This is a genomic window from Arthrobacter sp. 01T419 (assembly GCF_056398865.1).
Genome location: NZ_JBFTQF010000002.1, coordinates 227,003 through 284,673, shown reverse-complemented (window position 1 = coordinate 284,673; position 57,671 = coordinate 227,003). Strand labels below are relative to the sequence as shown.

Genomic DNA, 57,671 nt, shown 5'->3' with positions numbered 1-57,671 from the left:
GGATTGCGTGTCGATGCCGTGGTGAATGACCCTCCGTACCTTGATCCCCGGAGCAGAGTCTGCTTGATGCTTCGAGATGGCAATGATCGCAGTGTCGGTTGCCATCGCCTGGTAAATGTCGTGGTTCTCGGCTGAAAACGGAAGATGGGCCGTTGCGGCAAGGGGAATTCCTCGTGGCCGATGCCTATAGAGCGGCCCGGCCAGCGTGTTGTCGTGGATGAGGTCGACGTCCTCCATGGCCGCGAAGGCATACACGCTGTGGCGAAGTTCGTCGGTGCCGTTCCCTATCCTGGATCCGTCCGCGGGCGGAGGCCCAGGGACTTTGGCCACTGGACATGTGCTTCCGGACGCCGCCGCCAGAAGCACATCGTGCCCCGCTGCGGACAGGCCACGCGCCAGGATATCGATGATCGACTCCGTGCCCCCGTAAGCGGGCGGTGGGACGGGGATCCAGGGCGGGGCAACCAATCCGATGCGCAACTACTTCCCCCGCCGCAGTCCTGCGGTGACGTGGTGGACATCCAGCAGATCGGAAAGCGGTTTGCGGGCCTCGAAGTGAAGTGCGATATTTTCGGGCAGGTCTGTAACCCGTGTTTGTCCATTGACCACCTCCACGGAAATTCGGGATCCGGCGAGGGGAATGTTCTGCATCTTGATGTCCCCGAAGCCTTCAGGAACCACCGGGGCCAGCCAGAGTCCTCCGTGCGTGAGGCACGGATCGAAGCGGAGCAGCACGCGGAGCAGATGAATCGGTGTGGAGGCCGCCCACGCCTGCGGCGAACATGACGAGGGATACGGGACGGGCATCCCGTAGGTTTTCCTGTCCAAACCGCAGAACAACTCCGGCAGCCGCCCCCCAAATGCTTCCGCCGCGTCCAAGAGGCCCATGACGATCCGCCGGGACTCCTCCACGAAGCCGTAACGCATCAAGCCGCCAGCGATGAGGGCATTGTCGTGTGGCCACACCGAGCCATTGTGGTAGCTCGCAGGATTGTAGGCCGCCATGTCTGAGGCGAGCGTCCGGACGCCCCACCCAGTGAACATGGAGTCCGACATTAGCCGTTCCGCGACCAACGGAGCCTTGTCGTCGTCGACGATTCCGCTCCAAAGGCAATGACCCATATTGGACGCGCACGCATCTACCGGCCGCTTGTCGCGGTCCAGGGCGATGGCGAAATAGCCGCGTTCAGGGAGCCAGAACTGCTCGTTGAACTTACGCTTGAGCTCGGCCGCCCGGGCACCCCACACCGCAGCCAGCTTCGCATCTCCGTCCTCTTGCGCCATGAGGGCCCGGCTGAGATAAGCCGTGTACACATAGCCTTGGACTTCACACAGTGCGGTTGGTGGCGTAGCCAATGTCCCGTCGGCGAAATTGATGCCGTCCCCGGAATCCTTCCAGCCTTGGTTGAGCAGTCCTTGGTCCGTAGCCCGCAAGTACTCTACGAAGCCATCCCCGTCGGCGTCTCCGTAATCGCGGATCCAATCCAAGGCCCGGTCCACCGCAGGCAGGAGGGATTCCGTGACTTCGGAACGGAATCCCCAGCGGGTGAGCTCCCCGGCAAGCGTGACGAACAACGGAGTGGCATCCACCGACCCGTAGTAGGCACTCCCACCCCCAAGGGCCAGGCCCGTACTGGCACCGAGACGGACCTCATGCAGGATTCGCCCGGGTTCCTCCTCGCTGAGCGGATTGACGGTGCGGCCCTGGTGGTCTGCGAGAGTCTGGAGGGTACCCAAGGCCAGCGAGGGGTCGAGGGGAAGGGTCATGAACGAAGTCAGGAGCGAGTCCCGGCCGAAGAGGGCCATGAACCAAGGCGATCCTGCCGCCACCACCGTGCGCCCGGGATGGTCGGGATCGAAGATCCGTAACGAGCCGAGGTCCGCCCTGCTTTGATCCAACGCCTTTTGGAAGGCGTGGTTGGCCACGTCGGTTTGGGGAACCTTACCGTGCCACTCCTGCAACCTCTCTTCCGGGACGTCGTAGGGACGCTGGCTGCCCCAGACAGAGGCGTCGGCATCCGGTCCAACCCCGTCGATGCTTGGCGTGGCGGTCACGCTTGTTGACCAATGGCCTTGGGGCCCGATGGCGATGTCATAGCTGAGGACATCACCGTCAACCACGGCACTCGGGGCGTCGACAGTGACCAGGACATGCCGCCCCTGCCGCTGGGATTCAAGGACCAGGGCGCCGTTGCTTCCCTGCGCCAGATGCACACTCTCGTGCTTTGCTCGCCCTTCTTTGACTTCGAAGATGTCGGCAAAATCAGCACTCACCGTCAGCGAAACAGTGCATCGAGTGGCTTTGTTGGAAAAGTTCCTGACCGTGATTTCCTCGCGCACTCCGCCGAACAAGCTCCGTCGGCGTTCGATCAACAGATTGCTGTCTGCTAGACCGTCGGTGCGTGCCGCCCGGCCGATGAAATCAGCTCGGTAGGGCTCCGGGACCGGTGAGCCCAGGGCCTCGATGGCGTGGCCGTTCACTGCGAGCACCCAGTGGGAAACGAACCGCGTGTCCCGGAAAAACATTCCGTGGGGGCGCAATTGGTCCATGTCGCCGTTAGCTGCGGACACACAAAAAGATGTTCCCGCCAATAGGGTCACGGCGCCTGCGCCCGCCGAACCTGCGAGGTTTTCGGCATTCCAACCTGTCATCGATGAGCTCCAAGGTAGGGAAGGGGCGGAGAGTGATGGGGAAAGGGATAAGGCCAGGGAAGGCGATGAAACGGGGCGGGGGATTGGAAACAGGGCAGCTTGCATCAGCGTATTCTGCGCGTCTTCGGAAGTGAACCCTCCTGCAGATATGACCCCCCTTTCCTCCGACCCTCCTTCACATATGGCGGTCTTCCAGCGAACCCTCCTGCACTTCGAACACCATCCGCCGCCCTCACCACAAACAGCCGGGCGGCAACTCGACCCAGCGATCACCACGCTAGAGTGAAGCCATGTCTGCCGCGCTCGCCAGCCCCCAAGCGGTCCCCACACTTGACGAGCTCCTCGCTACCGCCACGGTAGTCAGCCTTCCGATGCGGGTGAAGTTCCGCGGCATCATGGAACGCGAAACCCTGCTGTTCCGCGGCCCGGCCGGGTGGGGCGAGTTTTGTCCGTTCCCCGAGTACGGCGACACCGAGGCCTCCCGCTGGCTCGCCGCCGCCGTCGAAGCCGCCTGGCAGGGTTTTCCGGCGCCACTCAGGGACACCATTCCCGTCAACGCCACCGTCCCCGCCGTACCTGCCACCCGGGTGCCCGAGGTCCTGGAACGCTTCGGCCGCGTGGACGCCGTCAAGGTCAAGGTCGCCGAGCGCGGGCAGGAACTGGCCGACGACGTCGCGCGCGTCACCGCAGTCCGGGAGGCCCTGCCGGACGCCGCGATCCGCGTGGACGCGAACGCGGGCTGGGACGTGCCCCAGGCGGTCGAGGCACTCGGGCGGCTCTCCGCCGTCGGGCTCGAATACGCCGAGCAGCCCGTGCCGCAGATCGAAGGACTCGCCGAAGTCCGCCGTCGGCTCGCGCGGCAGGGAACGCCCGTGCTCATCGCCGCTGATGAATCCGTCCGCAAGGAAGATGATCCCCTCAAGGTGGCCCGAGCCGGCGCGGCGGACCTGGTCGTGGTCAAAGTGGCGCCCCTTGGGGGAGTGCGGCGCGCGCTGGACATTGTGGCGCAAGCCGGGCTTCCCGCCGTCGTGAGCTCGGCGCTGGACACCTCCGTGGGGATCCGCGCTGGGCTCGCGCTCGCCGCCGCGCTGCCGGAACTGCCGTACGCGTGCGGGCTGGGGACCGTGCGGCTGTTCGCCTCGGACATCACCCGGGATCCGTTAGTGCCCGACGACGGCGCCATCCGCGTCCGCGAAGCCGTCGCCGACGAGGAACTGCTGGAGCGGTTTGCGGCCTCCGCTGAACGTCGCGACTGGTGGCTGGACCGACTCCGCCGCGTGTATGCGCTCCTGCATGCATAGATAACTGTGAAAATGCTGGGAGTTCACCGGAACTTAACCGGAGCGTCCTCTCGGATTCCGCTGGCGCTGCAAGGGTGGGGAAATCACTCAATCCCCGGAGGTATTCCCATGTCTGAATCAACCAACCGCAAGTTCGCCTTGCTCCCCATGCTCGGCCATACGAAGGGCAAGCGCAGTCCCGTCACGTGCGCCCTGAAGTGCGACAACGCCTGTTCCGGCGACGTTTGCAACACGAGCTCCAACGCCTACTTCCGCGATGTCGCTTCCGCGGCTGTGTCCCGCCGCGCCGCCCTGGGCCTCGGCGCCGCCGGTGCGCTCGCCGTCGTACTGAGCGGGCTCGCTGCGCCTGAAAAGGCAGTGGCCGACGGCGGTCCCGGCCTTTCGGCTGCTGCGAAGGCCGGCTTCGACAAGGCCAAACTCAAGTTCACCCCGATCAAGCCGGTCGACTACATCGTGGATGAGTTCACCGTGCCGGAAGGCTTCGCGTGGCAGCCGATCATCCGCTGGGGCGATCCCCTTTTTGCCGACTCGCCGGCCTTCGAGCTGAACGGTCAGACCGCAGCGGCACAGGCCCGCCAGTTCGGCTACAACAACGACTACACGGACATCCTGCCCATCCCGGATTCCAAGGACCGCCGTGCCGTGCTCTTCACCAACCACGAGTACACCAACGAGAACATCATGTTCCCGGCAACTTTGGCGGCTGCGGAGGCGCGCGCGATCGGGCGTGCCGCGCATGGGCTCACGGTTGTTGAACTCGAGCGCAAGAACAAGAACAAGCCGTGGAACTACGTCAAGGGTGCCCAGCTGAACCGCCGCTTCCTGACAGACACTACCTACGAGCTCACCGGCCCCGCCGCTGGCACGGACTTGGTCAAGACCATCGACGACCCCTCGGGCCGGGCCATCAAGGGTACCCTGGGCAACTGCTCCGGCGGCACCACTCCCTGGGGGACCATCCTTTCAGGCGAGGAAAACTTCAACGGCTACTTCGCGGCTCCCGGCACCTCGGCGAGCGACAAGCGCTACGGGCTTACATCCAAGGCCACCGCGCGCAAGTGGGAGCTGGACGAGCAGCGATTCGACACTCGTAACGCCGGCTACGCCAACGAAACCAACCGCTTTGGCTGGATCGTGGAAGTCGACCCGTTCGACCCCTCCTCCACACCCAAGAAGCACTCCGCCATGGGTCGTTTCAAGCACGAAGGCGCCAACGTGATCGTGGCCGAGTCCGGCCATGTGGTGGCATACATGGGCGACGACGAGCGCTTCGACTACCTCTACAAATTCGTCTCCAAGGGCAAGTACATGGCCGGAGACTCGTCGGCGGCGCGCCGGAACAACATGAACCTTCTCTCCGAAGGTGATCTCTACGTGGCCAAATTCACGGGCGACTCTCCCGCAGCCGAAATCGATGGCAGTGGCAAGCTTCCGTCCGACGGCGCATTCGACGGTTCCGGCGAGTGGCTTCCGCTGGTGGTCGACGGCGTCTCCGCTGTTCCGGGCATGTCCGTTCCTGAAGTCCTGGTGTACACCCGCCTCGCCGCGGACAAGGTCGGTCCCACGAAGATGGACCGCTGCGAAGACGTCGAGCCGAACCTGGCGACTGGCAAGGTCTACGTGGTCTGCACGAACAACTCGGATCGCGGCAAGCCCGGCAAAGAAGGCGCCACCGAGGTCAACCCGCGCACGTTGAACCGCGACGGCCACATCGTCGAGATCACCGAAACCGGCGACCAGACGTCCACGCGCTTCAACTGGACGCTCCTGATGGTTTGTGGAGATCCCGCCAAGAACTCCTCCACATACTTCTCTGGCTTCCCGGCCGACAAGGTCTCGCCCATTTCCTGCCCGGACAACGTGGCCTTCGACTCGGCAGGCAACATGTGGATCGCCACTGACGGCGCGCCGTCGTCCATTGGGTATGCCGACGGTCTCTTCAAAGTCACCCTGGATGGCAGCGAACGCGGCAAGGTTGAACAGTTCCTCGCCGTACCGCGCGACGCCGAGACCTGCGGACCGATAGTCCACGACGACGAGCGGACCGTATTCGTCGCCGTGCAGCACCCGGGCGAGGAAGGTTCCTTCGACGCTCCGCACTCGTACTTCCCGGACTACGTGGGCGCCGGCGCCACCCCGGCCGCCGGCCAGGTCCGCGCCCCGCGGCCGTCGATCGTGCAGGTGTTCCGCAAGGACGGCTAGCCCTTCCCCTTCCCCTGACGTCCTGCCGGCAGGGAAACGCTCGCTCACCTTTGCTTTCAAAGGTGAGCGAGCGTTTGGGTTTTGGCGCCCAAAGGTGAGCGAGCGTTTGGGTTTTGGCGCCCAAAGGTGAGCGAGCGTTTGGGTTTTGGCGCCCATAGGTGAGCGAGCGTTTGGGTTTTGGCGCCCATAGGTGAGCGAGCGTTGGAGGGGAGGCGCCGCTAATAGACTGGTGCGGTGACTTCGCAAGGCTCCCTGAGCTCCCTCGCCGCTGCCCGGATCGCCGTCAAGGCGCTGCTCGACGGCGGTGTGCGGCACGTGGTGGTCTCTCCCGGTTCGCGCTCGGCACCCATGGCGTATGCGCTGGCCGAGGCCGAAGCGGCCGGGAACGTCCGGCTCCTGGTCAGGATCGACGAGCGCTCTGCCGGTTTCACGGCCCTTGGCCTGGCCCTGTCCACGGGAGCCCCGGCGGCCGTCCTGACCACCTCGGGCACCGCCGTCGGGAATCTTCTCCCCGCGGTCATGGAGGCCAACCACGCCGCCGTGCCCCTCGTGGTCCTTTCAGCCGATCGCCCTGCCGAGCTCCACGGCACCGGCGCCAACCAGACCACCATCCAACTGGACCTCTTCGGCGAGCACGTTCGTTTCGCCGTCGACATCGCCGCTGGCAGCAACCCGCGGAGGGCCGTCGAGACTGCCATCTATGCTGCAACGGGCGCCCTTGAAGACACGCCTCCCGGGCCGGTGCAGCTCAACCTGGCGTTCCGCGAGCCACTGGTTCCGGAACCGGGCGAGGCGCTGCCCGCCACCAAGGGACACGGAGTTTTCCACTACGACTCCGGTCCCCAGCCACTGAGCATGCCCCCCGCTCCCGCCGAACTAGCGGAACGGCGGACGGTGGTTTTGGCGGGGCACGACGCCGGTCCGGTCGCCGAGGCGTTCGCCCGCGCCCACGGCCTTCCGTTGTTGGCCGAGCCGTCGTCCAACGCGCGCTTCGGTCCCAACGCCGTCGGGCCGTACCGCCTCATGCTGGACAACTTCGGGCGTGGCTCTGCACTGCCGATCGAGCGGGTGGTGGTCTTCGGTCGGCCTACGCTGTCGAGGCCCGTCGCCTCTTTGTTGGCCCGCGGAGACCTTCGCGCCGCCATGTACGAGCCCGTTCCTGTGGCCTGGTACGAACATGGCCGGCGCAGCGAGGAACGCTTTGATTCGCTGACTGAGTTGGCTGGCTTCGCTGGCCGTGGCTCGGATGAGTGGCTCGACGCCTGGCTCCTGGCCGGGGCCGCAGCCCAACATGCGCTCGACGGCATCCTCGAGGCGGAGCAGGCAGCCAACGGTCCCGCCGTGGGAGCCACCGTTTGGAAACACGCGCGCGGACAGCTGGTCCTGGGCTCCTCCAACGGCATCCGCGACGTCGACCTCGCCGGACAGCCCAGCTCCGAGCCCCTCGCCACGGTGTTCGCGAACCGTGGGCTCGCCGGCATCGATGGCACCATCTCCACGGCAACCGGAATCGCCCTTGGCGCGGGCCGCGAAACCACCCTCCTCCTGGGCGATGTCACTTTCCTGCACGACGCCGGTGGCCTGTTCCTTGGAGCCGGAGAACCAGGACCGGACCTCCGCATCGTGGTCCTCAACGACGCCGGTGGGGGCATTTTCGGCCTCCTCGAGCACGGCAAGGTGGAGGACGACGGCGGCTACGGCACCGCCGTCGAGCGCCTCTTCGGCACCCCGCACAGCGTCGACATTTCAGCGCTGGCCGCGGCATACGGCGTCGGGCACATTTCGGTACGTACGACGGCGGAGCTCGCCACGGCGCTTGCCGCGCCTTTGAAGGGGCGCAGCATTGTCGAGGTACGCACTGACCGTTCCGGCCTGCGTCCATTGCACGCGCGCATCAAGGCTGCGGTGTCCCAGGTGCTGCTCGGGGCGTAGCGCAAAAATGCCCAGCGACACACAAAATGCCCTGCGCAGCTGGAATTCCAGCCGCGCAGGGCATTTTGCGTGTCGGCAGCCCGAACCTACAGCACGCGGCTGAGGAATTCCTTGGTGCGTGCGTGCTGGGGGTTGGCGATGATTTCGCGGGGGTCGCCCGATTCCACCACCACGCCTCCGTCCATGAAGGTCAGGCGGTCGCCGACTTCGCGGGCAAAGCCGATCTCGTGGGTCACCACGATCATGGTCATGCCGGACTTGGCCAGATCCTTCATCACGTTCAGCACATCGCCCACGAGTTCGGGGTCAAGGGCGGAGGTGGGTTCGTCGAAGAGCATCAATTCCGGTTCCATGGCCAGGGCCCGGGCGATCGCGACGCGTTGCTGCTGGCCACCGGAAAGCTGTGCCGGGTAATGGTTGGCTCGGTCAGCCAGGCCCACCCGGTCCAACAATTCGAGGGCGGCCTTCTTGGCGACTGCCTTGTTCTTGCCCTTGACCTGCACGGGAGCTTCCATGACGTTGTACAGCGCGGTCTTGTGCGGGAACAGGTTGAAGCGTTGGAAGACCATGCCGATTTCCCGGCGCTGCGCGGCGATTTCCTTGACCTTCAGGTCGTGGAGACGGCCGTTGACTTCGCGGTAGCCGATCAGCTGGTCACCGACGGAAATGCGACCTGCGCTGATGGTTTCGAGCAGGTTTACGCAGCGGAGCATCGTGGACTTGCCTGAACCAGACGGGCCGATGACAACGGACACTTCGCCCTGGTTAACTGTCAGGTCGATGCCGCGAAGGACGTGGTGGGGACCGAAGTACTTGTGGAGGCCTTCGATCCGTACCAGCGGTTTCTGGGTGGTGATCGTCATTTTGCCTCCTCCTCGGGGAATTCCATCTTCAACGACGGCTCTGCTTCTGCGCTCGGTGCGACTGCCGCGGCAGCCTTGGCAGCTGCGGGGTTGATGAGGGCTGGAGCCTGGTTGGTATCCACGCCCTTGCCGTAATACTTCTCGATGTAGTGCTGACCCACCATGAGAAGACTGGTGACCAGGAGGTACCAGAAGGCGGCAATGATCAGGAGAGGGATGGGTAGGTAGATCCGGTTGGCCAACGCGTTGGTCGCGAAGGTCAGATCGAGAGTGAACGGCACGGCCAATACCAGGGAGGTGGTCTTGAGCATACCGATGGTCTCATTACCGGTGGGCGGGACGATGATGCGCATGGCCTGCGGCAGGACGATCCGCCACATGATCTTTCCCTTGCCCATGCCTAGGGCTTCGGCGGCCTCGGTCTGGCCCTTGTCCACGGACTTCAGGCCGGCCCGGAAGATTTCGGCCAAGTAGGCCGATTCGTTCAGGCCCAAGCCCAGGATGGCCGGGATGAGGCCGTGGGTTGGGTCCGAGAGAACGTAGCTCACGAGTTGAGGGCCAAAAGGAATCCCGAGGGAAATCGTGGGATAAAGAACCGTGACTAGTCCCCAGAAGAGAAGCTGTGTGTAGACCGGGGTGCCGCGGAAAAACCAGACCCAGAGCCAGCTTGTGTAGCGCAGGACCGGGTTGTCGGACTGGCGCATCACGGCCAGCAGGATGGCCAGAACGATCGCCAAGACCATTGCCGCGACGGTCAGCAGCAGGGTCCAGCCCACGCCCTGGACGACCTTGACGTCCAGGATGTAGGTCCCGACCACGTCCCAGCGGAAGTTGGGGTTCGTGATCGCGCTCTGAATCATAAGGATCACGGCGCCAACAACGATGATGGCGCTGATCCAGCGGCCCGGATGCCTGACCGGCACAGCGTCGTTCAGCACCGGCGCTGCGTGGCCTTGTTGATGATGATCCATCTGTGCACCTGATTTGTTATCGGTGGCGGGAATACTCAAGACTTGACCGCCGGGTTGACCTCGGACTTGGTGATGGCGCCTTCGGCGTTGCCCCAGCCAGTGAGGATCTTCTTGTAGGAGCCGTCAGACATGAGCTTGGTGAGGGTCTTCTGGATGACATCGGCGAGGGCGGTGTCAGACTTCGCGACAGCGATTCCCTGGGGAGCGGCGTCGTAAACGTCGCCGAACCGCTCGAGCTGGCCGTTGGTCTGGGTCAGGGCGTAACCGATGATGGGGGAGTCGGCTGCCATGGCGTCGATGCTGCCGTTGACCAGCCGGGTGGTGACGTCGGTCTGGTTCTTGAGCGTCACGATGTTGATCGGCTGCTTGCCGTCAGCTGCGCATTTCTTGTTGCGGCCGGAGAGATCCGGGTCTTCCTGAACGGTGCCGGTCTGCACGCCGATGGACTTGCCGCAGATGTCATCCAAGGAGAACTTCTTCGGGTTGCCCTTCTGCACGGCCCAAGCGGTGCCGGCGTTGAAGTAGCTGACCATGTTGACGGCGCCGAGACGCTCAGGGTTGATGGTGAAGGACGAGATGCCCAGGTCGTACTTGGGGCCGAGGGCCGGGAGGATGCCCGTGAATTCGGCAGTCTGCACCTGGACCTTCAGGCCAAGGGTGGCGCCGATCGCCTTGGCGATGTCGACGTCGTAACCGACCGGGGTCTGGCCGTCGGTTCCGAGGAATTCCGCAGGAGCATACGTCGTGTCCGAGCCGACGGTCAGCGTGCCCTTGGACTTGATGGCCGCGGGGACCAGTGCAGCCAGGGTGTCGTCCTTGGTGATAGTGCTGGGGTCAAAGCTTGCATTGGCACTGCCGGAAGGCGAGGCGGCGCTCGACGGGCCCGCCTCTGAGGCGTTGGTGCAGGCAGTCAGTGCCAGGGCGCCGATTGCGATGATGGTTGCAGCCTTGAGCGTCGAACTGACCGGAAGCGAACGGAATTTCTGCATTTTCTTACCTTTTGTTGCAGTGGATGCGAAACTAATCGGTTCATAGTGTAGCGCCGAACATGAGATGTGCGTCACAGAAAACTAAGTTTTACTATTGGATAACCTACCAAGCAAAAAATCAAGACCCCCACCGTGGCTATTGTCTCGCACCCCAGACAGTTGGGAGGGCAGGTTTCGAACGGAATCCTTGGGTTTGGGGCCTTAGCTGCTAATCCCCAGGGACTCGAGCATCGGCCGGAATTTAGCCCACGTCTCGGCCAGCTCAGCCTCGGGAACGGAGCCCTCAACGATCCCGCAGCCCGCATAGAGGCGCACGGTGTTCGGACTCTCGATGATTGCACCACGAAGCGCGATGCCCCACTCGCCGTTGCCCGCGGCGTCGAGCCATCCGACCGGTCCCGCGTAGGGGCCTCGATCCATGTGCTCAAGCTCCCGGATCAGTTCCCCGGCAACCAAGGTAGGTGTCCCGCACACGGCGGCCGTGGGGTGAAGTGCGTTGATCAGGGCCAAACACGTAGGGACATGTCCCTCGATATCGGCGAGCTCAGCCTTCACATCCGATGCCAGATGCCAGACATTGGGCAGCTCCAGGATGAACGGTTCGCTGTGGGCGTTCATGGCCTCGGAGAACGGTGCAAGCTGCGTGGTCAGCGATTGGATGGCGATCTCATGCTCATGCCGTTGCTTCTCGGAACCGGCCAGCACCCGTTCGGCGTATTCCATGGGGGAGCCGTCCATCCCCACAGCGTCACGGCGGTCCAACGTCCCGGCCAGGACTCGCGCCTGAGCAGTCCGGCCCTCCACTTGGATGAGCATTTCCGGCGTCGCACCCACCAAGCCGTCGACGCCGTATGTCCAGCATTCGCGGTATCGGCTGGCCAGCTGCCGGAGCACCTGGGCGGCGTTGACGCCGTCGGGTAACGTTGCCACAACATCGCGGGCGAGGACGAGTTTCTCGAGCCTTCCCGTCCGGATTTCCGTCACGCCGTCCGCAACGGCCTGCATCCAGTCGGCTTCGCTCAGTGAACCGCTCTCAAGCGTGACCTTCCCGTCCCCCAGCTGACTCGCATTTGTTGTCGTTATGAGCCTTCTAAACGACAACAAATGCGAGTCAGTTGGGTGCCCGACGCCGGAGCCTCCCGCCGCGGTAAGCTCACCGTCCGCGGGGCTGAGCCAGCCCGCGAGTGCGGTGAGGGCGCCCGCCTCGGTGAGTTCGACGTCGTCGAGCGTTAACTGGGTGAGCCATGACTGCCCATCCCGGATCCCGACCACGATTTCTGGAAGGATCAGGCGCGATTCGAAGGGGGAGGTCTTGGAGAATGCAAAGGAACCAAAGGCCACGGGGCCGGTGCCGGGGATCTCGAGGGGATCTGTGATGTCGGCCTCGATGACGAGATGGCGCCACCAGATATCGGCCTCAAGAAAGCGATCGGGCCCGGTGGCAGTGAAGCGTTCGAGTTCGCCAAAGCCCACCAGTCCGTTCTCGCGGCGGGACCAGCACAGGACGTCGTCCCGGACCAGAAACGACGGCAGCCCCCCGGAGGATGAATCAACATCGAGGGGGACTGTCAAGGTGCGGAGCGTGCTCGTCATGATGGAACAACATTACTCCCGCGGGCAAGGGGAGCCGCGTCGGCTGGCAGGAACTCCAGACGGAAACCCGTCGCGCCCCAAGGAGAACCCGCGCCGGCACGGAGTGCCCCGAAAGTTCTTCCCAAATTTGTCTGAGACAATTGCAGGGTGAACCGAGCATCCTTGGAAAAGCGTCCGGACGAAGTTGCGACGATGTTTGACGATGTCGCCCCCAAATACGACGTCGTCAACGATGTCCTGTCCATGGGGCAGACCCGGCGTTGGCGCCGCGTCGTCGTGGAAGCGATGGATGTTCGGGTAGGCCAGAAGGTCCTGGATCTGGCTGCAGGTACGGGCACCTCCAGCGAGCCGTATGCCGACGCCGGAGTGGACGTTGTGGCCTGCGATTTCTCGCTAGGGATGCTCAAGGTTGGCAAGCGCCGCCGCCCGGACATCAACTTCGTTGCCGGGGACGCCACCAACCTGCCGTTCGCGGACAACTCCTTTGACGCGTGCACCATTTCATTCGGCCTGCGCAACGTCAACGAACCGCACAAGGCCCTCGAGGAAATGCTTCGCGTCACCAAGCCCGGCGGACGACTGGTCATTGCCGAATTCTCGGCCCCCGTAGTGCCCCTCTGGCGCACCATGTACACCGAATACCTCATGCGCGCGCTGCCGGCCATCGCCACCAAGGTCTCCTCCAACCCGGACGCGTACGTGTACCTTGCCGAGTCCATCCGCGCTTGGCCGGACCAGGACCACCTGGCCGCCTGGCTGCAGGAAGCTGGCTGGACGGACGTCAACTACCGCAACTTGAGCGGTGGAATCGTGGCAGTACACCGGGCCCAGAAGCCTGCCGCTCCGCACACAGCTAGCGTCCCCGTGGCCAAGCTGCGGCGCCAGATCAAGCCGCGCCGCCAAGCCGGCGATCAGTCCCGCTGACCGGCTCATTAACAAGGACGCTGTGAACGTACTCATTGTCGGCGCAGGACCAGCCGGGTCCACCGCCGCGTACTACCTTGCCCAGGCTGGCATTGCCGTCACGGTGCTGGAAAAGACCAGCTTCCCTCGCGAAAAGGTCTGCGGCGACGGCCTCACTCCGCGGGCGGTCCGCGAAATCCAGAAACTCGGCCTCCGGCACGCCGAAGCCGAGGGCTGGCGCCGCAACAAGGGGCTCCGCCTCATCGCCGGCGGCCGCACCATTGAGCTGCCCTGGCCCGAAGTCGCCGATTTTCCCACGTACGGGCTCATCCGCACACGCCTCGGATTCGACGAAGAGCTGGCCCGGCACGCGCAGGCGGCAGGCGCCGTCGTGCTTGAACGCCACAGTGTTACCGAAGCCCTGCGCGACGACGCCGGGCGGGTCATCGGCGCACGGGCCGCACTCCTCGACGAGTCCGGACGAAAGACGGGCGAAACGCGCGACTTCCATGCCGACGTCGTCCTCGCCGCAGACGGAAACTCAACCCGCACGGCCGTTTCGCTCGGTATGCACAAGCGCGACGACCGCCCGCTCGGTGTCGCCGTCCGCACCTACTTCACCTCGCCCCGCCACGACGACGACTGGATGGAAGGCTGGCTTGAGCTGCCCGGCAAATCCGGCAAACCGCTGCCCGGCTACGGTTGGGCGTTCGGCGTCGGGGATGGCACGTCCAACGTTGGCCTCGGAATCCTGAACTCCTCCAAGGAATTCGGCAAGCTCGACTACAAACAAGTCCTGCGCGAGTGGACCGCCGGAATGCCCTCCGAATGGGGCTACACGCCCGAAAACCAGGTGGGGGAGATCCGCGGCGCCGCCCTGCCTATGGGCTTCAACCGCACCCCGCACTACTCGCCGGGGCTCATGCTCCTGGGCGACGCGGGCGGCATGGTTTCCCCGTTCAACGGCGAGGGCATCTCCTACGCCATGGAGTCCGCCCGCTTTGCGGCCGAGTTCATCATTGACGCGTCCTCGCGCTCCCGTTCCGCGGGATGGACGCACGACGACGCCGACGCGCACCTTTCTCGCTACGCGGACTACGTGCGGGACCAATGGGGTTCACACTTCACCCTGGGACGCATCTTTGCGGCCCTCATTGGCAAGCCCGCCGTCATGAAACTCGCACTGCGAACCGGCATGCCCATTCCGGTGCTGATGCGCTTTGTGGTGAGAGTCCTCGCCAACCTCACGGATGCCTCCGCCAAGGGTTTCGAGGATCGCGTCATCCGCGTTCTCGAGATGCTGGTCCCGGCCACCTCCAACACCACGTCAACCGCCGCATCTACCCGCGCCGGCACCGAATCAACGCTTTCCACCGCGAAAAGTTAGGGTTAACCCGTGACTCACTCTGCCGAACACAGTTGGACGCACGCCGGGCACGGCCTGCCGGACACTGTCGAACCCGCTCCCACCACCACCGCGATCGCCACGGGCCTGCAGCTTCCTGCCGGTTTTGCGGCGATCGCCAAGGACGTGGAGCTGGGACCTGCCATCACCACCAACCTTGCCCGCGTGGAAAAGAAGCTCCGCGAAGCAATCGCCAACTCGGATCCCCTGGCTGACGCAACGTCGCGTCACCTGGTGGAAGCCGGCGGCAAGCGGATCCGCCCGCTGTTGACTCTCCTGTGTGCCCACCTCGGCGACGCCTCCCGCCCGGAAGTGGTCCAGGCCGCCGTCGTGGTTGAACTGACGCACCTCGCGACGCTCTATCACGACGACGTGATGGACTCCGCTCCCTTCCGCCGCGGCGCCCCCACGGCCCATGAAGTCTGGGGCAACTCGGTGGCAATCCTCACCGGCGACCTGATCTTCGCCCGGGCCTCGATCCTGGTCTCCGAGCTCGGCTCGCGTGCACTGGGAATCCAGGCACGCACCTTCGAGCGCCTGTGCCTCGGCCAATTGCACGAAACCGTAGGCCCGCGTGAAGGCGAGGACGCCGTGGAGCACTACCTCTCCGTCATCGCCGACAAGACCGGATCCCTGGTTGCTGCTTCCGGACAACTCGGTGCCATCTTCGCGGGTGCGGACGAGGCTTTCGAGGACGTGCTGGTGGAATACGGCGAGAAGGTGGGCGTGGCCTTCCAACTAGCCGACGATGTCATTGACGTCACCGGCGTCAAGGTCAAGTCGGGCAAATCCCCGGGGACTGACCTCCGCGAAGGCGTGCCGACCCTGCCCGTTTTGCTGCTCCGCAAGGCCGCCGACAATGGCGACCACTCCGCCGTCGAACTCTTGAAGCTGGTAGACGGCGACTTGTCCTCCGATGAGGCGCTGGCGCTGGCCGTCGCCGGGCTGCGTGAGCATCCCGTCACCGCCGAATCGTGGGTCATCGCGCGTCAGTGGTCCGCGGAAGCCATCGAGGCCTTGAAACCGCTGCCCGAAGGCGTGGTCAAGGAATCGCTCACGAACTTTGCCCACGCCGTGGTGGAGCGCGCCAGCTAGATTCGCGACCCGCAGTCCCAACTGACTCGCAGTTGTTGTCGTTTTGACCCTTCATAACGACAACAACTGCGAGTCAGTTGGGCTCAGGGTGGCGGCGTGGGCCCACCGCCGTAGCCAGTTGGGCGGGGACGCACTTAAATGCAATGGCCCCGGTTCCTTGCAACGCTACGAGTCACGCGCTGCAACGAACCGGGACCATAATCTCCGTTCGCATCAGACTCACCGGAGGCATTTAGTGAATCCGGTTACAGCATATGACAGGTTTGTCATGGGTGCAACTTTATCGGTCAAGAGATTTTCCGGGTTTTGGGTTGGCCATCGCGTTCCGTCCTGAAATCCCCACCTTTGGCGCAGCCTTGATCCAAGAGGGCTGGATTCTCGGGGTCAGAATCCGGTTGTCTCAGTCAAAACAGGGGAGTTTGGGCAGCTGACGGTTGTCCACATAACGAAACCACGGCATTTCAACGTCATCGCCGTGCTGCTGGAGTTGACTTATGGACCTCGTTGGCTTCCTGAACTACGCTGGCTCCGCCGCGAAAACTGCCACTGTCAAACAGGCCGGCTTCTCGGACCGTGCCATCCGCGCTGCCGTTGCTGGCGGCGAAATCGTGCGGCGACGCCACGGTGTTCTGGCCTTGCCGGTGGCGCAAGAGGATATCGTCGCTGCCCTCAGCGCCAACGGGTTGCTTACGTGCGTCTCCGGGGCCCGGCACAATGGCGTCTGGGTGCTGCACGAAACTCAGACCCTCCATTTGCTGTGCAGGCACGGCAACGCCAAGGGTTTTGTGATCCACCGCGAATCCGTTGTGGAGACTCAGCACCTCCGTCCAGTGGCCAGCCTGACTGACACGCTGGTCCATTCCCTCCGCTGCTTGCCTGAAATTGAGGCGGCCATCATGGTGGAGAGTGCCCTCCTCCAAGGCAGGACCAATCTTGATTACCTCCGTGAGAGGCTGCCCGGCAACCGGAACGGGGTGGCCAGAAAGGCGCTCACACTGGTCGACGGTTCGGCAGATTCTCCGATCGAGGTCCTGGCGCGGATTCTTTTTCGGCAAGCCGGCATCCGTACCGAGACGCAGGTCGAATTGCCCGGAATAGGCATTGTGGATTTCTTGCGGGACGGCAGGCTGATCGTGGAGGTGGACGGGGAGAGCCACCTACAGCCTCGGCAGGTCAAGAAGGACAGACGCCGCAACAACGCGGGCACTGTGAACGGCTACCTGGTTCTCAGATACGACTATTCGCAGATCGTGTATCACCGAGAAGCCGTCTTAGCCGAGGTTCTCCGAGTCCTTCGCCAACGAGGCCGCTGAAACTCCCCGGTTTTGGCGGACCCGGCGAGGACCAGCCCCGGAAACGATGGGCTCGGGGGCCCAACTTGGCCCAAAGGTGGGGAGAAAGCTCCGGCCCCGTGAAGCAACCCTAGTCTTCGTCGCTGAAAGCCCAGTCGAACATGTCGAACACGAACTCGGAGAACGTGCCTTCTTCGGACTTCCACTGGCCGCGGGCGTTATTGCGGCGCCAGACGATCGGATCCGGAACGCCGAGGTCGCCCACACGGAAGCCCCAGGTGAACTGTTCTTCCTCGTCTTCCAGGAACATGAGGAAGCCTTCGTCGTCCACTTCGAGTTCCTCGGGGTCCCAGAAGTAGTGGTAGGCCTCCATGAGGTCTTCGCAGCCACCGATCGCGAGATAGAACTCACGCAAGACCATGGGAATGGTGAACGAGTGTGCGGACAGGGCCTCATCCAGTTCAGAGGCCGTCAGGCCGTCTTCTTCCTGCCATTCGTCCTCGAGATACTTCGGTACAAGCGCGCGGAACTTCTCGAGGAACATGTCAGTCATGCTCCCATCCTAGCTAATCACGGACACGTGAATCGGCGCCCGATGAGACCCCAGCGCGATGCCATCCGCGGACCGCCAAGGGCACCCGCCAACCGCGGCGCCAAGCCACCACCCGGAACCCGAAAACCAAGACGGCAATCAAGGCGGCCGTCAGCCCGTTGAAGGCTCCCATATTCCAGAGCAACGCCGTCAATGCTGCGCCAGTGAAGGCCGGCAGGGCGTAAAGATCCCGGGCGTTGAAGAGGGTAGGGATTTCGTTGGCCGTGATGTCTCGAAGCAGGCCACCGCCCACGGCCGTGGTGACGCCCAACAGGATTGCAGCCACCGGATTCATCCCAGCAGCAAGCGCCTTGAGTGTCCCCGTGATGCAAAACAAGGCCAGGCCGCCGGCGTCGAACAGGGTCAAGAGGGAAGTAAAGCGTTGGATGCTCGAGAACAGGAAGTACACCAGCATCGCGGCTAACAGCGGCGGCAGCAGATAGACCGGGCTAGTGAACGCCGCGGGCGGCCCGGCGTTGATGATGATGTCGCGGATAACACCGCCGCCCAGGGCCACGAGCGAGGCCAAGAGAAGCGAGCCGATGATGTCGAACTGCTTCTTCGCCGCCAGCAATGATCCGGACACCGCGAAAAAGAAGACGCCGGCCAGGTCAAGCCACACCAGCGCGAGGTCAAAAGTGAACAAATGCGGCTCCATTCTTCGTTCACAGTCGGGAGATCGTGCGTGCCCAACGTTACGCTTGCACCCATGAACAGCCCCGTCTTGATCGCGTGCGCCCACGGAACCCGGAACGTCGAAGGGCAGGCCGCCATCCGCCAGGTCATCGCCGAAATCGAGGCCCTCCGGCCTGGGCTGACCGTTGTTGAGGCCTACGTGGACGTCCAGGAGCCCGAGTTGTCCGGCGTGGTGACGGGCCTCCCGGAAGGTGCGCCCGCCGTCGTCGTTCCCTTGCTGCTCAGCACCGGCTACCACGTCAAGGTGGACATCCCCAAGGCGATCAAGTCCCGTCCGGAGGTGTCCGCGGCGCCGCCGTTGGGGCCGGATCCGCGGCTCGCTGAGCTGCTCGCCGCACGGCTGCGCGACTCAGGCCTGGGCGACGACGACGGCGTCCTGCTGGCTGCCGCGGGCTCGTCGCTGCCGGACGGTTCCGTCGATTCGGAAGAGCAGGCGCGCCAGCTCGCCGAGCTGCTGCCGAACAAGGTGCGCGTCGCCTATGGCGCCAGTGCCGAACCGAACGTGCCCGACGGTGTCGCCGCCCTGCGCGCCGAAGTCACCGAAGACGGCGGCCGGGTCATTGTGTCCTCGTACCTGCTCGCCACGGGCTACTTCCACGACCAGCTGTCCAAGGCCGGGGCCGACGTGGTGACGGCACCGCTGCTGCCCTCTCCGGTCCTCGCGGAAATCGCCCTGGAACGCTACGACGCGGTTGTTGCCGCGCGCTCCTGAGCTGTACTTCGGAATGCACGGCGCGGCCAGGTGGACAAGGCCCCTCGGCGGTTCGTGACGAAATGTTTCCCTAGGTGACTCTTCGTTTCCGGACCCTTTGTTACGCCTCTCCGGCCAGCCCTACAGTCGATGCATGACTGATACAGCTCTAGCCGGAGCGTCTGCGGACGAGGCTGCACCCAAGCGCCCGGCCCGCACCGCCCGTCCTGCCGCGAAACCCCACGGCCAGTGGAAAGTCGACGGCACCGCGCCGCTCAACGCCAACGAAACCTGGAAGCAGGAAGACAACGGGCTCAACGTCCGTGAGCGTATCGAGTCTGTCTACTCCAAGCACGGCTTCGACTCGATCGACGGCACGGACTTGCATGGCCGTTTCCGCTGGTGGGGCCTCTACACCCAGCGCAAGCCCGGGATCGACGGCGGCAAGACCGCCACGCTTGAGCCGCACGAGCTCGAGGACAAGTACTTCATGCTCCGCGTGAGGATCGACGGCGGTGCGCTCACCACCGAGCAGCTGCGCGTCATCGGCCAGATCTCCGTGGACTTCGCCCGCGGCAGCGCCGACCTGACCGACCGCCAGAACATCCAGCTGCACTGGATCCGTGTGGAGGACGTGCCGGAGATCTGGCGCCGCCTCGAATCCGTTGGCCTATCGACCACCGAGGCTTGCGGCGACGTCCCGCGTGTCATCCTGGGCTCCCCGGTTGCCGGCATCGCCAAGGACGAGATCATCGATCCGACGCCGCTGATCAACGAACTCGCGGAGCGCTTCATCGGCGACCCCGAGCTTGCCAACCTGCCGCGCAAATACAAGACCGCCATCACCGGCCACCCCTCGCAGGACGTTGTCCACGAGATCAACGACTTCGGGTTGGTGGGCATGGTCCACCCCGAACTCGGCGTCGGCTATGACCTCTGGGTGGGCGGCGCGCTGTCCACGAACCCCATGCTGGCCAAGAGACTCGGCGCGTTCGTGAAGCCTGAGGAAGCCGCCGAAGTGTGGCTCGGCGTCACCAGCATCTTCCGCGACTACGGCTACCGCCGCATGCGCACCAAGGCCCGCCTGAAGTTCCTCCTGGCCGACTGGGGGCCGGAGAAGTTCCGCCAGATTCTGGAAGACGAATACCTCGGCTTCAAGCTTTCCGACGGCCCCGCTGCCCCCAAGCCTTCAACTCCGGGCGACCACGTTGGCATCCACGAGCAGAAGGACGGCAAGTTCTTCATCGGCGCCACGCCGCTGGCCGGTCGCTTGTCCGGTAGCCAGCTCGTGAAGCTGGCGGACACCCTGGAAGCCCACGGCTCGCAGCGCCTGCGCACCACCCCGCACCAGAAGATTGTTGTGCTGGACGTTGCCAAAGAGCAGGTGGAGCCTCTCGTCGCCGAATTGGATACCCTGGGCCTCTCCGCCCGCCCGTCCGTGTTCCGCCGCGGCACCATCGCCTGCACCGGCATCGAGTTCTGCAAGCTGGCCATTGTGGAAACCAAGGTCACCGCAGCTACTGCCGTTGCTGAGCTGGAACGCCGCCTTGCGGACCTCGCGGACAGCGGCCAGCTGCCCCAGGCACTGTCCCTCCACATCAACGGTTGCCCGAACTCCTGCGCCCGCATCCAGACTGCGGACATCGGGCTCAAGGGCATGATGCTGCCAACGCCCGACGGCGATCCCACCCCCGGCTTCCAGGTCCACTTGGGCGGCGGACTGGCTTCTTCCAACCGCGAAGAAGCAGGCCTCGGACGCACCGTGCGTGGCCTCAAGGTTTACGTCGAGGACCTGCCCGATTACGTGGAGCGGGTGGTCCGGAAGTTCGTGGCCGACCGCGCCGAGGGCCAGACCTTCGCTGAATGGGCACACTCCGCTGATGAAGGAGATCTCCAGTGACATCCACCGTCAACCTTCGCTCCCACGATGAACTGAAGGCCCTCGCCGAAGCCGGCGCGGCTGAGCTCGGTTGGAACGCGCCGGCCCGCGACGTCATCGCCTGGGTGGCCCGCAACTTTGAACTGCCCGCCGTCGCTGTGGCCTGCTCGATGGCCGATGCCGTGTTGCCCGCCCTCGTGGCGGACCAGTTTCCCGGCGTCGACGTTCTCTTCCTGGAGACCGGCTACCACTTCCCGGAAACCCACGCTACCCGGGATGAGGTCGCCGCGAACCTGCGTGTGAATATTGTGGACGTGCTCCCGGAAAACACCGTGGAACAGCAGGACCGCCTTCTCGGCAAGGACCTGTTCGCCCGGGACGCGGCCCAGTGCTGCGCGCTCCGCAAGGTCCAGCCGCTGCGCCGGACCCTCGCCGGCTACGAAGTGTGGTTCACCGGCGTTCGTCGCGACGAAGCCCCTACCCGGACCAACACGCCGCTGATCACGTGGGATGAGACCAACGGTCTGGTCAAGGTCAACCCGATGGCGGACTGGAGCTTTGACCAGTTGGTCCAGTACTCCGAAGACAACATCCTTCCCGTCAACCCCCTCCTGAGCCAGGGCTACCCGTCCATTGGATGCCAGCCGTGCACCAGGAAAGTGGCCCCGGGAGCGGACCCCCGTTCCGGCCGCTGGGCTGGAACCGACAAGACAGAATGCGGACTACACGTATGAGTACCCAAATCACCAACGAGGACACGGAGCTGTCAGTGCTGGAAAAGGACCTTGCTGAGACGCCGGTTGCCGCCCAGCGCGTGGCGGCGGAGCGCCTTTCCTCCCTCGACACCCTCGAGTCCGAAGCCATTCACATCATCCGCGAGGTTGTTGCCGAGTTCGAGAAGCCCGCTCTGCTGTTCTCCGGCGGCAAGGACTCCGTGGTCATGCTGCACCTTGCCACCAAGGCGTTCTGGCCTGGCAAGGTTCCCTTCCCCGTGCTGCACGTGGACACCGGCCACAATTTCCCCGAGGTCATCGACTTCCGTGACCGCACGGTGGAGCGCCTGGGTTTGAAGCTCGTGGTCGGCTCCGTGCAGGAGTTCATCGACCGTGGCGAACTTGCCGAGCGTGCCGACGGCACCCGCAACCCGCTGCAGACCGTGCCGCTCCTGGATGCCATCCAGCGCAACAAGTTCGATGCCGTCTTCGGCGGCGGCCGTCGCGACGAGGACAAGGCCCGTGCCAAGGAACGCATCCTGAGCCTGCGCGACGAGTTCGGCCAGTGGGATCCCCGCAACCAGCGCCCCGAATTGTGGAACCTCTACAACGGCCGCCACACCGTGGGCCAGCACGTCCGCGCGTTCCCCATTAGCAACTGGACCGAGCTGGACGTGTGGCGCTACATCGAGCGCGAAGGCATTGAGCTGCCCGGCTTGTACTACGCCCACGAGCGCGAGGTCTACGAACGCGATGGCATGTGGCGCGCAGTCGGTGAGGTTTCCATGCCGAAACCACACGAGGAAGTGTTGACGAAACTCGTGCGTTACCGCACCGTAGGCGACATGTCCTGCACCGGCGCCGTCCTTTCCGACGCCCGCACCGTTGCCGACGTCGTCGTCGAAGTTGCCGCATCCACACTCACCGAACGTGGCGCCACCCGTGCAGATGACCGCATCTCCGAGGCAGCCATGGAAGACCGCAAGAAGGACGGCTACTTCTAATGAGCACTGAGACTTCACTCCTGGAGACCGGGCTGCGCGAATCCACGTTGTTCCGCTTCGCCACGGCTGGATCCGTCGACGACGGCAAGTCCACCCTGGTGGGCCGCCTGCTGCACGATTCCAAGGCGATCCTTGCCGACCAGCTCGACGCCGTCGCCCGCACTTCGGCGGACCGTGGCTTCGGCGGAGCCGGTGCAACCGGCAGCCAGGCGATCGACCTCGCCCTCCTGACCGACGGCCTTCGTGCCGAGCGGGAACAGGGCATCACCATCGACGTTGCCTACCGCTACTTCGCCACCGACCGCCGCAGCTTCATCCTGGCGGACTGCCCCGGTCACGTGCAGTACACCAAGAACACGGTGACGGGCGCGTCCACTGCGGACGCCGTCGTCGTACTCATTGACGCCCGCAAGGGAGTCCTGGAGCAGACCCGCCGCCACCTGTCGGTGCTGCAGTTGCTCCGCGTGGCGCACGTGATCGTCGCTGTGAACAAGATCGACCTCGTGGACTTCAGCGAGTCGGTCTTCCGCGAGATCGAGACGGACGTGCAGAAGGTTGCCCGCGAGCTTGGCTTGGGCAGCGATGGCATTGCCGACGTCGCGGTCATCCCGGTATCGGCGCTCGACGGCGACAACGTCGTGGACCGCTCGGACCGTACCCCTTGGTACAGCGGCCCGGCCCTGCTCGAGGTGCTGGAAACCCTCCCGGCCGCCGACGAGCTCGAAAGCCACCTGGAGAGCTTCCGCTTCCCGGTCCAGCTGGTCATCCGTCCGCAGGGCGCGCTGGCTCCCGACGCCGTCGCCGCCGGGCTCGACGTCGGAGCGTACCGCGACTACCGTGCCTACGCCGGCCAGATCACGGAGGGGACCGTGAAGCTTGGCGACAAGGTCACTGTCCTGAGCCCTGGCCACGAGCCCCGGATCACCACCGTGACGGGGATCGACTTCGCCGGCAGCGAGTTGGCCGAGGCGACCGCTCCGCAGTCCGTGGCGATCCGCTTGGCCGACGAAATCGACATCGCCCGCGGTGACACCATTGCCGCCGCGGGGACCGTGCGCGAGAGCTCGGCCGATCTGTACGCGGCGCTGTGCTGGCTTTCGCCCAAGCCGTTGCGTGAAGGTGCCAAGGTGCTCGTGAAGCACGGGACCCGAACCGTCCAGGCGCTCGTCCGCAATGTGACGGGCAAGCTGGACCTGGCCACGTTCAACGTGGAGGCCGCCTCCAGCCTCGAGCTGAACGACATCGGCAACGCCCAGCTCAGGCTGGCCGCGCCCTTGCCGTTGGAGAACTACCTGCACCACCGCCGCACGGGCGCGTTCCTGGTGATCGACCCCGTGGACGGCAACACCCTGGCCGCCGGCCTGGTGAAGGACCACCCGGGCGACCACGAGGACGAACGTTACGTCATCTGACTTTCTTGGTAACTGGAACCGCAGCTTGTTTCCCAAACCCCGCCTTCAAGGTCCGGGATGGGAAACAAGCTGCGGTTTTTTGTGCTGGAGACGCCCCAATTGTGACGCCGCGTGAACGTGCGTGACCCCGGGTTTCCGGGTCATTGAACGGCAAATATGACAGTCCTTATGGTGAATCCATGACCTCATCGGATTCGTCCTTGCCTGCCCTCTCGGGGCGATGTCGCAGGGCCTGATAGACGCCCAGCCCCTTCCGCAACGCATCCCAAGGATTCCCCTATGTCAAACACCCCAGAACCCACGCCGCCCGCCTCGAACCCGGGAACCACGCGCATCGTCGCCGGCGAGACCAACAAGCCCAAGCGCCGCCGCACTCTCGAGATCGGCATCGCCGTCGGACTCGTCCTGCTGATCGGTGCCGGTGCCGCCGTCGCATCGGTGGTCGCGAAGAACAACGAAACCCAGGCCGCGGCGGCAACGACGCCCGCCGCAGAACTCCGCCTCGGCTACTTCGGCAACGTCACCCACGCCCCCGCGCTGGTGGGCGTCAGCAAGGGCATCATCGCCGGCAAGCTGGGCAGCACCAAGCTCACCACCCAGATCTTCAACGCCGGACCGGCCGCGATCGAGGCCCTGAACGCCGGGGCGATCGACGCCGCGTACCTGGGCCCCAACCCGGCCATCAACTCCTTCGTCCAGAGCAAGGGCGCATCCATCAGCATCATCGCCGGCGCAGCCTCCGGCGGCGCCCAGCTGGTGGTCAAGCCCGGCATCAACTCCGCCGCGGACCTCAAGGGCAAGACCCTCGCCACACCGCAGCTCGGCGGCACCCAGGACGTGGCGCTGCGCGCCTGGCTTGCCAAGCAGGGCCTGAAGACCAACCCGAACGGCGGAGGCGACGTCGCCATCAACCCGACGGAAAACGCCCAGACCCTCAAGCTCTTCCAAGACGGAAAGCTCGACGGCGCGTGGCTGCCTGAGCCGTGGGCCTCACGGTTGGTGCTCCAGGCTGGCGGCAAGGTCTTGGTGGACGAGAAGGACCTGTGGGAGAAGGGCCAGTTCCCCACCACCATCCTGATCGTCAGCAAGAAGTTCGCCGCCGAGCACCCCGACACGGTGACAGCCCTGCTCCAGGGCCACGAGGCCTCCGTCAAGTGGCTCAACACCGCCTCGGCCGCGGACAAGGCAAACGCCATCAACGCCGCACTGAAGGCGACCGCAGGCAGCACGCTCCCGGCCGACGTCATCGACCGCTCGCTGAAGAACATCACCTTCACCGTGGATCCGCTCGCCGGAACCTACAAGAAACTTCTCCAGGACGGGGTTGACGCCGGCATCACCAAACCGGCCGACATCAACGGGATCTTCGACCTCCGCGCGCTCAACAGCGTCACCGGACAGAAGACGTCGGCCGCCGGACTGGGCCAAGACTGAACTGACTGGCAGTTGTTGTCGTTCTGAAGGCTCATAACGACAACAACTGCCAGCTAGTTGGGTGCACATTCAACAACGAAGCAACAAACGAAGGACGGGACCATGCCAGTCGTACTGGAACACCTGGGTAAACGCTTCGGCGACGGCGCCCCGGTGCTGGACGACGTCAACGCCACCATCGAGCAAGGCGAGTTCGTCGCCCTGCTCGGCGCGTCCGGCTGCGGTAAATCCACCCTGCTGAACATCCTTGCGGGACTGGACCAGCCGACGTCGGGCGCTCTGGAGGTGCCCAGCGACGGCGCCGCCTTCATGTTCCAGGACTCTGCGTTGTTTCCGTGGCTCACGGCCCGGGGCAACATCGAACTCGCGCTGAAACTCGCCGACAAGTCCGGCCGCACCAGCAAAGCGTCGCGTGCTGCCCGTGCAGGCGAACTGTTGGACCTCGTCCACTTGGGTGGTGCGGGGGACAAGCGCCCGCACGAGCTCTCCGGCGGCATGCGGCAGCGCGTCGCACTGGCCCGCGCTTTGGCCCAGGACCGGCAACTGCTGCTCATGGACGAACCGTTTGCCGCGCTCGATGCCATCACCCGCGACCTTCTCCACGACGAGCTGGAGCGGATCTGGAAGGAGACGGGCCGCACCATCGTGTTCGTGACCCACAACGTGCGCGAAGCCGTCCGGCTCGGGCAGCGGGTACTCCTGCTGTCCTCCCGTCCGGGACGGGTTGTGGCCGAATGGAACGTCACCGAGGAACATCGGACCGACGCCGGCCGTGCCGGGGAACTGACCGGAACCATTACCCGCCGCCTGCGCGAGGAGATCCGCCGCCATGCCAATTGAACAAGAAACGCGACTCGTCGCGGGAGAGACTGCGGAGAACGCCGCTGAGGCCGCAACAGAAGCAGCCCCGCAGTCCCGCCACATCACCTCGCCGTCCCTGAAGGGAAACCCGGACGAACTCCGGGACCTCGAGGCCGGCTTGGACAAGCTGCAGTCGGACGCACACCGCAAGGCGCGCATCGACTGGACCCGGATCATCCTCCCGATCGCGGCGCTCCTGGTGCTCATCCTGGCGTGGCAGTTCTATGTCTCGCTGGGCTTCAAACGCCGAGACCAGGTTCCCGGCCCGCTCGATGTCTTGGGCCAGTTCGGTGCTCTTTGGGCCGAAGGCAAAGCCCAGGAAGCCGTCTGGACCTCGCTTCAGCGCGGCGTCATCGGGTTCCTCATTAGCGTTGCCGTGGCCACTCCGCTGGGCCTGCTCCTCGCACAGGTGCAACCGCTGCGCCGCGCCTTTGGCCCACTCATCTCCGGACTCCAGGTACTGCCGTCCGTGGCTTGGGTTCCCGCAGCCATTATCTGGTTCGGACTCTCGGACGGGACTGTGTATTTCGTCGTCCTGATGGGCGCCATCCCCTCCATCATCAACGGTCTGATTTCCGGCGTCGACCAGATTCCGCCGCAATACCGCAGCGTGGGCAAAGTCCTCGGAGCATCCCGGATCCAGATGGCCTTGCAGATTGTCCTGCCGGCGGCTCTTCCCGGCTACCTCGGCGGGCTCAAGCAGGGCTGGGCTTTCTCGTGGCGTTCGCTCATGGCCGCCGAAATCATCGCGGTGGGCGGAACCATTGGCTTCGGGCTCGGTTCGCTCCTGGACCAGGGCCGCACCCTGTCCGACATGGCCACGGTCATGTCCGCGATCCTGGCCATCCTGTTCGTGGGCATCCTGATCGAACTGTTGGTGTTCGCGCCGATTGAGCGCCGCCTCCTGCTTCGCCGTGGCCTGCTGGCGGGGAGCACTCGCTAAGCGCACGATCTTAGCGGGATGTATCCCGGACCGTGGTCAGGATGGGGAGGGCTGACGGCTTGGTTTCGGTGCCGGTGATTGCGCCGTAGAGGACCTCCATGAGTTCGTAACCGCTCACTTGTGCGTCCACACCCATGGTGCTCAAGGCAGGACGCGTCTGGCTGGCAAGCGGGACGTCCTCGCAGGCAATCACTGCTACGTCACCGGGGATGGAAAGTCCGGCGTCTTCGATGGCCCGGACGACCCCAAGGCCCATCGGCACTGTCGCCACGACGACCCCGTCCAGCGGCTCTCGTCCGGCAAGGTAGCCGGAAACGATATCCAGGGCACCCTCGTAGGAATACAAGCTCTTGAAAACCCGGGACGCCACTTCCTCGCCTCGCGCACCGGATTCCTTGAGCGCGCGGGTGTAACCGGTCATGAGTTCACGGCCGATATAGGTGCTTTGCAGGCCGCCCACCAAGATGATGTCGTGCCGACCATCGGCGAGTAGGCTCGTAGTGGCTTCGTAGGCTATCCGTGCGTAGTCCGCAGCGAGAGAGATCACGTTCGGGATCACAGGCTCCGCCGTGGTGATGACCACCGGGGTTCCACCCTCCGATGCCCGGCTCATGGCATTACGCACCGCCGGAGCGGTGAGGTCGTCGGCGGTGGCGATGATGATGCCGTCAGTGCCCTGCAACGGAAGCCGGTCAAGGAACCCCACAAGACGGTCCTCACTATGGTCCAGATCGCATAGCAGCACACTCATGTTCCGGTCCTCTGCTGCGTGCGTTACGGCTTTGGCCAGTCGACCATGGAAGGGCTGGGAAATGTCCCCGACCAACAGGGCGACCGTGTTGGTCTTGCCACTGCGGAGGCTTCGTGCCGCAGTCCGTGGAACGTAGTTCAGAGCCGCGGCGGCGTCGCGCACACGCGCAAGAGTCTCGCTGGAGAGGCTAGCGGGCTCGTTCATCGCACGGGAAACCGTGGTGCGGGATACGCCGGCGGCGCGGGCCACATCCAGGATGTTCGCGGAAGGCGGGGCGTTTGGTGTCTTGGGCATCGACCTTATTGTGGCACGCTAGGGCGCCGCCGCCCCTGACTTGGCRCACTCACGGCAGAAGCGCCAGCGAGTCAAGGAACAAACGGCGGTAGCGTTCGACGTCGGCCCCGAGGACGACGTCGATGCCTCCGCCCGCGCCGGCGTTCACTTCGCCGCCCGCACCCAAACCAGTGCGCAGATCGACCACAGTCTGCCCTCGTGTGGCTGGACCTTGAAGGCTCACCTCCACTGGTGCCCGACGGAGGCGGAGGCCTTCGGGATCGATGGCAGCGCAAACGGCACCGGCATCGCCGATCGCCGCGTGGCCCGCATCAGCGATCCTGGACTCGTCTTCAGTCACAGTGGCCAGGTGGGCCAACAGCTGTCCAGCGAAAGCCATGTGCTTCCTGCCGGAAGCGCGGAGCTCGTCGATGGTTCGCGGGTCGCACGTCACTTCATAGAACGGTTCGAGCCCATACATGGTCATAGGGATCCCGGAACCGATCACTATCGCTGCGGCCTCGGGATCGTGCCAGGTATTGAACTCGGCCGCGGCAGTGGCGTTGCCGGCTCCGATCGCGCCGCCCATGAAGACGATTCGTTCGATCCGGTTAATGACGTCCGGATACATGCGCAACAGGACGGCGATGTTTGTCATAGGCGCCAGCGCGATCAAGGTGACAGGGGATTCGCTGCCGAGAAGTGTGGATCGCATCAGCTCGACGGCGTGCTCACGCACCGGCTGCAGACCGTGTGGCGGCAGCTCGATATCGGCAAGTCCGTTGTGGCCGTGGACGTAGCTGGCATCCTGGGGCGCTTCCAAGAGTGGTCTGTGCATGCCGGCGGCCACCGGGATGTTGCCGCCGCCGCTAAGTTGGAGCACATGCAGCGTGTTCTCCACTACCTGGGGGAGACCCACATTGCCGCCAACGCACGTCACGGCCAAGACATTGAGCTGAGGAGCCGCAAGCGCCAGCATCAGGGCCAAGGCGTCGTCCACGCCTGTGTCGACGTCGAGGATAACGTTGTTCATGGATTTCCTCACTCGCTGGCGAGCATCGCGTCAGCGAGCTCTTGGTTGTCGTCGTAGGCAGGGTGAACGGCGATTTCGATGCGATCCAACGCACCTTCGGTAAAGGGGAACGGACCGCGGAAGGCCTCGGTGAAAGTACTACCCGGTGCGTGTCCGACGTCGAGCCCCCAGAAGGAAAGGTGAGCCGACACATGCGGGATGCTGCCTTGGTCAACGGCAATGCCGTTGACGAGGAGCTCGACGTCGGCCGAGCGTCCGTCGCGCGAAAGGATTCGGAACCCGAGCTGCACATTGCCCGCGGGAAGGGACGCTGCGGAGAGCCTGACGCGATCTTCGAGCAACGAGTGTTCAAACACGAGCCCGCCATTCAGGACGTAGAACACATAGCCACCCTGGATGCTACCGCTGGACAGAAGAGTGCCCGAGCAACTGGCGTCGAAGCCGTTGACGAAAGCCGTCGCCGTGATGGTTCGGTTGGAACCGGTGACGGCGCTGGCCAGCGGGACGTGACCCTGGCCCGGACGGAGGACCATGGTGGTGTCGGCGTAGAGTCCGTGGGGTCCGCGGTCGGTGATGAGCTCGTAGAGAGTCCGGTCATCCAGCGGGAACACATCGTGGGTGCTGGCCTCTTTCCACCAGAGCCGTTGGAGTTCCTGCAGCCGTTCCGGGTGCCACTGCGCCAAATCGGTGCTTTCGGAGAAGTCGTTCCGGGTGTCATAGAGCCGCCAGGTGTCGTCCTCGTAGCTCTGGCTGGGAATGTGGGCGGTGACGGCCTTCCATCCGTCATTCCAGACGGCCCGGTGGCCGAGGGTTTCCCAGTGCTGGGTATCGCGGCCCAGATCCGTGCTGTCGGATGCCAAAGCCTTGGCCATGTCCGTGCCGTCCATTCCAGGGGTTGGCTCGATTCCGGCCAGGCTCAGCAGGGTCGGTGCCATGTCAACGGCGTGGAAGAACTGGCTGCGGACTGCGCCGGGGTTGGTGGCGCCATTTGGCCAGGACATGATCAGCGGCGAACGGACACCGCCCAGGTCGACAAACTGCTTGTACTGGCGGAACGGGGTATTGCCCGCCATGGCCCAGCCTTCGGGGTAGTGGGCGCCGCCCTTCGGGCCTCCCAGCCTGTCCAGGAGTGGAAGCTGTTCAACTGCCGTGCGCCGGATGCCACTGTAGGGAGCATTTGTGTCCACATCGCCGAACGGCCCGCCTTCCCGGCTGGCTCCATTGTCCGAGAGCAGGACGAATATGGTGTTGTCGTATTCACCCCACTTCTTGAGCGTTTCGATGAGCCGGCCGATCTGGGTGTCGGCGTGCTCGAGGAACCCGGCGAAAGCCGCCTGCAAGTGTGAGTAGACGGTGTGTTCTTCTTCGCTGAGCTCTTCCCACGGAATCACGCCGGCATTGCGTTCGGCCAGCCTCGTTCCCGCAGGAGCCAAGCCCAGCTCGATCTGCCGGGCGAGCCGGTCCTTGCGGGTCTGGTCCCATCCCTTGGCGAAGATGTCAATGTACTTATCGATGAAGGTCCGGGGAGCCTGGAAAGGGGCGTGGGTGGCGCCGAGGGCGAGCTGGAGGTAGAAGGGGTCGTGGCGGCGGTAGGCGATGTGGTTTCGGACGTATCCGACGGCTTGGGCTGCCAGGTCCTCGCTCAGGTGGTAGTTTTCGGTCCGCGGCGCAGTAACGGGGTGGTTATCCCGGTACAGCTCTGGTTCGTACTGGTCCGTGCAACCATCCATGAACCCGTAATATCCGTCGAATCCACGGGCCAGCGGCCAGTTGTGGAAAGGCCCGGCAGCTGTGATTTCGTGCAGCGGCGCCAAATGCCATTTGCCCACCAAGTATGTCCCGTAGCCTTGCTCGCGCAGCGTTTGGGGGAGCATGGGGATATCCCGCCGTATGGCGCCGCGGGAGTTGGGGAACCCTGTGTCCGTATCGGCGAGGAAGCGCATGCCGACCGAGTGGTGGTTGCGGCCAGTCAGGAGCGAAGCGCGGGTGGGAGAGCAAAGCGGAGTCACATGGAAGTTGTTGAAACGGACACCGTTGCCCGCCAGCGCATCAATGTTTGGGGTCGCGATCTCGGACCCGAAGCAGCCAAGGTCGGACCAGCCCGTGTCATCAAGGATCACCATGACGATGTTGGGGCGCTTTTCTTGGCCGGGGCGTGCTTCCGGCCACCACGGTGTTGACTCGGCTACGGTGCGGCCGATGGTGCCTTTGAACATGGAGTCTGAGGGTTGCATTGCTTGAGTGCTTTCGGTTGCGGAGAGATGCGTGGCTGGCGGCAGTTGTCAGCGGCGTGCGGTGAGGCCCTGAGACGCGCCGAATCGCGGCTTGACCACGGAGACTGCGACGAAGCCCAGAACTGCGATGATGGCGATGTAGAGGGAAACACTCCAGGTTGCGCCGTTGGATGACTTGCTCAGTCCTTGGGCAATGAGGGGGCCGAAGCCGCCGCCCAGGACGGTGCCAACTTGGAAACCGATGGACATGCCCGAGTAGCGGACGGCGGGAGTGAACATGTCTGCGAAAAAGGTGGCCTGCTGGCTGAACAAAATGCCGCCGAGGACGCCGCCCACACCCATGGCGATGAAAAGCCCGGCAATGGTGCCGCTGGAGATCAGCCAGAACATGGGGAACGCCCAGAGCGCCAGCATGACCATGCCTGCGCGCAGCACGCGCCGCTGCCCGATCCTGTCACCCAATGCGCCGGCGAAGGGCGTGGCAATGAGGTTCACGACGGAAGAGAACACGTTCGCCAAGAGAACGATCGTCGGGCTGAAGCCAAGGACTCCGGAGGCATATCCGAGGACAAAGACCCCCTGGATCAGGCCGAGGGTGGTGTCACTCGTGTGGATGAACACGGCGGAGACGATCTCTTTCGGATACTTCCGCAATGCCTCAAGCACGGGCAGTTTCACTTCGGCTTTCTCAGCCTTGATCTTCGTGAACTCCGGGCTTTCCTCCACTTTGAACCGCAGGAAAACGCCGACTGCAAGCAAAAGCAGGCTGGCTAGGAAAGGAATGCGCCAACCCCACGCGATCAAGTCGGCCCGGCTCATGACACTTGTCAGCAGAGCCACGGTGGCCGAGGAGAGGATGACTCCGAGGGGGGCGCCGGCTTGAACCAGGCTGCCGAACAAGCCGCGGCTCTTTGTGGGTGCATGCTCAACGGCGAGCAACGCAGCACCGCCCCATTCGCCTCCGATGCCAATGCCCTGTAGGACACGCAGTGATACCAGGAGAACCGGGGCAAGCAGGCCTACCTGGGCGTAGCTGGGCAGGAAACCGATGAGGACGGTCACAATGCCGGTCAGCATGAAGGTGAAGAGGAGCACTCGTTTGCGTCCCAGCCTGTCACCGAAATGGCCAAGAATGATCCCGCCAAGGGGCCGGGCGATGAAGCCGACCGTGAAGCTTGCCAGGGAGAGCAATGTGGACGTGCCGGCATCTCCGGTGGGGAAGAACACCTGCCCGAAGGCCAGGGCTGAAAGTGTGCCGTAGACGAAAAAGTCGTAGTACTCAAGAACGGAGCCGACCGTACTGGCCATGGCGGCGCGCCAAGACGACTTCGGGGCGGGGGAATGCACGGTGGGCATGGTCGCAAACTGGGAGTTGGCCATAGCTAATCCTCTTTGACTGACTGGCTGTAGGGATATGGAATCGATTCCTGGAATCGATTCCATATTAGGTTTGACCGAGACGGACGTCAATGGTTTTGCGGATTAACTGAAAGCAGGGCCCGACGGCGACTTCCGCCGTCGGGCCCTTCTTTTCGGTAGGCACGCCCCACGCGGGCGCGGCCTGAAGGAATTCCCCGGACCGCCCCGTGGTTGATGCGGGCATGAAACGAATCGGTTTTCTCTCCTTCGGCCATTGGGGGCCGGTCCAGGGTTCGCTGACTCCTTCGGCAGGCGACGCCTTGCTCCAGGGGATCGACTTGGCCGTCGCGGCGGAGGAGCTCGGTATCAACGGAGCCTTCTTCCGCGTGCACCACTTTGCGCGCCAGCAGGCCTCGCCGTTCCCCTTGTTGGCGGCCATCGCGGCCCGGACCAGCCGGATCGAGATGGGAACCGGCGTGATCGACATGCGCTACGAGAACCCTCTGTACATGGCCGAGGAAGCAGCGGCCACGGACCTCATCAGCCAAGGCAGGCTGCAGTTGGGCATCAGCCGTGGTTCACCCGAGCCGGCCTTGCACGGCGCGCGGTACTTCGGCTACGCGCCTGCCGAGGGTGAGGACGACGCCGCGATGGCCCGCCGCCACACCGCAGTGTTCCGCCACGCCATCGCAGGCCATGGCGTGGCCGAAGCCGATCCCTCCTTCATGGGCGGCGGCCGCGGCCTCCTGCCGATCCAGCCGGCGTCGTCCGGGCTGCCGCGGCGCATCTGGTGGGGCGCCGGCACCCGCAAGACCGCCGTGTGGGCCGCGGAACAAGGCATGAACCTCATGAGCTCCACCCTGCTCACCGAGGATACCGGGGTCCCCTTCGACCAGCTCCAGGCGGAGCAGATCGCCATGTTCCGGGAAGCCTGGGCCGCCGCCGGGCACGGTTTCGAACCGCGCGTTTCGGTCAGCCGCAGCATCATTCCCGTGGTGGACGCCGAGGACGAACACTATTTCGGGCTCCGCGCGCAGGTGGAAAACCGCGACCAAGTGGGCATGCTCGACGGCGCCCTGTCGCGTTTCGGGAAGAGCTACGTCGGTGCGCCCGATACCTTGGCGGAGGAACTCGCGAAGGACGCCGCGGTCCAGGCCGCCGACACCGTGCTGGTCACCGTGCCCAACCAACTCGGGGTGGACTACAACGTCAAGCTGCTGGGAAACATCGCCAAATACGTGGCTCCGGCGATCGGCTGGGAAGCACCTACAGCTCGAGCGTAATGTGACGCTGGGTTACCTAGCGTGAACTGGTGTTTCCGGACCTTTGAAGCATGTTACGGCCCGGCCCTACAGTTTTTTCATGGCAATACAGGACATCTACCCCACAGCCCTGCGGCTGCTCGGCCGCCCGGTGCTGGTGGTGGGCGGCGGACCCGTGGCTGCGCGACGCGCCAAGGGACTGCTCGACGCCGGTGCCCGGGTGACCGTGGTGGCTCCCGTAGCCTCTGACACGCTCCGCGAACTCGCCGGCTCCGGCCTGCTCACCTGGGAGCCGCGCGCTTACCTTTCTTCCGACGTCGACGGCGTCTGGTTCGTCCAGACGGCCACTGGCGTTGCCGCTGTTGACGCCCAGGTAGCCGCCGACGCCGAGGCGCAGCGCATTTGGTGCGTCAACGCCTCGGACCACGAATCCTCGGCAGCTTGGACGCCCGCCGTCGCCGTTGTGGACGACGTGAAGATCGCGATCAACGCCGGGGGAGATCCCCGCCGTGCCATGGCCCTGCGCGACGCCGTTGCTACCGCACTTGAGACGGGAGACTTACCGCTCCGCCGTCGTCGTGCTTCCACCGGAAGCGTCGCCCTTGTTGGCGGCGGTCCTGGAGACTCCGGACTCATCACCGTCCGCGGCCGTCGCCTCCTGGGCCAGGCCGACGTCGTGGTCGCCGACCGTCTTGGACCGCGCGACTTGCTGCAGGAACTCGCTCCGGACGTCCGCGTGATCGAGGTCGGAAAGACCCCCGGGCACCACCCCGTGCCGCAACTGGAGATCAACCGCATCCTGGTGGAGGAAGCACTTGCCGGCCACCGCGTGGTCCGGCTCAAGGGTGGCGACCCCTATGTCCTGGGCAGGGGTGGCGAGGAAGCGGAATTCTGCCGGCAGAACGGCGTCGAGGTTGAAGTGGTTCCCGGTGTGACTTCGGCGATCTCCGTGCCTGCGGCAGCAGGCATTCCCGTGACGCACCGTGGACTCGCGAAGGGCTTCAGCGTGGTGACCGGCCACGAGGAACTGTCCGAGGTTCCGGCCCGTCCCGACCACACCGTGATCCTGCTCATGGGTGTGGCCAAACTTCGCGAATCCGCGGCCGCCCTCGCTGACTCCGGAATGCCCTTGGACACGCCGGTAGGTATCGTAGAGAACGGCTACATGCCCGAACAGCGCGTCACGATCGGCACCCTGGCAACCATTGCCGAGCAAGCCGAGGCCACCGGCGTCGCAAATCCCGCGGTGATTGTGATCGGCGATGTGGTGCGCGTGAGCCCCTTCGCCCCCGAGCATTTCAAGACCGCTGACTACAGCACCCTGACCCCCAACAAGCCCCGCGTCGTTACCCCTTAGCCCCTCACCCAACTAGCTCGCATTAGGTGTCGTTTTGAGCCCTCAAAACAACAACAACTGCGAGCCAGTTGGGAAGCACACTGAAAAGGAACACAGCCGTGTCATCTAGCACCACCGTAGGAACCGCTGCACGTCCGCTGCGCGTCGCCGTCGTCGGCTCCGGCCCGGCCGGCGTCTACGCAGCTGACATCCTGACCAAAAGCGAGGCCGTCAAGAGCGGCGAGCTGACTGTCAGCATCGACCTCTTCGACCGCTACCCGGCCCCCTACGGCCTGATCCGCTACGGCGTTGCCCCGGACCACCCCCGCATCAAGGGCATCGTCAACGCCCTTCACAAGGTCCTGGACCGCGGCGACATCCGCTTCTTCGGCAACGTCGACTACGGCACTGACATCTCCATCGAAGACCTTCGCACGCACTACGACGCCGTCATCTTCGCCACCGGCGCCATCAAGGATGCGGACCTGAACATCCCGGGCATCGAGCTTGAAGGCTCCTTCGGCGGCGCCGACTTCGTCTCCTGGTACGACGGACACCCGGACGTATCCCGCGAATGGCCGCTGGAAGCCACCTCCGTGGCTGTGCTCGGCAACGGCAACGTGGCGCTGGACGTGGCCCGCGTCCTGTCCAAGCACGCTGACGACCTTCTTGTCACCGAAATCCCGGACAACGTTTACGCCGGACTCAAGGCTTCCCCGGTCACGGACGTTCACGTCTTCGGCCGTCGCGGACCGGCGCAAGTGAAGTTCACCCCGCTGGAACTCCGCGAGCTGTCCCACTCCAAGGACGTGGACATCATCCTGTACGCCGAGGACTTCGAGTTTGACGAAGAGTCTGACCGCCAGATCCAGACGAACAACCAGACCAAGACCATGGTGGGTACCCTCACCAACTGGATCGCCGAGCAGCCCGAGGACCTCTCGGAGCTCAAGGCCTCCCGCCGCCTGCACCTGCACTTCCTGCACAGCCCGGTGGAGATCGTGGATTCCGCAGAAACCCCGGGCAAGGTTGCCGCGATCAAGTTCGAGCGCACCGAGCTGGACGGCACCGGCAACGCGCGCGGTACCGGCGAGCTCGTCGACTACCCGGTCCAGGCCGTATACCGCGCCATCGGCTACTTCGGCTCCGCCCTGCCGGACGTCGAGTTCGACCACAAGAAGGGCGTCATCACCAACGACGGCGGCCGCGTGCTGGACGCTTCCGGCGAGCACGTTCCAGGCCTGTACGCCACGGGCTGGATCAAGCGTGGCCCCATCGGCCTCATCGGACACACAAAGGGCGACGCGCTGGAGACGGTCACGTACCTCCTGGAAGATCGCGAAAACCTGCCATTCGCCGCAGTTCCCGAGGCGGACGCCGTCGTCGATCTCCTGGACGCCCGCGGCGTGAAGTTCACCAGCTGGGAAGGCTGGCTGGCGCTGGACGCGCACGAGCTTGCTTTGGGCGCGGCCGCTTCCGACGCCGGCACGTCCCACGGCGTCGAGGTCCAGCGCGAACGCATCAAGGTTGTGCCGCGCGAGGACATGGTGGACATTTCGCGCGATGGCGTGGCCGCCCAGGTCTAGTTTCTACAACGCGGGGTCACTTAGCGCCCATCCGGAGCATCGGAATGGGCGCTAAGTGACCCCGCGTTGCGTGTTGTCGGGGTTAGACTCTGCGCATGGACGTCGTCGTCGTCGAAACGACCCAACTGGGGGACCGCAGCTACCTCGTCCATGACGGCACGGTGGCGCTGGTGATCGACCCCCAGCGTGATACCGACCGCGTCGATATAGCCGCCCGGGACGCCGGTGTGGCGATCACGCACATCGCTGAAACCCACATCCACAACGACTACGTGACCGGCGGGCTGGTGCTGGCGCGGGGCCATGGCGCCGTTTATCTGGTGAACGCCGCAGACAACGTGGCGTTTGAGCGCGAGCCTATTCTCCCGGGGCGGGCGTTCCGGGTCGGTAGGCTGAACGTCAAGGCAGTGCCCACTCCGGGCCATACCCACACGCACCTGGCCTATGTGGTTTCGGACCCCGACCCAGGAACAGGCGTCCGGCAAGCTGTGTTCTCGGGTGGCAGCCTGCTTTACGGTTCGGTGGGCCGGACGGATTTGATTGGCCCGGAAGACACCGCCGGTCTGGCCCACGAGCAGTACGCCTCCGTTCGACGTCTGGTGGCTGAGGCAGAACCGGACGCGCTCCTCTATCCCACTCACGGCTTCGGCTCTTTCTGCTCCATTGGCCCTGCGAGCAAGATCCCCACTTCGACCATCGGCGAGCAAGCCGCCACCAACCATGCGCTCACGGACCCGGACGAAGACCACTTTGTCAGGCACCTCTTGGCCAGTGTCACGGCCTACCCGAGCTACTACGCGCACATGAGCCCGCTCAACGCGTTGGGGCCCGGCCCTGCCGTGCTCGATGTGCCGGAATCAGTGGATCCCACGGAGCTGGAGCGCCGGCTCGACGCCGGGGAATGGGTGGTGGACCTGCGTCACCGCATGGCATTCGCCGCGAGCCATTTGCGCGGCAGTGTGGCCTTTGAATACGGGACCGGATCGAGCTTCACGAGCTACTTGGGTTGGGTCCTGCCATGGAATCGGCCGCTGACGTTGTTGGGAGCCCACGACGACGTCGAGAAAGCCATACGCGACCTCGCAAGGATCGGAATCGACTCCCCGGACGCGGCAGTCGGCGAGGACCCCAAGATGCTGGCCCCGGGCATCCCTTTGGTGAGTTATCCGCGCACCGACTGGACGGGATTGATTCAGGACCGAACCCTGGGCGAAATCGTGCTGGACGTGCGTCGTACCGAGGAATTTGCCGCGTCGCACGTCCAAGGGGCATTGAACGTACCGCTGCACGAGCTTTTGCTCCGTCTGGATGAGCTTCCGGACACGAAGACCTGGGTGCACTGCACCTCCGGCTACCGGGCTGGCGTCGCCGCAAGTCTCTTGCACCGGGCCGGCCGCGACGTGGTGCTCATCGACGCGCCCTTCCGCGGGGCGGCGGACGCCGGCGTCGAACTGAGACGCGACACCCATGAGTGACTGGACGCTCGCTCATCTTTGGGGGCATTTCCGGCGGACGCTCGCTCACTAGAAATGAGCGAGCGTTGGGGAAAACCCCGGCATAGGTGAGCGGGCGTTCGGGGTTAGTTGTTGATCCATTCCGCGGCGAAGTCCAGGTTGCGGTACACGCTCGCGACGGCGGCCACTTCGTCGCGTGCTTCGATGGCGTCGGCGAGCTCGTCGTGGCCCTCGTGCGGGATGCCATTGAAGCCGGCCTTGCGCTGCTGGCGGAGGAGATCGTCGTGGAAGACCCCGCCGAAGGACACGTACAACTGGTGGAGCAATGGATTCCCCGAAGCCAGCGCCACCCGTTCGTGGAAGTCCCAATCCGCGCGGGCCCAAGCGGGGTAGTCGGCCGCGAGCCACGCGTCGTGGCGCACTTGGAGAAGGGCCCGCATGGCGGCGATGTCCTCGGCCGTGGCATGCTTCGTGGCTAGCCGGGCCGCCTGGGTGTCGAGCCCCACCCGTACCTCGACTACGTGCTCCTGTGTGTGTTCCTTGTACATCCTCTGGGCTGCGCCGGAAATCTCACTGGTGGCACGGACATACGTGCCGTCTCCGCGTCGGACCTCAAGCATTCCGCTGTGCGCCAGTGCTTTGATGGCTTCGCGGAGCGTGCCCCGCGAGACTCCGAGTGAGGCCATGAGCTCCGGCTCGGCCGGAATCTTCTCCTGTAGCGGCCATTCTCCGGACTGGATCATGCTGCGCAGCTGGCTGGTGACCTCATCGGCAAGGACGGGCCGGTGCGAAGGAATCAGGCTCATAGGACCGGCCTTGGTCCGGCCTTGATCGGCGTGCGCTTGCTGGTCAGCAAGTGGCAGGTCACCATCAGGGCAAGGGCCACCGCGGCCAAGAGCGCCAAGGGGAGTGTCCAGGAACCGGTAGCGCTGTGGAGCAGGCCCATGCCGAACGGTCCCAAGGCCGCTATCAAGTACCCCACGGACTGGGCGACGGTGGACATGGCGGTGGTCTCCGCCGTCGTACGTCCGCTGCGGCTGATGATCACCAGGACCAGCGGGAAGATACCCAGGCCGAAACCGAACAGCACCGCGGGAACCGCCGCGAGCGACGTCGGCAGCAATAGCATGGCGGGGACGCCCAGCAGCGTCGCCCCGCTGCCCAAGTACAGGGCCGGCCGCATCATGCGGGGCCGCGAGCCGATGGCCAGCAGGATCATGCCGGCGGCCACGGAGACCAATTGCATGAGCCCGAACTGCAGGCCGCTCTCAGAGGCGCTGAGTCCTTGGCTCGTCAAAATGTAGGCAAACCAGCTCATCACGGCATAAGCAAGGAAGGCCTGCAGCGTGAAGATGGAGGTGATCAGGAGTCCAAGCCGTGTGCGCAGGAGCGGCCACATGGAAACGTGTTCCTGGCCGGCCTTGCGCGACGAGCGGTGGGTGTGGAGCACCATCGGGAGGAAGCCAAGCAATGCGGCGACGCCGAGGATGCCCCATGCGGCCAGACCCATCGACGGCGAGCCAAGTTGCTGGGCCAGTGGCACGCTGACCGCCGCGGCGAAGGTCGCGCCGCCGGACATGGTGAAGGTGTAGAGGCCTGTCATCATGGAAGTCTTTGCTGCGTAGTGCTCGCGGATGTACGACGGCATGGCCACGTTGCACACCGCCAAGCCGGACATCGCCAGCACCGTTCCGGCAAGGAGGGCGCCAGTTGCGGGGACACTGCGTACCAGGAGGCCCGCAGCCAACATCGCCAGAGCCACGAAGATCGACTTCTCTACGCCGATCCGGCGCGACAGCCACGACGTGCCTAGTCCCGCGACGGCGAAGCACAGCAAGGGGATGGACGGAAGGACCGACGCCACGAGTGCCCCGTAGCCGAGGAATGTTTGCAACTCGTGGAACAGTGCAGCCGCGCTGGTAATGCCGGCGCGCAGATTCAGTCCGATCAGGATGACGGCAATGATCCCGACGACGGCGATCACCCGGGATTTGGGTGCCACCGTTCCGCGGGCGCCTGGCACAGTGGTTGCTTCCATTGCGTGGGATGTCGGGTGAGTTGAAGCCATATCTAAAGGTTAGACGTTTGATGTTTGATGCGCGAAGTTTTGTGGTGAATCTCGCACATGATGTTCGGCCACTGGTAGTCTCGCAACTGTTGCTGGCCAGAAACACAATTCTGGGCAGGTTGTGATCATTTTTTGGGGGAAGAATGCAGAACTGGCCATTAACCGTCGTGCTTTGTGCAGTAGGACTTTTTACTTTGGGCGCCTGCACCTCGCCGTCCTCAGCATCACCTCCGAGTGCTGCCCCACCACCTTCGACGCCCACGCCGACGCCTACGTCGGCGCCCACGGAGAGCATGGCCGCACCGTCTCCTGACGCTCTCGTGACTGATGCCCTGAAGAATGTGCGATGCGCAGCCGACGCCAACGGAACCTGGTCTTTCTCCGGGACACTGACCAACACGGGAACGGCGGCGGTGAAGTACACCATCGCCATCGCCGTGGGCACCACAAGCAGCGTTGCTGGTCACTCGATGATCGAAAAGGAACTTGCTGCCGGTGCCAGCACGGAGGTCCATGCCGCGGAAGTCGCCCACGCGGCACCCGCCGGCTCCACGTGTGAGGCGGTGGTTTCCAAATGATGGCAAACAGTGCCACCCGGGCCGTCCGCATCCTAGCAATGTGTGTTCTGGCTGCCGTTGTGGCCGTTGGACTCGCGCCCACGGCGGCAACCGCCGTGAATCTTTCGCCGGCGGAGTCTCCCACACCGTTTCCCACGCCGTCTCCCACCGTTTATGCGACCCCTGCCACGGTCCCGACACAGGAACCGACGGGACCGACTACGGCGCCCGCGCCGGCTCCAACCCAGGACGTAGTGCCCGTGTCCACTCCGACACCTGAGCCTGCTCCGGCCCAGGTCCACGCCCAGGAAGAAATCATTCCCGACGGGGTGATCGGGGCCAAATGGCAGTTATTGGGCGGGGCAGCGGGACCTTTGGGGCCCGCGACATCGAATGTATCGTGCGAGCAGAATCTCCTTTGCGTCCAGCTGTTTGCCGGCGGACGCATCTACTCAGCGCCGTCCACGGGCGCTAACGCGGTGCTGCTTACGGTGGGAAAGACAGGTCCTCAGTGGCACGCAAGCGGACAGCTATCCGCATTCGGCTACCCGGTGGGCGATGAACAATGTGCAGGCAATGGCTGCTTCCAGCGGTTCTCTAGTGGTTTGGATATCACCTGGAATCCTGTTGGGGGTCTTCAGACTGTCTGGACCAAAGGTGGTATCGGCGGAGCCTTGTTCCGGTTTTACGGTGGCTATGCCCAGGCGGGTTATCCTACCGCCCCGGAATCATGCGGCCTTGTGAGTTCTGGCTGCGAACAAAATTTCGGGAATCTCAGAATTGTGTGGAGCCCAGCGTCGGGGGCAGTCGGTGTATGGACGCCTGGGGCCATTGGCGCAGCCTATGCCAGGTCCGGGGCTGAATCTGGCTGGCTGGGGTACCCGACCTCCCGCGAGATATGCGGGCTGAAGGCCGGCGGCTGCTACCAGATGTATCAGCGTGGAGGCATCATTTGGTCACCGGCCAGCGGTGCGCAGACGAGCGGCGGCGGCATTCGTTCTGCGTGGGCCGGTTCAGGGTTCGAAAACGGACGATTTGGCTACCCCATCACCGACGTGATCTGTGGCCAGCCAGCCTCGGGGTGCCTCCAGCAATTCCAAGGCGGCGTCATCTACTGGTCTCCCGAGACCGGCGCGCACGGTGTCATTGGAGGCATCCGTTCGCTATATGACAGCCTGGGCGGTCCTGCCGGAGGCTACCTTGGTTACCCCCTCGACAGCGAGGTATGCGGGCTGTCCGGCGGCGGGTGTTACCAGCCGTTTCAAGCAGGCCTGATCTTCTGGTCGTCGGTTACCGGGGCGCAGCCCGTCCGAGGGGGCATGAGGGCCAAGTACCAGCAAATGGGATGGCACCTGAGCTACCTTGGCTATCCTGCGTCGCCCGAAAAGTGCATCAACGGAGAATGTGCCCAAGCCTTCCAGGGCGGGTACCTGACATGGACCCCAGCCGCGAGCCTCGACTACAGGAATAGCGAGTGCACGCGGCTGAACGATGGTGGAGTGAAATACTCCTCGGGCAACGCCAACCACGTGACTTTGGTCTACACCGCCGCCTATGGCCAGTCCTACGCCGGTGTTGCGTACTGCAAGCGGGTGGCAGGATTGTACGTGACAGAATGGACGACGAACGGTTTTGTGGGAGCCAGCGGTTTCAAGCCGCCTGGGGTTCCCTCAGGTCCGACCCGCTACAACTACTCGCCCACAGGATCGTTCTCTGTCACAGAGGGATTCGGTCTGGGTAATCCAGGCACAGCTCTGCCGTACCGCACGTTGAACCCAGGTTCGCGCTGGGGTGGAAATCCGTGGACCAGCACCTACAACACGTACTTCGAGTCCAGTTCGTGGGTGGGTTATGACGAGAACATGTGGTACTTCGCAACGCGCCGACAGCATGATTACCGGCAAGGGGCCGTCATTAACTACAACCGTCCTCCGGACTCTCCGATCATCCAGGATGCCGGATTTGCCATCTTCCTGCACGAAAACAAGGTGCCTACCGCTGGATGCATTTCACTGGACGATTGGGCTGTTGTGGACTTCCTCCAAAAGTCGACGTCGGGGGACAGGATCATCATGGGCGTGGCCGCCGATATCTTCCGCTAGCCCCCCGCGGCCGGGCCTTCGGCTCGGCTAGCGCGGGTTGCGAGCTCCCAGCCTCTGCACGGCCAGGGCAAGCCACAGCTGCACCCGGTCCGGCGTCTGGGCGGGGTCGTAGCCGGTGAGGTCCGTGATTTGCGCCAGTCGGTACCGCACTGTGTTTCGGTGCAGGGTCAGGGCTTCGGCGACAGCCGCCACCGAGCCGTTGTGGTTGAGGTAGCTTTCCAGGGTCGAAACGAGCTCGGAGCCGTGGGCGGCGTCGAACTTCCGCAGGGGAGTGAGGGCCTCGCTCGCCATGTCGGCCAGCGGCACGTCCTCGCTCGCGAGCAGCAGCGAGGTCAGGCTGAGCCGCTCGGGTTCGTTGACCGGCAAGCCGTGCGCCACGGCGTCGCGCGCTTCGAAGTAGCTCCAGCGCACGCCGTTCGGCTTGGTGTAGGCACCGCCGATACCGATCACCGCGTGGATCCCGGCTTCCAAAAGATGATCACTGAGATCCTTGGCCAGCGCGCTTGCTGAACTGCCGTCGTCGGGCACCACGGTCACCAGATCCTTCCCGACGACGGCGGTCACACCGCCGTCGAGGGACTGCGGCAGCGAGGTGCTGCCGAGCTGTTTGTGGTGTGCGGCGGAGACCACCAGCAGCACCACGTTCTTTCGGGTGCTGTTGATTCCGACGCCGGCCAGACGGCGGGCGGCTTCGACCGAGTCCAGGGTTCCGTGGATGACATCGTCGAGTACTTGGCCCGCCAAAGCCCGCTGGCTTTGGCGCTGCTTGACCATGTTGTTGAGTTCCACGCTGATCAGGTTCTGCGCATAACCGACAATTCCGGTGTCGCCGAAAGGCTGCTTGATCCACAGTGTGCAGGCGTCGCGGCGGCCCGTCGGGATGGGGAAGGATGCCCAGTCCTCGGCCGTCGGTGGGGGACTGCCAGCCGCGCTGTTGTAAAGCTGGGCGCTGAATTGGGTGAGCGCGATGTCGGTCCTGAGCATGCTGCCCAACTGCTTGAGAAGTTCGCCCAGCCCGCCGCCGGTCAGTAGGGCCCGGGCGAGGATCTGGTGCCCGGCGATGAGGCGTTCCAGCTTGGAATAGTGGTCAGCGGATTGGGAATCGGCCACGAGCTTGCCGATGGCGATGAAAGGGGTCTCATAAGGGACTTCCACCAGCGGCAGGCCCCAGCGGTTCGCTTCCGCAATGAGCGCGGGAGGCACGGCCTCGTGGGTCAGCCCGGTGCCGAAGCCGATGCCGACGGCGCCCGCTCGCTGGACTTGGCGCACGAAGCGGCGCTGCTCCGCGGCCCCGTTGAGCCTGAGCCCAGTGGTCAGGATCAGCTCGCCGCCATTGAGGAAGCGCTGGGGATCCTCTTGCTCGGTCACAGCCACCCAGCGGATATCTTCGTTCCAGGTGGTTTCCGCGAGGCCGGCTTTGCGGAGCCTCAGAGAGTGGACGGCGACGAGCGCGGCGAGTGACATTGCCATGCAAAAAAGGATATCCCGGCACTGGTCATTCGCACTAAGTCGAGGGAGCCTGGGTGTGCACCTGACTATTCCGCGCTGCCGGGCGCTGACATAGGCTCGGAGCAGCTGCAACCAATGCCTAGACACCGAAAGAGGTTGTACACCGTGGTCCAAACCTTGCAGAACTTCATCAACGGCGAGTTCGTCACGCCCGCAGGCACCGAACTGCTCGATATCGTGAACCCCACCAACGGGGAGATTGTCGCTCATGCGCCTATCTCTACGGCGGCCGACGTCGATGCTGCCATGAATGCAGCGAAGGAAGCCTTCAAGTCTTGGAAGCATGTCACGCCGGGCCAGCGCCAGCTCATGCTGCTCAAGCTCGCTGACGCCATTGAAGCCAACAGCGACGAGCTCGTTGAGGCCCAGCACCGCAACACTGGCCAGGTCCGCGCCCTCATCGCCTCCGAGGAAGTTGCCGCTGGCGCAGACCAGCTCCGCTTCTTCGCAGGCGCCGCTCGCATCATGGAAGGCAAGTCCGCCGGCGAGTACTTCGAGGGACACACTTCGTACGTCCGCCGCGAACCGATCGGCGTCGTGGCCCAGGTTGCACCGTGGAACTACCCGTTCCTCATGGGCATCTGGAAGATCGGCCCCGCCCTCGCCGCAGGAAACACCGTGGTTCTTAAGCCCTCCGACACCACTCCGGAATCCACCTTGGTCCTGGCCCGTCTGGCAGGGGAGATCTTCCCGGCCGGCGTTCTCAACGTGGTCCTTGGCGACGGGGCTACGGGCGCCATGATGGTCGAGCACAAGGTCCCGGGCCTCGTCTCGATCACCGGCTCCGTACGCGCCGGCATTGCCGTGGCCAGCGGAGCGGCCAAGGGCCTCAAGCGTGCCCACCTGGAGCTCGGCGGCAAGGCCCCGGCCATCGTCTTCAAGGACGCCGACATCAAGAAGAGCGCCGCGGCCATCGCGGAGTTCGCCTTCTTCAACGCCGGCCAGGACTGCACGGCCATCACCCGCGTGCTGATTGAAGATTCCATTCACGACGACATGGTTGCCGCGATGGTGGAGCACACCAAGACGCTGCACACCGGTTCGCAGAACGACGACGAAAACTACTTCGGTCCGCTCAACAACGTGAACCACTTCAACGCCGTGAACTCGGTGGTGGAGCACCTGCCGGCCAACTGCAAGATCGAAACCGGCGGCCACCGTGCGGGTGACAAGGGATTCTTCTTCGAGCCCACCATCATCACCGGCGCCAAGCAGAGCGACGACGTCGTCCAGAAGGAAACTTTCGGACCAGTCATCACGGTCCAGAAGTTCACCACCGAGGCCGAGGCGCTCGAGCTGGCCAACGACGTCGAATACGCTTTGGCCTCCAGCGTCTGGACCACGGACCACGGCACGGCCATGCGGATGAGCCGCGACCTGGACTTCGGTGCGGTCTGGATCAACACCCACATCCTGCTGACAGCTGAGATGCCGCACGGCGGTTTCAAGCAGTCCGGTTACGGCAAGGACCTGTCCATGTACGGCGTCGAGGACTACACGCGCATCAAGCACGTCATGTCTGCGCTGGACGCGTAAGAAAGAAAGAACCATCATGACCGCAACAGCACACGAACTCTCCTACCGCCTGGACCAGAAGCGCAGCATCAACGGCGCCTTCCCCGGCCCCAAGTCCCAGGCCCTGAACGAGCGCCGCGCGGCCGTCGTCGCTGCCGGCGTCTCCTCGGGCGTTCCCGTCTACGTTGAGGACGCCGACGGCGGCATCATCCGCGACGTCGACGGCAACTCCTTCATCGACCTCGGCTCGGGCATCGCCGTGACCAGCGTGGGCGCCTCGGATCCCGCCGTCGTCGCCGCCGTCCAGGACGCTGCAGCGCACTTCACCCACACCTGCTTCATGGTCACCCCGTACGAGGGCTACGTCGCCGTCGCCGAGCAGCTGAACCGCCTCACCCCGGGCGACCACGAGAAGCGCACCGTGCTTTTCAACTCCGGTGCCGAAGCAGTGGAGAACGCCGTCAAGGTGGCACGCCTGGCCACCGGCCGTGACGCCGTGGTCGCTTTCGACCACGCCTACCACGGCCGCACCAACCTCACCATGGCACTCACCGCCAAGGCCATGCCCTACAAGACCAACTTCGGCCCGTTCGCGCCTGAGGTCTACCGCATGCCGATGAGCTACCCGTTCCGCGAGGAAAACCCGGAGATCACCGGTGCCGAGGCCGCGAAGCGGGCCATCACCATGATCGAGAAGCAGATCGGGGGCGACCAGGTTGCCGCGATCATCATCGAACCGATCCAGGGCGAGGGCGGCTTCATCGTCCCGGCCGAAGGCTTCCTGCCGGCACTGTCCGCATGGGCCAAGGAAAAGGGCATCGTCTTCATTGCCGACGAGGTCCAGTCCGGCTTCTGCCGCACGGGTGAATGGTTTGCCGTCAACCACGAAGGCGTTGTCCCGGACATCATCACCATGGCCAAGGGGATCGCCGGCGGCCTCCCGCTGTCCGCCATCACCGGCCGTGCAGACCTGCTCGACGCCGTCCACCCAGGCGGCCTCGGCGGCACCTACGGCGGCAACCCGGTTGCTTGTGCAGCTGCGCTTGCTGCCATCGGCACCATGGAGGAGCACGACCTCAACGGCCGTGCCCGCCACATCGAGGAAATCGCCCTCGGCCGCTTGCGCGAGCTCGCTTCGGAACTCCCAGTTATCGGTGACGTCCGTGGACGCGGTGCCATGCTGGCGATCGAACTGGTCCAGGCCGGCTCCAAGGAACCGAACGCCGAACTGACCAAGGCCGTGGCTGCCGCGTGTCTCCAGGAAGGCGTCATCATCCTGACCTGCGGTACCTACGGCAACGTGATCCGTCTGCTGCCGCCGCTGGTCATCAGCGACGAACTGCTCCTTGACGGACTCGAGGTCCTGGCCGCGGCCATCAAGGCCAACGCCTAACCACAAGGCCAGCGCCTAGCCGAAACCCAGGTGGACATGCCCACCTCTGCGTGCCAAGGATGGACATAGTGTGACTATGTCCATCCTTGGCATTTAAGAACGGGCATGTCCGGGTATGGGAAGCTCTTTCCGCAGGTAGAGTCGTGCCTAGCTAGCGAATCCAGACCGGCCAACGTTGCCCGGATTCCCCGGACGGGCCCTGGAATTCGCCGTCGACAAAGGGGTCTTCACATGCGATATGTAGTTGGCTACACGCCGAATGAACGCGGCGCGGACGCTGTTGCCCTGGCCTCGTCCCTGGCCCGCGCGCAGGACGCAGTGCTGGACCTTGTGTATGTCGTGGACGCGCATACCCCCTACTCGGGTTTGTACCCCGAAAGTTCTGGCGCAACTCCCGCTGAACAGGCCGTCCTGACCGCGCACGCCCAGAGCCTCGCGCTAGTGCCCGACGACGTTGAGGCCACCTTCCGGGCGGTGCCTGCTGAATCGTTCGCTTCAGGGCTGATCCAGGCCGCCGGGATCGACGCCGGACTGATTGTGGTAGGTGCGTCGAGCAATGGGCTGTTCAAGAGGTTCACGGTAGGCAGCGTGGCCAACGGGCTGCTGCATGCTTCGCCCGTTCCGGTGGCCCTGGCGCCGCGCGGATTCAACCGCACTGAGCCCGTCACCCGGTTCACCTTGGCCACGGGGCAGCGCTCCGGGGCTGACGCTGCGATCGCCACCGCCATCGGCGCAGCCAACCGCCGTGGCGTGCCGCTGCGGCTCGTGTCGCTGGTAACGCTCGACGCCGGCACCGACGAAGGCGGAGAAGCCACCAATGCGGCTCATCGCCACGCCAACACTGTCCTGAGCGATGCTGCTTCCCGCCTGCCGCAAGGGCACGACGTGACGGTAGAGGTGGCCCACGGCCGAAGCATCGAAGAAGCGATCGACAGCTTGGAGTGGATCGACGGCGAAGTGGTCATCATCGGCTCATCGCGCCTGGCGGAAAGAAGCAAATTGTTCATGGGCAGCACCGCCAACAAGATCCTCCGGGCGCTGCCGGTGCCTATGGTGGTGGTTCCGCGGGACTACGAGCGCGCGGACTCGATGCCGTAAGCGGCCTCTGACGTTCGAGGGAAGCGTCGCAAAAATGGTTAGGCCGCGCTGAGCCGTGCCCTCTTCCTCATGACCGAGTTCTTGCGTGCGGTGCGCAGCATGTCGACGGTCAGGACCAACAGGGCCAGCCATACAATGCCGAAGCCCACCCAGCGATCAGGCGTCATGGCTTCGTGGAAGACGGCCAGGGCCACGATGAACTGGAGGATCGGAGCGAAGTACTGCAGCAGGCCGATGGTGGTCATGGGAAGGCGGCGTGCGGAGGCACCGAAGAACAGGAGCGGCACGGCGGTGATGATGCCCGAGGCCGCCAGGAGCCAGAAGTGGCCCGGGCCGTCGCTTCCCAAGGTTGCGGCCCCGGTGAGGCCGAGGACAATCATGGTGGCGCCGGCGATCGGGGCGAGCACCACGGTCTCCACGGTGAGGCTTGTGATGGCATTGACCTTCGGCCCCACGCGCTTCTTCACGAAACCGTAGAGCCCAAAGCTGAAGGCCAGGACCAACGCGATCCACGGCAGCTTGCCATACGAAACGGTCAGCACACCGACGGCGATGAAGCCGATTCCGACGGCGGCCCACTGGAGCGGGCGGAGTGTTTCCTTCAGGACGAAGACACCAAGGAGCACCGACACGAGCGGGTTGATGAAGTAGCCGAGCGAGGCCTCGACGGCGTGTCCTGTGGTGACCCCGAAGGTGTAGGTGAGCCAGTTGATGGCGATCAGTCCGGCAGCCAGGGCGAGCGGTCCAAGGACGGCCCGGTCCCTGAAAGCGGTGCCCAGGAGGCGCCATGTCCGGGTGATGGTGATCAGCAGGGCACAGAAGATGAGGGACCACACCACGCGGTTCGCGACGATTTCCACGGCTCCGGCGGGCTGCAACACCAAGAAGTAGAGCGGAAGCAAGCCCCACAATCCGTAAGCCCCGATGCCGAAGACCACACCCGCCGTCGTCTCACTCTTTGCACTCTTTGCTTCAGCAGCGGCGGATGCTGTTGCGTTCGGAGCGTTTGCGGACAGGGCGGGCGCGGTTTGCTCGGGCGTAGACACAATGTCAAGAACACCACATGTTGCGAAGGTATTCCTGACCGTACGGCCGGAAAGTTTGTGTGAGTTTCCTCGCCCAACCGTGTCACTCCTGCCACCCGCTGACAATCCGGAGGCAACGGAGAACTAGAATTGGAAACTGCGCGCCCCACCACGCGGGGCGGATTCCCGTCTCAGAAGGGTTCACGGTGTCCAACTCGGCCGAAACCACCTCACAACGTCCATTGCGCGTCGCCATTGTCGGCGCAGGACCGGCCGGCGTGTATGCCGCGGACATCCTGACCAAATCCAACGAGGTCAAGGATGGCGACGTCGAGGTCAGCATCGACCTTTTCGAGGCATACCCCGCGCCGTACGGCCTGATTCGCTATGGCGTGGCGCCGGACCACCCCCGCATCAAGGGCATCGTCAACGCGCTCCACAAGGTCCTGGACCGCGGCGACATCCGCTTCCTCGGTAACGTCACCTACGGCCGCGACCTCACTTTGCACGACTTCCGCTCTTTCTATGACGCAGTGATCTTCTCCACGGGTGCCATCAAGGACGCGGAGCTGGATATCCCCGGCATCGAACTGAAGGGATCCTTCGGCGGGGCCGACTTCGTGTCCTGGTATGACGGACACCCGGACGTGCCCCGCGAATGGCCGCTGGATGCCAAGGAAGTAGCAGTCATCGGCAACGGCAACGTGGCGTTGGACGTAGCCCGCATGCTCTCCAAGCACGCGGACGACCTCCTGGTGACCGAAATCCCGGACAACGTCTACGCCGCCCTCAAGGCCTCTCCGGTGACGGATGTGCACGTCTTCGGACGCCGCGGCCCGGCACAGATCAAGTTCACCCCGCTGGAACTGCGCGAGCTCTCACATTCCAATGACGTGGACATTGTGCTGTACCCGGAGGATTTCGAGTTTGATGAAGCCTCCGATGAGGCCATCCGCAGCAACAACCAGATCAAGACCATGGTCAACACGCTGACCAATTGGCTCGTCGAGGAACATGCCGAAGCCGAGCAGCCCTCGTCCCGCCGGCTGCACCTGCACTTCCTGCACAGCCCGGTGGAAATCGTGTCGGAAGACGGCTCCGGAAAAGTCTCCAGCATCAAATTCGAGCGCATGCAGCTGGACGGCACGGGCAACGTCAAGGGCACCGGCGAGTTCGTGGACTATCCCATCCAGGCCGTCTACCGCGCCATCGGCTACCACGGTTCCCCGCTGGACGAGCTTGAGTACGATGCCCGCCGCGGGGTCATCCCGAACGACGGCGGCCGGGTGCTGGACGCCGACGGCAAGCCGGTACCCGGAATCTACGCCACGGGCTGGATCAAGCGTGGACCCGTCGGCCTCATCGGGCACACCAAGGGCGATGCCTTGGAGACCATCGGTTGCCTGTTGGAAGACCGCCTCACGCTGCCCCCGGCCGAAAATCCGGACCCGCAGGCCATCATCGACCTCCTCGAAGAGCGGGGCATCGAGTACACCACCTGGGAAGGCTGGAACAAGCTCGATGCGCACGAAGTAGCCCTCGGTGCCGCTTGGACCGCAGAAAACCCGGATGCCGGCGTCGTACGCGAACGCATCAAGGTGGTCCCGCGCGAGGACATGATCGAGATCTCGCGCGGCTAGCGGCCCGCGACGCCCGGTCCTAAAATGAGCCATGGACGAGGAGCTCCGCTGGACAGACGCCGTCGGGCAGGCAGAACTGGTGCGGAGCGGTGCGATTTCGCCCAATGAACTTCTCGACGCCGGCCGCGACCGCATCCGGGAGATCGATCCGGTTCTGCATTGCATCGTCGCGCACTTGGAACCTGGAGCAGAAGGCCCGGCGGACGACTCCGAAACTGACGCGCCGTTTCCCGGGGTTCCGTTCCTGGTGAAAGACCTGTCCCTGGAGATCGCCGGGGCGCCCTTCACCGAAGGCTCGCGTTGGTTGAAGGACAACGTCTCGAGCCATGACCAAGAGCTTGTGCGTCGGTACCGCCAAGCCGGCCTTGCCATCCTGGGGAAGACCAACACACCGGAATTCGGGCTCAGCCCGCACTGCGAGCCGGTGCTGCATGGTGCCACCCGGAACCCTTGGAACCTATCGCTTTCCACAAGTGGCTCCAGCGGCGGGTCCGCCGCCGCCGTCGCCTCCGGAATGGTTCCCATGGCGCATGGGAACGACCTTGGCGGATCCCTTCGCTACCCAGCCGCGTGGTGTGGGGTTTTCGGGTTCAAACCGACGCGCGGACGGGTCCCCATGGGCCCCGAGTATGGTGACGTGGCCGGGGGCTTCGCCGTGGAACATGCGCTGACCCGGAGCGTGCGCGATTCGGCGGCACTACTCGACGCGACGGCCGGCCAGGCGCTCGGTGATCCATATTGGGCGCCTCCGCAGGCACGGCCCTTCCTGCTTGAAACCGGTACTGTTCCTGGAAAGCTCCGCATCGCAGCAACCGCGACGCCCAACTCGGGGCAGCACGTGCATCCGGACTACCTGAGGGTGTTCGAGGAAACCGTGGAATTGCTCGCTGGACTGGGCCACAGCGTCACAGAAGCTCACCCCGAGAGCCTGGGGCGGGCCGGGCACCGGGCGGTCAGGGCTGTCTACGGAGGCGCGATCGCGTGGATCGAGGCGTACTGGACGCAGAGGATGGGCAGGCCGCCGGAAGCCGGTGAGATCGAGCCGTTCACCGCAGCCAATCTTGAGCGCTCGCGGGCCGTGACAGGCGGGCAATACCTCCTTGGCATGCAGGAATTGCAGCGCTTCAGCCGTCGTCTGGCTGGATTCTTCGAGGAATTCGACGCCTGGATGACTCCCACGGTCGGCTGGCCGCCGCTGCCTCTCGGCACGCTCGTCGGAACCGAGGAAGAACCGTTGCGTGGGGAGCGCGAAGCCGGCCGCTTCCTCATGTTCGATGGTGAATACGCCAACATCTCAGGCAACCCGGCCATGTCAGTGCCCCTCGGAGTCGATTCGACCGGGCTGCCGGTGGGTATGTCTTTCCTTGGCCGGTTCGGGGATGAGGCCACGCTGTTCCGGCTGGCGGGACAACTGGAGAATGCCGCACCGTGGGCGGACCGCAAGCCCGAAGCCCTCGCGCGGGCGTTGTCGGCGTAGTTGTGAACGCGAAGTGAGACGGGAGAAAAGAATGTTCATGGGCGTCTACCATTTCGACGGGGATCCCGGCCAGCTTCTGGAAGGCCACAAACGCATGGTGGATCTCCTGCCGCCCGGCGTGCTGAAGATCCATGTATGCCTTTCCACCGAGGGTGGGATCTCGGTGTACGACACTTGCCCGGATCGCGCGACGTTTGATCGCTTCAGTCGTGGCCATGGTTTTGCGGAGCTCGTCGCCGAGGCCGGGCTGCCTGTGCCCCGGATCGAAGCGTTGGGCGAGGTTGAGGCGTACGCATTCCACCCGGAGTGACTTCGCCACCAGGTCTCGTTGCGATGTGGGCCTTATGCCAGCCGGGCGATGCTCCGCCTGATGGGACGGGGCACGGTGCCGTCGGAGAAGAGCTCGGGCGTGGCGGCTTGGATGCGCTTGACGTCGTCGAAAACGCCCCGTAAGTGGATGCGCAGTGAATCGTCGGCTCCGGCGGGATTGTTGGCCTCCAGGGCATCGACGATCGCCGTGTGTTGCTCAATCAATGTGGAAACTGGCCGGGTGTCGATGAGGCTCAGCCGCCGTGCGCGGTCCAAATGCGCCTTGGCGGAATTCACCGCGGTCCATGCAGTTTCATGGCCGGCCAGGCGGAGCAATTCGCGGTGGAAGTCCTCGTCCAGCCGGAAGAATTCGTCAACGTCGCCGGCGGCTTCGGCGTCCCACTGATCTGTGAGTATTTCGCGCAGCCCTGCAATCCCTTCGCTATCTACTGCTGCGTCCCTCAGGGAGGCGCATTCAATGGCTTCCCTGACGAACTGGGCCTCGGCGACTCTGCCGAGGTCCACCAGGGAGACGAAAGAGCCAATCTGCGGAAAGACCTGGACCAAGCCTTCTTCGCGCAACAGAATCAGGCTTTCCCTGACCGGAGTCCTGCTGACCCCTAGCTCCTGGGCCAGTTCGTTTTCGGACAGTGGCTCTCCGGGCGGCAGTTCGAGGGAAATGATCCGACGCCGGAGGGTGTCCAGGGTCTGGTCACGCACCGAAAGCCTGGGCGCCTGTTCACTTGCTGGTTTCTTGGTAGCCACTCGTCCAGTCTAATGTCCGTTGACAGACTAGAATGGTAGTGCTTGTATGGTAGTAACCAAGCAGCCCAACAAAACTTCCCAAGGCCTCGCCACAAGGGCGTTAACGGGCTGGCACCTTTCCTAAGAACTCTCCGATTCCACTTTTCATCGCCTGCAAAGGAGCAATTGATGACCGAGAGCATCGCCCCACCCACGGCCAAGCCAGGCACCAGAAGCACTGGCGACCTCGCCAAGGTTGCCGTTTCCGGTTGGCTCGGCACAGCCATGGAATTCATGGACTTCCAGCTCTACTCCCTGGCTGCGGCCATCGTCTTCAACAAGATCTTCTTCCCCGAGGTGAGTCCAGTCATCGGCTTGATCGCCGCGATGGCGACCTACGGCGTCGGGTACGTCGCGCGTCTTGTCGGCGCCATCTACTTCGGCCGCATGGGGGATCGGATCGGCCGCAAGAAGGTCCTGTTCATCACCATCGCGCTCATGGGTGCGTCCACCACCCTGATCGGCGTGCTCCCCACCTACGCGATGATCGGTATTTGGGCACCCATCTTGCTCGTCGCGCTGCGCCTCATCCAAGGGTTTGGCGCCGGCGCCGAAATTGCCGGCGCAACGGTGATGCTCGCCGAATACGCGTCCGCCCGCCGTCGCGGCCTGATCTCTTCGCTCGTATGCCTCGGAACCAACTCCGGCACGCTCGGCGCTTCGGCGCTTTGGGCGATCCTCGTCGCAGCCCTACCCCAAGATCAGTTGCTCAGCTGGGGCTGGCGCATTCCGTTCCTGGCCAGTTTCGTGCTGATGATCTTCGCTGTTTGGATCCGCCGCTCCCTCAAAGAAAGCCCGGTGTTCGAGGAGCGCGCCGACGTCGTCGACGGGGTAGCCCTTTCCAAGCAGGACATCGCGTCCAAGCAAGACGCCGCCCGTGAAACCAAAGGCAACGCAAAGACTCCGGCCACCAGCACCATTGAGGCCGCGCTGCACCAGCGCAAGGGCAAGGCTTTCCTGATCACGCTTGGCCTCCGTTTCGGCCAGGCTGGCAACTCCGGCCTCGTCCAGACATTCCTCGTCGGTTATCTCGCCACCGTTCTTCTGGTGGACAAAAGCGTCGGCACCACGGCCATCGTTTACGGTTCGCTGCTGGGCTTCGTGACCATCCCCGTCATGGGACTCCTGGGCGACCGCTTCGGCCGGAAACCCCTTTACCTGACCCTGAGCGCCTTGACTGCCTTGTTCGCCATCCCCATGATGCTGATGATCACGAGCGGCAACACCGGCCTCATCACCGTTGCCATGGTCGTAGGACTGAACCTGGGCGTCCTCAGCCTCTTCGCCATGGAGAGCGTCACCATGGCCGAGTTCTTCGGAGCCCGCACCCGCTTCACACAGTTGGCCTTGGCCAAGGAGATCGGCGGCATCCTCGCCACAGCCATCGGCCCCCTGTTGGCGGCAACGCTCACTGCAATCACCGGCCACTGGTGGCCGCTGGCGGCAATGCTCATAGGTTACTCGCTGATCACCCTGCTGTCGGCCGCCGTCGGGCCTGAAGTCCGCGGCCGCGACATGGTCCGTTTGGAAGACGCCGTATGAAAGCGGTGGTGGTCCACGGGGCCAACGACCTTCGCCTCGATGAGCGGCCGGAACCTGTCGCGGGTCCTGGAGAAGTGGTGCTCGACGTCGAGTGGGGCGGGATCTGTGGCTCGGACCTCTCCTACTGGAAGCACGGGGCATCCGGAACCGCGACGCTCACGTCGCCGCTCGTCCTGGGCCATGAGATTGCCGGACGCATCGCCCAGATGGGCCCCGGCGTCGAGAATTTCGACGTCGGCCAGCCGGTCACCGTTCATCCCGCGGAACTGGTAGGCGACGGCGTCTTGCCGGAGCGTTTGGCCGGCCGCACCAACCTGTATCCGCATGTCCGGTACTTCGGCTCGGCCGCCTTTGACCCGCACACGGACGGTGGCTTCAGCGAGCGGAAGCGTGTCCGGGCGTCACAGCTCCGGCCGCTGCCCGACGGCGTCGACACCTTGCGCGGGGCACTCGCGGAACCGCTCGCCGTCGCCATGCATGCGGTGAGCAGGGCAGGTTCGCTCGCGGGGCGGGACGTGCTGGTGAACGGTGCAGGCCCGATCGGTTCCCTGCTGATCGCCGCTGCCAAGTATGCGGGCGCCAGGACAGTAGTCGCGGCGGACATCAGCGACGCTTCGCTCCGGGTCGCGAAAGCCATGGGGGCCGACGACGTGCGCAACGTTGCCCGCGGCGGCTCGCTGCCCGACGACATCGAGCTTGTTTTCGAAGCCACCGGTATTCCCGCTGTGCTGGGCCAGGTTCTTCGCGCCACCGCGCGTGGTGGAACCATCGTCCAAGTGGGCAATCTTCCGGGCGCCCCGAGCCCTTCGGCTATTGGTGACCTGGTGACGGGCGAAATCACCTGGGTTGGCTCCTACCGCTTCGTGGATGAGATCAGCGATGCCCTCGTGGCCATGGCCAACGGCCTGGACGTCTCACCCGTCATCACCCACAAATTCGGCATTGACCAAGCCGCCGAAGCCATGAGGGTGTCGGCCGACCCGGCATCCGGCAGCAGCAAAGTCATGCTGCAGCTGAGCCGACCAAACTAACCCGCAGTAGGTGTCGTTTTGAGGGCTCAAAACGACACCTACTGCCAGCTACGCAAAGGACCAAAGCAGTGAAGATCACCGACGCACGGGTAGTGGTTTCGTCTCCGGGACGAAACTACGTCACGCTCGTTATCGAAACCGAGGACGGCATCACCGGCATCGGCGATGCCACCCTCAACGGCCGCGAGCTGGCCGTGGCGTCCTACCTGTCCGAGCACCTCTGCCCGCTGCTGATCGGCCGCGACGCACGCCGCATCGAGGACACCTGGCAGTACTTTTACAAGGGTGCGTACTGGCGCCGCGGCCCGGTGACCATGACGGCGATCGCAGCCATCGACGTCGCGCTCTGGGACATCAAGGGCAAGGCTGCCGGCATGCCGGTGTATGAACTCCTGGGCGGCGCGGCGCGCGAAGGCGTGATGGTCTACGGCCACGCCAGCGGCTCGACGCTGGAGGACCTCAGCGCCGACTTCCAGCATCACCTCGATCTCGGCTACAAGGCAATCCGTGCCCAGGCGGCGATTCCCGGCCTGGACAAGACGTACGGGATCGCGCCGGTGGACGGCAAAACCTACGAGCCGGCGAGCGGCAACGTCCCCCAGGAAGACACGTGGGAGACCACGGCGTACCTGGACTTTGCGCCGAAGATGATGGCACATGTCCGTGAGCAGTTCGGCTACGGCGTGCACGTCCTCCACGACGTCCACCACCGGCTGACGCCCATCGAGGCTGGAAGGCTGGGAGCCTCGCTGGAGCAATACCGCCCGTTCTGGATCGAGGATCCGACGCCGGCGGAAGACCAGTCCGCATTCCGGCTGATCCGCCAACACACGACGACGCCGATCGCCGTCGGGGAGGTCTTCAACTCCATCTGGGATTGCCAGCAGCTC

The 57,671-nt window shown here is 64.4% G+C and carries 48 protein-coding genes and 1 pseudogene (2 of these 49 running past the window's edge); 32 read left to right on the top strand and 17 right to left on the bottom strand.

The genetic code is table 11. The features are described 5' to 3' along the window. Window positions 1–480 carry the 5' end (the start) of a glycosyltransferase family 4 protein gene (locus AC1DLO_RS04995; RefSeq protein WP_476889464.1) on the bottom strand. It extends 543 nt beyond the left edge of the window, so only the first 480 of its 1,023 coding nucleotides appear in the window; its start codon is at window positions 478–480; its stop codon lies beyond the left edge, outside the window. Further along, a complete protein-coding gene (locus AC1DLO_RS04990; protein WP_476889463.1) occupies window positions 481–2,652 on the bottom strand; it encodes an amylo-alpha-1,6-glucosidase in 2,172 nt (723 codons plus the stop codon). A gap of 290 nt (window positions 2,653–2,942) precedes the next feature. Here AC1DLO_RS04990 and AC1DLO_RS04985 point away from each other — a divergent pair, with 290 nt between their 5' ends. The 3 genes from AC1DLO_RS04985 (at window position 2,943) to menD (ending at window position 8,087) form a co-directional block, all read left to right on the top strand. Continuing rightward, complete coding sequence (locus AC1DLO_RS04985) at window positions 2,943–3,953, top strand: o-succinylbenzoate synthase (protein ID WP_476889462.1); 1,011 nt, start codon at window positions 2,943–2,945, stop codon at window positions 3,951–3,953. A 108-nt stretch (window positions 3,954–4,061) separates the two neighbouring features. Continuing rightward, window positions 4,062–6,155 carry a PhoX family protein gene (locus tag AC1DLO_RS04980; RefSeq protein ID WP_476889461.1) on the top strand — a complete coding sequence of 698 codons (2,094 nt, stop codon included), beginning with the start codon at window positions 4,062–4,064 and terminating at the stop codon, window positions 6,153–6,155. 234 nt (window positions 6,156–6,389) lie between these two features. Continuing rightward, complete coding sequence (gene menD, locus AC1DLO_RS04975) at window positions 6,390–8,087, top strand: 2-succinyl-5-enolpyruvyl-6-hydroxy-3-cyclohexene-1-carboxylic-acid synthase (protein WP_476889460.1); 1,698 nt, start codon at window positions 6,390–6,392, stop codon at window positions 8,085–8,087. Between the two features lie 86 nt (window positions 8,088–8,173). Here menD and AC1DLO_RS04970 read toward each other — a convergent pair whose 3' ends face one another. The 4 genes from AC1DLO_RS04970 to AC1DLO_RS04955 form a co-directional block, all read right to left on the bottom strand. Next, complete coding sequence (locus AC1DLO_RS04970) at window positions 8,174–8,950, bottom strand: amino acid ABC transporter ATP-binding protein (RefSeq protein WP_311770546.1); 777 nt, start codon at window positions 8,948–8,950, stop codon at window positions 8,174–8,176. Continuing rightward, window positions 8,947–9,921, bottom strand: a complete 975-nt coding sequence (locus tag AC1DLO_RS04965) for an amino acid ABC transporter permease (RefSeq protein WP_184738490.1) — start codon at window positions 9,919–9,921, stop codon at window positions 8,947–8,949. The genes AC1DLO_RS04970 and AC1DLO_RS04965 overlap by 4 nt, the downstream gene beginning before the upstream one ends. A 35-nt stretch (window positions 9,922–9,956) precedes the next feature. Further along, window positions 9,957–10,910, bottom strand: coding sequence for an ABC transporter substrate-binding protein (locus AC1DLO_RS04960; protein WP_184738488.1), 954 nt, complete (start codon window positions 10,908–10,910; stop codon window positions 9,957–9,959). Between the two features lie 201 nt (window positions 10,911–11,111). Beyond that, window positions 11,112–12,503 (bottom strand): isochorismate synthase, encoded by a 1,392-nt coding sequence (locus AC1DLO_RS04955; RefSeq protein WP_476889459.1) that lies wholly within the window; start codon window positions 12,501–12,503, stop codon window positions 11,112–11,114. A gap of 147 nt (window positions 12,504–12,650) precedes the next feature. Between AC1DLO_RS04955 and AC1DLO_RS04950 the strand changes: the two genes are divergently transcribed. From AC1DLO_RS04950 to AC1DLO_RS04935, 4 genes are all read left to right on the top strand, one after another. Next, window positions 12,651–13,427, top strand: a complete 777-nt coding sequence (locus tag AC1DLO_RS04950) for a demethylmenaquinone methyltransferase (RefSeq protein ID WP_476889458.1) — start codon at window positions 12,651–12,653, stop codon at window positions 13,425–13,427. Window positions 13,428–13,449: 22 nt separating this feature from the next. Then, window positions 13,450–14,793 carry a geranylgeranyl reductase family protein gene (locus AC1DLO_RS04945; RefSeq protein WP_476889457.1) on the top strand — a complete coding sequence of 448 codons (1,344 nt, stop codon included), beginning with the start codon at window positions 13,450–13,452 and terminating at the stop codon, window positions 14,791–14,793. Window positions 14,794–14,802: 9 nt separating this feature from the next. After that, window positions 14,803–15,906 (top strand): polyprenyl synthetase family protein, encoded by a 1,104-nt coding sequence (locus AC1DLO_RS04940; protein ID WP_184738480.1) that lies wholly within the window; start codon window positions 14,803–14,805, stop codon window positions 15,904–15,906. 494 nt (window positions 15,907–16,400) lie between these two features. Then, the gene (locus tag AC1DLO_RS04935; RefSeq protein ID WP_476889456.1) at window positions 16,401–17,219 is read left to right on the top strand and encodes an endonuclease domain-containing protein; all 819 of its coding nucleotides are present in this window, start codon (window positions 16,401–16,403) and stop codon (window positions 17,217–17,219) included. Window positions 17,220–17,328: 109 nt separating this feature from the next. Here the strand turns inward: AC1DLO_RS04935 and AC1DLO_RS04930 are convergent, their stop codons facing one another. Next, window positions 17,329–17,751 (bottom strand): hypothetical protein, encoded by a 423-nt coding sequence (locus AC1DLO_RS04930; protein WP_184738478.1) that lies wholly within the window; start codon window positions 17,749–17,751, stop codon window positions 17,329–17,331. 13 nt (window positions 17,752–17,764) lie between these two features. Further along, window positions 17,765–18,436, bottom strand: coding sequence for a trimeric intracellular cation channel family protein (locus AC1DLO_RS04925; protein ID WP_476889455.1), 672 nt, complete (start codon window positions 18,434–18,436; stop codon window positions 17,765–17,767). Between the two features lie 63 nt (window positions 18,437–18,499). Between AC1DLO_RS04925 and AC1DLO_RS04920 the strand changes: the two genes are divergently transcribed. From AC1DLO_RS04920 to AC1DLO_RS04885, 8 genes are all read left to right on the top strand, one after another. Next, window positions 18,500–19,198 carry a sirohydrochlorin chelatase gene (locus AC1DLO_RS04920; protein ID WP_476889454.1) on the top strand — a complete coding sequence of 233 codons (699 nt, stop codon included), beginning with the start codon at window positions 18,500–18,502 and terminating at the stop codon, window positions 19,196–19,198. Window positions 19,199–19,331: 133 nt separating this feature from the next. Further along, window positions 19,332–21,077 carry a nitrite/sulfite reductase gene (locus AC1DLO_RS04915; RefSeq protein ID WP_476889453.1) on the top strand — a complete coding sequence of 582 codons (1,746 nt, stop codon included), beginning with the start codon at window positions 19,332–19,334 and terminating at the stop codon, window positions 21,075–21,077. Further along, entirely contained in the window at window positions 21,074–21,790 is a 717-nt protein-coding gene (locus AC1DLO_RS04910; RefSeq protein ID WP_476889452.1) for a phosphoadenylyl-sulfate reductase, read from the top strand. The genes AC1DLO_RS04915 and AC1DLO_RS04910 overlap by 4 nt, the downstream gene beginning before the upstream one ends. Next, window positions 21,787–22,773, top strand: coding sequence for a sulfate adenylyltransferase subunit CysD (gene cysD, locus AC1DLO_RS04905; protein WP_476889451.1), 987 nt, complete (start codon window positions 21,787–21,789; stop codon window positions 22,771–22,773). Before AC1DLO_RS04910 ends, cysD begins: the two co-directional genes overlap by 4 nt. Then, the gene (locus AC1DLO_RS04900; RefSeq protein WP_345448728.1) at window positions 22,773–24,185 is read left to right on the top strand and encodes a sulfate adenylyltransferase subunit 1; all 1,413 of its coding nucleotides are present in this window, start codon (window positions 22,773–22,775) and stop codon (window positions 24,183–24,185) included. Before cysD ends, AC1DLO_RS04900 begins: the two co-directional genes overlap by 1 nt. A 279-nt stretch (window positions 24,186–24,464) precedes the next feature. Beyond that, window positions 24,465–25,619, top strand: coding sequence for an ABC transporter substrate-binding protein (locus AC1DLO_RS04895; RefSeq protein WP_476889450.1), 1,155 nt, complete (start codon window positions 24,465–24,467; stop codon window positions 25,617–25,619). A gap of 102 nt (window positions 25,620–25,721) precedes the next feature. Continuing rightward, entirely contained in the window at window positions 25,722–26,459 is a 738-nt protein-coding gene (locus AC1DLO_RS04890; RefSeq protein ID WP_184738462.1) for an ABC transporter ATP-binding protein, read from the top strand. Next, on the top strand, window positions 26,449–27,423 hold the full coding sequence (locus AC1DLO_RS04885) for an ABC transporter permease (protein ID WP_184738460.1): 975 nt from the start codon (window positions 26,449–26,451) through the stop codon (window positions 27,421–27,423). The genes AC1DLO_RS04890 and AC1DLO_RS04885 overlap by 11 nt, the downstream gene beginning before the upstream one ends. A gap of 10 nt (window positions 27,424–27,433) precedes the next feature. Here AC1DLO_RS04885 and AC1DLO_RS04880 read toward each other — a convergent pair whose 3' ends face one another. Genes AC1DLO_RS04880 through AC1DLO_RS04865 form a run of 4 tightly spaced genes read right to left on the bottom strand, consistent with a single transcriptional unit; the run spans window position 27,434 to window position 33,094 of the window. Further along, window positions 27,434–28,468, bottom strand: a complete 1,035-nt coding sequence (locus tag AC1DLO_RS04880; protein WP_476889449.1) for a LacI family DNA-binding transcriptional regulator — start codon at window positions 28,466–28,468, stop codon at window positions 27,434–27,436. A gap of 49 nt (window positions 28,469–28,517) precedes the next feature. Next, on the bottom strand, window positions 28,518–29,480 hold the full coding sequence (locus AC1DLO_RS04875; protein WP_476889448.1) for a nucleoside hydrolase: 963 nt from the start codon (window positions 29,478–29,480) through the stop codon (window positions 28,518–28,520). A gap of 8 nt (window positions 29,481–29,488) precedes the next feature. Continuing rightward, entirely contained in the window at window positions 29,489–31,714 is a 2,226-nt protein-coding gene (locus AC1DLO_RS04870) for an arylsulfatase (RefSeq protein WP_476889447.1), read from the bottom strand. Between the two features lie 48 nt (window positions 31,715–31,762). Continuing rightward, window positions 31,763–33,094 carry an MFS transporter gene (locus AC1DLO_RS04865; RefSeq protein ID WP_476889446.1) on the bottom strand — a complete coding sequence of 444 codons (1,332 nt, stop codon included), beginning with the start codon at window positions 33,092–33,094 and terminating at the stop codon, window positions 31,763–31,765. 221 nt (window positions 33,095–33,315) lie between these two features. Between AC1DLO_RS04865 and AC1DLO_RS04860 the strand changes: the two genes are divergently transcribed. The 4 genes from AC1DLO_RS04860 (at window position 33,316) to AC1DLO_RS04845 (ending at window position 38,732) form a co-directional block, all read left to right on the top strand. Beyond that, window positions 33,316–34,356: an LLM class flavin-dependent oxidoreductase gene (locus AC1DLO_RS04860; protein WP_476889445.1), complete on the top strand. Its 1,041-nt coding sequence runs from the start codon at window positions 33,316–33,318 to the stop codon at window positions 34,354–34,356. Window positions 34,357–34,435: 79 nt separating this feature from the next. Next, a complete protein-coding gene (gene cobA, locus AC1DLO_RS04855; RefSeq protein WP_476889444.1) occupies window positions 34,436–35,692 on the top strand; it encodes a uroporphyrinogen-III C-methyltransferase in 1,257 nt (418 codons plus the stop codon). Window positions 35,693–35,790: 98 nt separating this feature from the next. Next, window positions 35,791–37,257 carry an FAD-dependent oxidoreductase gene (locus AC1DLO_RS04850; protein ID WP_476889443.1) on the top strand — a complete coding sequence of 489 codons (1,467 nt, stop codon included), beginning with the start codon at window positions 35,791–35,793 and terminating at the stop codon, window positions 37,255–37,257. Between the two features lie 95 nt (window positions 37,258–37,352). Beyond that, window positions 37,353–38,732, top strand: coding sequence for a rhodanese-like domain-containing protein (locus AC1DLO_RS04845; RefSeq protein WP_476889442.1), 1,380 nt, complete (start codon window positions 37,353–37,355; stop codon window positions 38,730–38,732). Between the two features lie 104 nt (window positions 38,733–38,836). Here AC1DLO_RS04845 and AC1DLO_RS04840 read toward each other — a convergent pair whose 3' ends face one another. Both AC1DLO_RS04840 and AC1DLO_RS04835 read right to left on the bottom strand, forming a co-directional pair. Next, on the bottom strand, window positions 38,837–39,517 hold the full coding sequence (locus tag AC1DLO_RS04840; protein WP_476889441.1) for a FadR/GntR family transcriptional regulator: 681 nt from the start codon (window positions 39,515–39,517) through the stop codon (window positions 38,837–38,839). After that, window positions 39,514–40,749, bottom strand: coding sequence for an MFS transporter (locus AC1DLO_RS04835; RefSeq protein ID WP_476889612.1), 1,236 nt, complete (start codon window positions 40,747–40,749; stop codon window positions 39,514–39,516). Before AC1DLO_RS04835 ends, AC1DLO_RS04840 begins: the two co-directional genes overlap by 4 nt. 202 nt (window positions 40,750–40,951) lie before the next feature. Between AC1DLO_RS04835 and AC1DLO_RS04830 the strand changes: the two genes are divergently transcribed. From AC1DLO_RS04830 to AC1DLO_RS04815, 4 genes and pseudogenes are all read left to right on the top strand, one after another. After that, window positions 40,952–41,092 carry a hypothetical protein gene (locus AC1DLO_RS04830; protein WP_476889440.1) on the top strand — a complete coding sequence of 47 codons (141 nt, stop codon included), beginning with the start codon at window positions 40,952–40,954 and terminating at the stop codon, window positions 41,090–41,092. Next, entirely contained in the window at window positions 41,073–41,357 is a 285-nt protein-coding gene (locus tag AC1DLO_RS04825) for a hypothetical protein (RefSeq protein WP_476914414.1), read from the top strand. Before AC1DLO_RS04830 ends, AC1DLO_RS04825 begins: the two co-directional genes overlap by 20 nt. Further along, a pseudogene (locus tag AC1DLO_RS04820) lies at window positions 41,354–41,977 on the top strand (LGFP repeat-containing protein); the annotation flags it as partial. The gene AC1DLO_RS04825 and the pseudogene AC1DLO_RS04820, both read left to right, overlap by 4 nt. A 141-nt stretch (window positions 41,978–42,118) precedes the next feature. After that, the gene (locus tag AC1DLO_RS04815) at window positions 42,119–43,438 is read left to right on the top strand and encodes a hypothetical protein (protein ID WP_476889611.1); all 1,320 of its coding nucleotides are present in this window, start codon (window positions 42,119–42,121) and stop codon (window positions 43,436–43,438) included. A 27-nt stretch (window positions 43,439–43,465) separates the two neighbouring features. Here the strand turns inward: AC1DLO_RS04815 and AC1DLO_RS04810 are convergent, their stop codons facing one another. Next, window positions 43,466–44,908 (bottom strand): PucR family transcriptional regulator, encoded by a 1,443-nt coding sequence (locus tag AC1DLO_RS04810; RefSeq protein WP_476889438.1) that lies wholly within the window; start codon window positions 44,906–44,908, stop codon window positions 43,466–43,468. A gap of 144 nt (window positions 44,909–45,052) precedes the next feature. Here AC1DLO_RS04810 and AC1DLO_RS04805 point away from each other — a divergent pair, with 144 nt between their 5' ends. From AC1DLO_RS04805 to AC1DLO_RS04795, 3 genes are all read left to right on the top strand, one after another. Next, window positions 45,053–46,483, top strand: a complete 1,431-nt coding sequence (locus tag AC1DLO_RS04805; RefSeq protein ID WP_476889437.1) for a gamma-aminobutyraldehyde dehydrogenase — start codon at window positions 45,053–45,055, stop codon at window positions 46,481–46,483. 16 nt (window positions 46,484–46,499) lie between these two features. After that, complete coding sequence (gene gabT, locus AC1DLO_RS04800; protein ID WP_184738440.1) at window positions 46,500–47,855, top strand: 4-aminobutyrate--2-oxoglutarate transaminase; 1,356 nt, start codon at window positions 46,500–46,502, stop codon at window positions 47,853–47,855. A 231-nt stretch (window positions 47,856–48,086) separates the two neighbouring features. Next, the gene (locus AC1DLO_RS04795) at window positions 48,087–48,953 is read left to right on the top strand and encodes a universal stress protein (protein WP_476889436.1); all 867 of its coding nucleotides are present in this window, start codon (window positions 48,087–48,089) and stop codon (window positions 48,951–48,953) included. A gap of 38 nt (window positions 48,954–48,991) precedes the next feature. Here the strand turns inward: AC1DLO_RS04795 and rarD are convergent, their stop codons facing one another. Beyond that, window positions 48,992–49,891 carry an EamA family transporter RarD gene (gene rarD / locus AC1DLO_RS04790; RefSeq protein WP_476889610.1) on the bottom strand — a complete coding sequence of 300 codons (900 nt, stop codon included), beginning with the start codon at window positions 49,889–49,891 and terminating at the stop codon, window positions 48,992–48,994. 293 nt (window positions 49,892–50,184) lie between these two features. On the opposite strand from rarD, the gene AC1DLO_RS04785 reads away from it, so the two are divergent. The 3 genes from AC1DLO_RS04785 to AC1DLO_RS04775 are packed head-to-tail and all read left to right on the top strand — an operon-like array spanning window position 50,185 to window position 53,405. Continuing rightward, a complete protein-coding gene (locus tag AC1DLO_RS04785) occupies window positions 50,185–51,618 on the top strand; it encodes an FAD-dependent oxidoreductase (protein ID WP_476889435.1) in 1,434 nt (477 codons plus the stop codon). A 31-nt stretch (window positions 51,619–51,649) separates the two neighbouring features. Next, window positions 51,650–53,095: an amidase gene (locus tag AC1DLO_RS04780; protein WP_476889434.1), complete on the top strand. Its 1,446-nt coding sequence runs from the start codon at window positions 51,650–51,652 to the stop codon at window positions 53,093–53,095. Window positions 53,096–53,132: 37 nt separating this feature from the next. Then, window positions 53,133–53,405 (top strand): hypothetical protein, encoded by a 273-nt coding sequence (locus AC1DLO_RS04775; RefSeq protein WP_476889433.1) that lies wholly within the window; start codon window positions 53,133–53,135, stop codon window positions 53,403–53,405. A gap of 32 nt (window positions 53,406–53,437) precedes the next feature. On the opposite strand, the gene AC1DLO_RS04770 is transcribed toward AC1DLO_RS04775, so the two are convergent. Beyond that, entirely contained in the window at window positions 53,438–54,169 is a 732-nt protein-coding gene (locus AC1DLO_RS04770; RefSeq protein ID WP_476889432.1) for a GntR family transcriptional regulator, read from the bottom strand. 168 nt (window positions 54,170–54,337) lie between these two features. Between AC1DLO_RS04770 and AC1DLO_RS04765 the strand changes: the two genes are divergently transcribed. The 3 genes from AC1DLO_RS04765 to manD all read left to right on the top strand — a co-directional run. Continuing rightward, window positions 54,338–55,750 carry an MFS transporter gene (locus AC1DLO_RS04765; RefSeq protein WP_476889431.1) on the top strand — a complete coding sequence of 471 codons (1,413 nt, stop codon included), beginning with the start codon at window positions 54,338–54,340 and terminating at the stop codon, window positions 55,748–55,750. Continuing rightward, complete coding sequence (locus AC1DLO_RS04760; RefSeq protein WP_476889430.1) at window positions 55,747–56,781, top strand: L-idonate 5-dehydrogenase; 1,035 nt, start codon at window positions 55,747–55,749, stop codon at window positions 56,779–56,781. The genes AC1DLO_RS04765 and AC1DLO_RS04760 overlap by 4 nt, the downstream gene beginning before the upstream one ends. A gap of 68 nt (window positions 56,782–56,849) precedes the next feature. Next, window positions 56,850–57,671, top strand: partial view of a D-mannonate dehydratase ManD gene (manD, locus tag AC1DLO_RS04755; RefSeq protein ID WP_476889429.1) — the 5' portion only. 390 nt of this gene lie beyond the right edge of the window; the window shows 822 of its 1,212 coding nt (coding positions 1–822); the start codon lies at window positions 56,850–56,852; its stop codon lies beyond the right edge, outside the window.

Excerpts from the sequence above, each read along its gene's own strand:
- AC1DLO_RS04880 (WP_476889449.1), bottom strand. The coding sequence starts at position 28,468 with ATGCCCAAGACACCAAACGCCCCGCCTTCCGCGAACATCCTGGATGTG.
- AC1DLO_RS04870 (WP_476889447.1), bottom strand. The coding sequence starts at position 31,714 with ATGCAACCCTCAGACTCCATGTTCAAAGGCACCATCGGCCGCACCGTA.
- AC1DLO_RS04825 (WP_476914414.1), top strand. The coding sequence starts at position 41,073 with ATGGCCGCACCGTCTCCTGACGCTCTCGTGACTGATGCCCTGAAGAAT.
- AC1DLO_RS04920 (WP_476889454.1), top strand. The coding sequence starts at position 18,500 with ATGAACAGCCCCGTCTTGATCGCGTGCGCCCACGGAACCCGGAACGTC.
- AC1DLO_RS04970 (WP_311770546.1), bottom strand. The coding sequence starts at position 8,950 with ATGACGATCACCACCCAGAAACCGCTGGTACGGATCGAAGGCCTCCAC.
- AC1DLO_RS04930 (WP_184738478.1), bottom strand. The coding sequence starts at position 17,751 with ATGACTGACATGTTCCTCGAGAAGTTCCGCGCGCTTGTACCGAAGTAT.
- AC1DLO_RS04890 (WP_184738462.1), top strand. The coding sequence starts at position 25,722 with ATGCCAGTCGTACTGGAACACCTGGGTAAACGCTTCGGCGACGGCGCC.
- AC1DLO_RS04760 (WP_476889430.1), top strand. The coding sequence starts at position 55,747 with ATGAAAGCGGTGGTGGTCCACGGGGCCAACGACCTTCGCCTCGATGAG.
- AC1DLO_RS04955 (WP_476889459.1), bottom strand. The coding sequence starts at position 12,503 with ATGACGAGCACGCTCCGCACCTTGACAGTCCCCCTCGATGTTGATTCA.
- AC1DLO_RS04835 (WP_476889612.1), bottom strand. The coding sequence starts at position 40,749 with ATGGAAGCAACCACTGTGCCAGGCGCCCGCGGAACGGTGGCACCCAAA.
- AC1DLO_RS04765 (WP_476889431.1), top strand. The coding sequence starts at position 54,338 with ATGACCGAGAGCATCGCCCCACCCACGGCCAAGCCAGGCACCAGAAGC.
- cobA (WP_476889444.1), top strand. The coding sequence starts at position 34,436 with ATGGCAATACAGGACATCTACCCCACAGCCCTGCGGCTGCTCGGCCGC.
- AC1DLO_RS04775 (WP_476889433.1), top strand. The coding sequence starts at position 53,133 with ATGGGCGTCTACCATTTCGACGGGGATCCCGGCCAGCTTCTGGAAGGC.
- AC1DLO_RS04810 (WP_476889438.1), bottom strand. The coding sequence starts at position 44,908 with ATGGCAATGTCACTCGCCGCGCTCGTCGCCGTCCACTCTCTGAGGCTC.
- AC1DLO_RS04960 (WP_184738488.1), bottom strand. The coding sequence starts at position 10,910 with ATGCAGAAATTCCGTTCGCTTCCGGTCAGTTCGACGCTCAAGGCTGCA.
- AC1DLO_RS04965 (WP_184738490.1), bottom strand. The coding sequence starts at position 9,921 with ATGGATCATCATCAACAAGGCCACGCAGCGCCGGTGCTGAACGACGCT.
- AC1DLO_RS04840 (WP_476889441.1), bottom strand. The coding sequence starts at position 39,517 with ATGAGCCTGATTCCTTCGCACCGGCCCGTCCTTGCCGATGAGGTCACC.
- AC1DLO_RS04900 (WP_345448728.1), top strand. The coding sequence starts at position 22,773 with ATGAGCACTGAGACTTCACTCCTGGAGACCGGGCTGCGCGAATCCACG.
- AC1DLO_RS04985 (WP_476889462.1), top strand. The coding sequence starts at position 2,943 with ATGTCTGCCGCGCTCGCCAGCCCCCAAGCGGTCCCCACACTTGACGAG.
- gabT (WP_184738440.1), top strand. The coding sequence starts at position 46,500 with ATGACCGCAACAGCACACGAACTCTCCTACCGCCTGGACCAGAAGCGC.
- AC1DLO_RS04935 (WP_476889456.1), top strand. The coding sequence starts at position 16,401 with ATGGACCTCGTTGGCTTCCTGAACTACGCTGGCTCCGCCGCGAAAACT.
- AC1DLO_RS04915 (WP_476889453.1), top strand. The coding sequence starts at position 19,332 with ATGACTGATACAGCTCTAGCCGGAGCGTCTGCGGACGAGGCTGCACCC.
- cysD (WP_476889451.1), top strand. The coding sequence starts at position 21,787 with ATGAGTACCCAAATCACCAACGAGGACACGGAGCTGTCAGTGCTGGAA.
- AC1DLO_RS04845 (WP_476889442.1), top strand. The coding sequence starts at position 37,353 with ATGGACGTCGTCGTCGTCGAAACGACCCAACTGGGGGACCGCAGCTAC.
- AC1DLO_RS04980 (WP_476889461.1), top strand. The coding sequence starts at position 4,062 with ATGTCTGAATCAACCAACCGCAAGTTCGCCTTGCTCCCCATGCTCGGC.
- AC1DLO_RS04860 (WP_476889445.1), top strand. The coding sequence starts at position 33,316 with ATGAAACGAATCGGTTTTCTCTCCTTCGGCCATTGGGGGCCGGTCCAG.
- AC1DLO_RS04865 (WP_476889446.1), bottom strand. The coding sequence starts at position 33,094 with ATGGCCAACTCCCAGTTTGCGACCATGCCCACCGTGCATTCCCCCGCC.
- AC1DLO_RS04795 (WP_476889436.1), top strand. The coding sequence starts at position 48,087 with ATGCGATATGTAGTTGGCTACACGCCGAATGAACGCGGCGCGGACGCT.
- AC1DLO_RS04990 (WP_476889463.1), bottom strand. The coding sequence starts at position 2,652 with ATGACAGGTTGGAATGCCGAAAACCTCGCAGGTTCGGCGGGCGCAGGC.
- AC1DLO_RS04875 (WP_476889448.1), bottom strand. The coding sequence starts at position 29,480 with ATGAACAACGTTATCCTCGACGTCGACACAGGCGTGGACGACGCCTTG.
- AC1DLO_RS04780 (WP_476889434.1), top strand. The coding sequence starts at position 51,650 with ATGGACGAGGAGCTCCGCTGGACAGACGCCGTCGGGCAGGCAGAACTG.
- AC1DLO_RS04885 (WP_184738460.1), top strand. The coding sequence starts at position 26,449 with ATGCCAATTGAACAAGAAACGCGACTCGTCGCGGGAGAGACTGCGGAG.
- AC1DLO_RS04895 (WP_476889450.1), top strand. The coding sequence starts at position 24,465 with ATGTCAAACACCCCAGAACCCACGCCGCCCGCCTCGAACCCGGGAACC.